Annotated in this window: 48 protein-coding genes and 1 pseudogene (1 of these 49 running past the window's edge); 27 read left to right on the forward strand and 22 right to left on the reverse strand. The window is 64.1% G+C overall.

Annotation, left to right across the window (positions count from 1 at the left end):
• Positions 1-409 precede the first annotated feature (409 nt).
• From IEX64_RS16670 to IEX64_RS16710, 9 genes and pseudogenes are all read left to right on the forward strand, one after another.
• Positions 410-1,665, forward strand: a pseudogene (locus IEX64_RS16670) (IS701 family transposase).
• 354 nt (positions 1,666-2,019) lie between these two features.
• A complete protein-coding gene (locus IEX64_RS16675; protein WP_188821299.1) occupies positions 2,020-2,394 on the forward strand; it encodes a hypothetical protein in 375 nt (124 codons plus the stop codon).
• Positions 2,395-2,462: 68 nt separating this feature from the next.
• Positions 2,463-3,686 (forward strand): TolC family protein, encoded by a 1,224-nt coding sequence (locus tag IEX64_RS16680; protein WP_188821301.1) that lies wholly within the window; start codon positions 2,463-2,465, stop codon positions 3,684-3,686.
• Between the two features lie 2 nt (positions 3,687-3,688).
• Complete coding sequence (locus IEX64_RS16685) at positions 3,689-4,930, forward strand: efflux RND transporter periplasmic adaptor subunit (RefSeq protein WP_188821303.1); 1,242 nt, start codon at positions 3,689-3,691, stop codon at positions 4,928-4,930.
• A gap of 14 nt (positions 4,931-4,944) precedes the next feature.
• Complete coding sequence (locus IEX64_RS16690) at positions 4,945-8,097, forward strand: efflux RND transporter permease subunit (RefSeq protein WP_188821305.1); 3,153 nt, start codon at positions 4,945-4,947, stop codon at positions 8,095-8,097.
• An 11-nt stretch (positions 8,098-8,108) separates the two neighbouring features.
• Positions 8,109-8,825, forward strand: a complete 717-nt coding sequence (locus IEX64_RS16695; RefSeq protein ID WP_188821308.1) for a HupE/UreJ family protein — start codon at positions 8,109-8,111, stop codon at positions 8,823-8,825.
• Between the two features lie 3 nt (positions 8,826-8,828).
• A complete protein-coding gene (locus IEX64_RS16700) occupies positions 8,829-9,431 on the forward strand; it encodes a hypothetical protein (protein ID WP_188821310.1) in 603 nt (200 codons plus the stop codon).
• A 65-nt stretch (positions 9,432-9,496) separates the two neighbouring features.
• Complete coding sequence (locus tag IEX64_RS16705; protein ID WP_188821312.1) at positions 9,497-9,841, forward strand: DUF6488 family protein; 345 nt, start codon at positions 9,497-9,499, stop codon at positions 9,839-9,841.
• 85 nt (positions 9,842-9,926) lie between these two features.
• On the forward strand, positions 9,927-11,243 hold the full coding sequence (locus IEX64_RS16710; protein WP_188821314.1) for an MFS transporter: 1,317 nt from the start codon (positions 9,927-9,929) through the stop codon (positions 11,241-11,243).
• Here the strand turns inward: IEX64_RS16710 and IEX64_RS16715 are convergent, their stop codons facing one another.
• Together IEX64_RS16715 and chrA are read right to left on the reverse strand one after the other, a co-directional pair.
• On the reverse strand, positions 11,244-11,963 hold the full coding sequence (locus tag IEX64_RS16715; protein WP_188821317.1) for a superoxide dismutase: 720 nt from the start codon (positions 11,961-11,963) through the stop codon (positions 11,244-11,246).
• A gap of 10 nt (positions 11,964-11,973) precedes the next feature.
• Entirely contained in the window at positions 11,974-13,290 is a 1,317-nt protein-coding gene (chrA, locus tag IEX64_RS16720; RefSeq protein ID WP_188821319.1) for a chromate efflux transporter, read from the reverse strand.
• Positions 13,291-13,897: 607 nt separating this feature from the next.
• Between chrA and IEX64_RS16725 the strand changes: the two genes are divergently transcribed.
• Positions 13,898-14,314, forward strand: a complete 417-nt coding sequence (locus IEX64_RS16725) for a hypothetical protein (RefSeq protein ID WP_188821321.1) — start codon at positions 13,898-13,900, stop codon at positions 14,312-14,314.
• A gap of 65 nt (positions 14,315-14,379) precedes the next feature.
• Here IEX64_RS16725 and IEX64_RS16730 read toward each other — a convergent pair whose 3' ends face one another.
• The 3 genes from IEX64_RS16730 to IEX64_RS16740 all read right to left on the reverse strand — a co-directional run bounded on the left by IEX64_RS16730 (position 14,380) and on the right by IEX64_RS16740 (position 17,297).
• Positions 14,380-15,189 (reverse strand): SDR family NAD(P)-dependent oxidoreductase, encoded by an 810-nt coding sequence (locus tag IEX64_RS16730; protein ID WP_188821323.1) that lies wholly within the window; start codon positions 15,187-15,189, stop codon positions 14,380-14,382.
• Between the two features lie 45 nt (positions 15,190-15,234).
• Positions 15,235-15,987 (reverse strand): SDR family oxidoreductase, encoded by a 753-nt coding sequence (locus tag IEX64_RS16735; RefSeq protein ID WP_308422612.1) that lies wholly within the window; start codon positions 15,985-15,987, stop codon positions 15,235-15,237.
• 197 nt (positions 15,988-16,184) lie between these two features.
• Complete coding sequence (locus tag IEX64_RS16740) at positions 16,185-17,297, reverse strand: helix-turn-helix transcriptional regulator (RefSeq protein WP_188821327.1); 1,113 nt, start codon at positions 17,295-17,297, stop codon at positions 16,185-16,187.
• A gap of 125 nt (positions 17,298-17,422) precedes the next feature.
• Between IEX64_RS16740 and IEX64_RS16745 the strand changes: the two genes are divergently transcribed.
• The 4 genes from IEX64_RS16745 (at position 17,423) to IEX64_RS16760 (ending at position 21,920) form a co-directional block, all read left to right on the forward strand.
• Complete coding sequence (locus tag IEX64_RS16745) at positions 17,423-18,541, forward strand: LLM class flavin-dependent oxidoreductase (protein ID WP_188821329.1); 1,119 nt, start codon at positions 17,423-17,425, stop codon at positions 18,539-18,541.
• Between the two features lies 1 nt (position 18,542).
• Positions 18,543-19,721 carry a sulfotransferase family protein gene (locus tag IEX64_RS16750; protein ID WP_188821331.1) on the forward strand — a complete coding sequence of 393 codons (1,179 nt, stop codon included), beginning with the start codon at positions 18,543-18,545 and terminating at the stop codon, positions 19,719-19,721.
• Between the two features lie 151 nt (positions 19,722-19,872).
• The gene (locus tag IEX64_RS16755; RefSeq protein ID WP_188821333.1) at positions 19,873-20,682 is read left to right on the forward strand and encodes a sugar phosphate isomerase/epimerase family protein; all 810 of its coding nucleotides are present in this window, start codon (positions 19,873-19,875) and stop codon (positions 20,680-20,682) included.
• Between the two features lie 2 nt (positions 20,683-20,684).
• On the forward strand, positions 20,685-21,920 hold the full coding sequence (locus IEX64_RS16760) for a DUF1214 domain-containing protein (RefSeq protein WP_188821335.1): 1,236 nt from the start codon (positions 20,685-20,687) through the stop codon (positions 21,918-21,920).
• A gap of 3 nt (positions 21,921-21,923) precedes the next feature.
• Here the strand turns inward: IEX64_RS16760 and IEX64_RS16765 are convergent, their stop codons facing one another.
• The 5 genes from IEX64_RS16765 to IEX64_RS16785 form a co-directional block, all read right to left on the reverse strand.
• Complete coding sequence (locus IEX64_RS16765) at positions 21,924-23,453, reverse strand: DHA2 family efflux MFS transporter permease subunit (RefSeq protein WP_188821337.1); 1,530 nt, start codon at positions 23,451-23,453, stop codon at positions 21,924-21,926.
• Positions 23,454-23,550: 97 nt separating this feature from the next.
• Positions 23,551-24,318 carry an enoyl-CoA hydratase/isomerase family protein gene (locus IEX64_RS16770; RefSeq protein ID WP_188821339.1) on the reverse strand — a complete coding sequence of 256 codons (768 nt, stop codon included), beginning with the start codon at positions 24,316-24,318 and terminating at the stop codon, positions 23,551-23,553.
• A 254-nt stretch (positions 24,319-24,572) separates the two neighbouring features.
• The gene (locus IEX64_RS16775; protein ID WP_188821341.1) at positions 24,573-25,844 is read right to left on the reverse strand and encodes an acetyl-CoA hydrolase/transferase family protein; all 1,272 of its coding nucleotides are present in this window, start codon (positions 25,842-25,844) and stop codon (positions 24,573-24,575) included.
• 114 nt (positions 25,845-25,958) lie between these two features.
• Entirely contained in the window at positions 25,959-26,849 is an 891-nt protein-coding gene (locus IEX64_RS16780; RefSeq protein WP_188821343.1) for an HpcH/HpaI aldolase/citrate lyase family protein, read from the reverse strand.
• Positions 26,850-27,054: 205 nt separating this feature from the next.
• Positions 27,055-28,221 (reverse strand): acyl-CoA dehydrogenase family protein, encoded by a 1,167-nt coding sequence (locus IEX64_RS16785; RefSeq protein WP_188821345.1) that lies wholly within the window; start codon positions 28,219-28,221, stop codon positions 27,055-27,057.
• A gap of 204 nt (positions 28,222-28,425) precedes the next feature.
• Between IEX64_RS16785 and IEX64_RS16790 the strand changes: the two genes are divergently transcribed.
• The 4 genes from IEX64_RS16790 (at position 28,426) to IEX64_RS16805 (ending at position 34,188) form a co-directional block, all read left to right on the forward strand.
• Positions 28,426-29,655, forward strand: coding sequence for a CaiB/BaiF CoA transferase family protein (locus IEX64_RS16790; protein WP_188821347.1), 1,230 nt, complete (start codon positions 28,426-28,428; stop codon positions 29,653-29,655).
• A 188-nt stretch (positions 29,656-29,843) separates the two neighbouring features.
• Complete coding sequence (locus IEX64_RS16795) at positions 29,844-31,619, forward strand: thiamine pyrophosphate-binding protein (protein ID WP_188821349.1); 1,776 nt, start codon at positions 29,844-29,846, stop codon at positions 31,617-31,619.
• 149 nt (positions 31,620-31,768) lie between these two features.
• Complete coding sequence (locus tag IEX64_RS16800) at positions 31,769-33,190, forward strand: aldehyde dehydrogenase family protein (RefSeq protein ID WP_188821351.1); 1,422 nt, start codon at positions 31,769-31,771, stop codon at positions 33,188-33,190.
• Positions 33,191-33,315: 125 nt separating this feature from the next.
• The gene (locus IEX64_RS16805; protein ID WP_188821352.1) at positions 33,316-34,188 is read left to right on the forward strand and encodes a transcriptional regulator; all 873 of its coding nucleotides are present in this window, start codon (positions 33,316-33,318) and stop codon (positions 34,186-34,188) included.
• A 2-nt stretch (positions 34,189-34,190) separates the two neighbouring features.
• Here IEX64_RS16805 and IEX64_RS16810 read toward each other — a convergent pair whose 3' ends face one another.
• The 4 genes from IEX64_RS16810 to IEX64_RS16825 form a co-directional block, all read right to left on the reverse strand.
• The gene (locus IEX64_RS16810; protein ID WP_188821354.1) at positions 34,191-35,198 is read right to left on the reverse strand and encodes a helix-turn-helix domain-containing protein; all 1,008 of its coding nucleotides are present in this window, start codon (positions 35,196-35,198) and stop codon (positions 34,191-34,193) included.
• Positions 35,199-35,303: 105 nt separating this feature from the next.
• Entirely contained in the window at positions 35,304-36,311 is a 1,008-nt protein-coding gene (hemH, locus tag IEX64_RS16815) for a ferrochelatase (RefSeq protein WP_188821356.1), read from the reverse strand.
• Positions 36,311-38,569, reverse strand: coding sequence for a molybdopterin cofactor-binding domain-containing protein (locus tag IEX64_RS16820; protein WP_188821358.1), 2,259 nt, complete (start codon positions 38,567-38,569; stop codon positions 36,311-36,313). Before IEX64_RS16820 ends, hemH begins: the two co-directional genes overlap by 1 nt.
• A complete protein-coding gene (locus tag IEX64_RS16825) occupies positions 38,569-39,567 on the reverse strand; it encodes an Mrp/NBP35 family ATP-binding protein (protein ID WP_188821360.1) in 999 nt (332 codons plus the stop codon). Before IEX64_RS16825 ends, IEX64_RS16820 begins: the two co-directional genes overlap by 1 nt.
• Before the next feature lie 176 nt (positions 39,568-39,743).
• Here IEX64_RS16825 and hflK point away from each other — a divergent pair, with 176 nt between their 5' ends.
• The 3 genes from hflK (at position 39,744) to IEX64_RS16840 (ending at position 43,402) form a co-directional block, all read left to right on the forward strand.
• On the forward strand, positions 39,744-40,892 hold the full coding sequence (gene hflK, locus IEX64_RS16830) for a protease modulator HflK (protein ID WP_188821470.1): 1,149 nt from the start codon (positions 39,744-39,746) through the stop codon (positions 40,890-40,892).
• Entirely contained in the window at positions 40,892-41,731 is an 840-nt protein-coding gene (gene hflC / locus IEX64_RS16835; protein ID WP_188821362.1) for a protease modulator HflC, read from the forward strand. The genes hflK and hflC overlap by 1 nt, the downstream gene beginning before the upstream one ends.
• 114 nt (positions 41,732-41,845) lie before the next feature.
• The gene (locus tag IEX64_RS16840; RefSeq protein WP_188821364.1) at positions 41,846-43,402 is read left to right on the forward strand and encodes a Do family serine endopeptidase; all 1,557 of its coding nucleotides are present in this window, start codon (positions 41,846-41,848) and stop codon (positions 43,400-43,402) included.
• A 93-nt stretch (positions 43,403-43,495) separates the two neighbouring features.
• Here the strand turns inward: IEX64_RS16840 and IEX64_RS16845 are convergent, their stop codons facing one another.
• Together IEX64_RS16845 and msrB are read right to left on the reverse strand one after the other, a co-directional pair.
• The gene (locus IEX64_RS16845) at positions 43,496-45,706 is read right to left on the reverse strand and encodes a transglycosylase domain-containing protein (RefSeq protein WP_188821366.1); all 2,211 of its coding nucleotides are present in this window, start codon (positions 45,704-45,706) and stop codon (positions 43,496-43,498) included.
• A gap of 107 nt (positions 45,707-45,813) precedes the next feature.
• Positions 45,814-46,212 carry a peptide-methionine (R)-S-oxide reductase MsrB gene (gene msrB / locus IEX64_RS16850; RefSeq protein ID WP_188821369.1) on the reverse strand — a complete coding sequence of 133 codons (399 nt, stop codon included), beginning with the start codon at positions 46,210-46,212 and terminating at the stop codon, positions 45,814-45,816.
• Positions 46,213-46,380: 168 nt separating this feature from the next.
• Between msrB and IEX64_RS16855 the strand changes: the two genes are divergently transcribed.
• A complete protein-coding gene (locus IEX64_RS16855; RefSeq protein ID WP_188821371.1) occupies positions 46,381-46,620 on the forward strand; it encodes a hypothetical protein in 240 nt (79 codons plus the stop codon).
• A gap of 39 nt (positions 46,621-46,659) precedes the next feature.
• Here IEX64_RS16855 and IEX64_RS16860 read toward each other — a convergent pair whose 3' ends face one another.
• On the reverse strand, positions 46,660-47,535 hold the full coding sequence (locus tag IEX64_RS16860) for a dienelactone hydrolase family protein (RefSeq protein WP_188821373.1): 876 nt from the start codon (positions 47,533-47,535) through the stop codon (positions 46,660-46,662).
• Between the two features lie 136 nt (positions 47,536-47,671).
• Between IEX64_RS16860 and IEX64_RS16865 the strand changes: the two genes are divergently transcribed.
• Both IEX64_RS16865 and IEX64_RS16870 read left to right on the forward strand, forming a co-directional pair.
• Positions 47,672-48,091, forward strand: a complete 420-nt coding sequence (locus tag IEX64_RS16865; protein WP_268238462.1) for a fused DSP-PTPase phosphatase/NAD kinase-like protein — start codon at positions 47,672-47,674, stop codon at positions 48,089-48,091.
• Positions 48,092-48,167: 76 nt separating this feature from the next.
• Complete coding sequence (locus tag IEX64_RS16870; RefSeq protein ID WP_188821375.1) at positions 48,168-48,920, forward strand: SDR family NAD(P)-dependent oxidoreductase; 753 nt, start codon at positions 48,168-48,170, stop codon at positions 48,918-48,920.
• A 27-nt stretch (positions 48,921-48,947) separates the two neighbouring features.
• Here the strand turns inward: IEX64_RS16870 and IEX64_RS16875 are convergent, their stop codons facing one another.
• The 4 genes from IEX64_RS16875 to IEX64_RS16890 all read right to left on the reverse strand — a co-directional run bounded on the left by IEX64_RS16875 (position 48,948) and on the right by IEX64_RS16890 (position 52,543).
• Positions 48,948-49,988 (reverse strand): GGDEF domain-containing protein, encoded by a 1,041-nt coding sequence (locus IEX64_RS16875; protein WP_229710499.1) that lies wholly within the window; start codon positions 49,986-49,988, stop codon positions 48,948-48,950.
• Positions 49,989-50,186: 198 nt separating this feature from the next.
• The gene (locus IEX64_RS16880) at positions 50,187-50,588 is read right to left on the reverse strand and encodes a VOC family protein (RefSeq protein WP_188821377.1); all 402 of its coding nucleotides are present in this window, start codon (positions 50,586-50,588) and stop codon (positions 50,187-50,189) included.
• Positions 50,589-50,657: 69 nt separating this feature from the next.
• Complete coding sequence (purU, locus tag IEX64_RS16885; RefSeq protein WP_188821379.1) at positions 50,658-51,512, reverse strand: formyltetrahydrofolate deformylase; 855 nt, start codon at positions 51,510-51,512, stop codon at positions 50,658-50,660.
• An 11-nt stretch (positions 51,513-51,523) separates the two neighbouring features.
• Positions 51,524-52,543 (reverse strand): NAD(P)H-dependent flavin oxidoreductase, encoded by a 1,020-nt coding sequence (locus IEX64_RS16890; RefSeq protein ID WP_188821381.1) that lies wholly within the window; start codon positions 52,541-52,543, stop codon positions 51,524-51,526.
• A gap of 179 nt (positions 52,544-52,722) precedes the next feature.
• Here IEX64_RS16890 and IEX64_RS16895 point away from each other — a divergent pair, with 179 nt between their 5' ends.
• The 3 genes from IEX64_RS16895 (at position 52,723) to IEX64_RS16905 (ending at position 57,234) form a co-directional block, all read left to right on the forward strand.
• A complete protein-coding gene (locus IEX64_RS16895) occupies positions 52,723-53,190 on the forward strand; it encodes a hypothetical protein (protein WP_188821383.1) in 468 nt (155 codons plus the stop codon).
• A 330-nt stretch (positions 53,191-53,520) separates the two neighbouring features.
• Positions 53,521-55,746, forward strand: a complete 2,226-nt coding sequence (katG, locus tag IEX64_RS16900; protein ID WP_188821385.1) for a catalase/peroxidase HPI — start codon at positions 53,521-53,523, stop codon at positions 55,744-55,746.
• A gap of 171 nt (positions 55,747-55,917) precedes the next feature.
• Positions 55,918-57,234: an acetyl-CoA hydrolase/transferase family protein gene (locus IEX64_RS16905; RefSeq protein ID WP_506330855.1), complete on the forward strand. Its 1,317-nt coding sequence runs from the start codon at positions 55,918-55,920 to the stop codon at positions 57,232-57,234.
• Positions 57,235-57,366: 132 nt separating this feature from the next.
• Here IEX64_RS16905 and IEX64_RS16910 read toward each other — a convergent pair whose 3' ends face one another.
• A protein-coding gene (locus IEX64_RS16910; RefSeq protein WP_188821390.1) for a GIY-YIG nuclease family protein crosses the window boundary here: on the reverse strand, positions 57,367-57,671 show its 3' portion. It continues 34 nt past the right edge of the window; only the last 305 of its 339 coding nucleotides appear in the window; the start codon falls outside the window, past its right edge — the gene reads right to left on this strand; it ends in the stop codon at positions 57,367-57,369.

Here is a 57,671-nt window from a genome sequence, read left to right on the forward strand (position 1 = left end):
TAACCACATCGCAAACATCAGCCTCTTCTGGACCTGGACGTAACGAAAAACGTACAAAGTCGAGCTAAGGCGGCGTGGACAAATTCCTCGCGGTCAAAACCGTCAGTTCAAGAAGGTGAGGCGCGGGCATATGTCGATATGGCAAGCCGAGCCGACGCAGAAATGGCGGCTTTTGGTCCGGCCCCGCAGAGGTTAGGCCCATTCTAGCCCTGACACCGTTGCTCCGGCTAGAAAGAGGCCCACTTTGTCTGCGCCTTCGCGCCTCGCCAGGGCCAGAATGGGCCTAACCGTGATCCGCGAGGAATTTGTCCACGCCGCCTAGCACTACTTTGGCAGAACTTTGATTTTCGGGATTCCCATGTCGCTGAATGCATGATTCATGGGGAGCCAGCTTTGATGGAGGCTGGCGATGGAAGAGGCGTGGCAGGCGGATCTTGAACGGTGGCTTGCGCCATATCTGGAAGCCTTGGGGAACAAGACTCGACGTAGAATGTGCCCGGCCTATATCGCCGGTCTGATCGGGCCCGGTGATCGCAAGAGCATTCAGCCCACGGCAGCCCGCTCGGATGCGATCCCTTATGACCGGCTTCATCATTTCATCGGGGCGGGGCTGTGGGACAGCGCGCCTCTGGAAGCGACCTTGTGGAACCAGGCGGATGAATTGGTTGAAGGTGAGGGAGCCTGGTTGATCATCGACGACACCGCCCTGCCCAAGAAGGGCAAGGCTTCGGCTGGCGTCGCGCCCCAATACGCCACGGCGCTGGGCAAGAATGCCAACTGCCAGACGATGGTATCGGTGACACTGGCCTCGGGCGAAGTTCCCCTCATGTTAAGCTTGCGGCTGTTCCTGCCGGAAAGCTGGACGAGCGATGCTGCCCGCATGGACAAGGCTGGCGTGCCTACGCCCTTGCAGTTATACCGCACCAAGCCAGAGATCGCGATTGAGGAGATCGATCGCATCATCGCTGCCGGGGTGCGCTTTGGCTGCGTGCTGGCCGATGCGGGTTACGGGCTGTCGGCTCCGTTCCGGCAGGCACTGAGTGCGCGTAGCCTTTGCTGGGCGGTTGGCATCCCCCGGCATCAGAAGGTCTATCCGGCCGATGTGCAACTGATCTTCCCAGTCGCAGGACGCGGTCGCCCACGGGTGCGACATGTGCCCGACGTCAAATCCATGGCCGCGCACGCAATGCTCGAAGGCGCGAAGTGGCGACAGGTCAGTTGGCGCAAAGGAACAAAGGGACGGCTGACGGCCCGCTTTGCCGCCATGCGCGTGCGCATTGCCGATGGTGCGCCTCAACGGATCGGCTCTGCCGGGGCCCAGCACATGCCGGGCGAGGAAGCCTGGCTGGTTGGTGAGCATAGCTCGAATGGCGAGCGCAAATACTATCTCTCCAATCTGCCCAGCGACACCCCGATCAAGGCTCTCGCCGGTGCGATCAAGGCGAACTGGGTTTGCGAACAAGCGCATCAGCAACTCAAGGAGGAACTCGGCCTCGATCACTTCGAAGGACGATCCTGGACCGGGCTTCACCGCCACGCCTTGATGTCGATGATGGCCTACGCCTTCCTGCAATCCCAAAGGCTCGCTCAGGCGAGGCGGAAAAAAAGAATCCTCGGTCCGCCTCCCCAACCTACCTTGCCTGCAGTGCGCCAGGCCATCCTTGACCGCCTGTCTCGCTCACCGCCGGGGCATTGCCCTCACTGCGGATGTTGCCTCATCAGACGTCCCAGTAAAGTTCTGCCAAAGTAGTGCTATAAAAAAGAGCCAAATTCCAGAAAGTTTGGAAATTTTCCTCGCGTCCCGACACGATCATTCCTGATCGTTTCAGTGCGAGCGAGGGGGAGAGGGTGCGATTCCGGGTTGGGGTGATTTCAGTCCGGCTTGACAGCCCCGCGTCCCGGTCAGCCCTCGCATGATCCACCTTAGGAATGCCTGAGCGTACAGTCAGATCATCAAGGTGCGGGCACCTCCTTCCAAAGAGGATTGCCATCAAGCTCTACGTGCGATAACCAAACGCGATGCTCGTCCGCTTTGCCCTCCTATTGCTCGTTTGCTCGCTTGTCGTGCCTGCGACCGCGTGGAGCGCACATCTTGCGGGGCATGAGCAACTGTCGGCGGCCAACCAGATTCACACCCATTACGGTCCAGGCGCGCTGGAGAAGTCACAAGCTCCAGCTTTTGCCGACGATCACGATGGCAACGATGAAGGGACAGACAAGGGGCTGACCCACGATCATGCTCCGTCGTTGGCCATGGGAACCGCTGTCATGCTGCCCCACGCTCCGGCTTTGGCAGCCTGGATTGAAGGTTCCGACCTTCTGTTCGACCGCAGCATTGCGCAAGTCGCACATTCACGCCCGGAATCCCTCTTGAGACCTCCGCGCGCGCTCTGACGTTTGTATCGGGCAGCTGCCCGGTTTTCGTCGTTCGCGAAGCAGATAGAGTTCTCTGGAGTATCACAATGAACGCGATGATGCGTGCTGCCATGCTGGCAGTCACGGTCGCGTCGGCAGGAACGGCCCATGCCGCGCCGCTGACGCTGGAAGAGGCGATCCGCCAGTCGGTTGCGCACTCGCCGCAGGGGCAGGTCTCAGCGGCCCGTGTGGAGGTCTTGCAGGCCGCTCGCGCCGCCGCCGACACCAAGCCGGACCCGACGATCGACGGAACAGTCGAGAATATCGGCACCAACGGTTTCAACCAGGTGCAGGTCGATGCGACCTACAACCAGCGTGTCGAACGCGGCAACAAGCGGCAGGCGCGCATCGAGCTGGCCGAGGGCGACATTGGTGTCGCCCAGGCCGAGGCGCTGATCCAGCGGCTCGACCTCGCACAGCAGGTGCAGGAACTCTACGTCGAGGTGCAGTCTGCCGCGCTCGATCTCGAACTGGCGAAAAGCCGGGTGGAGATTGCCCGCAAGCTGCAGGTCGAGGTCAAGCGACGGGTCGACGATGCACGCGATCCCCTGTTCGCAGGGACGCGCGCACGAACGCAGCTTGCCGAAGCCATGGTGGACCTGGAACTGGCCGAGCATGCCCTGGATGCCGCCAAGGCCCGCCTCGCGCTGCTGACGGGCAGCGATGCCGCGGCGATCTCCGTGATCACCGCAGGCTTTCTCGAACCGCAGCCACCAGAGGTCGCGCTCGACGAGTTCGCCTCGATCGACCTGGCGCTGTACGAGGCGCGCAGCCTCAGGGCCGATGCCAACATTCGCCTGCAGGATGCCAACGCGCGCACCGATCCCACTGTCTTTGGTGGACCGCGTGTCTTCGGCACGGGCGATGTCGCGCTGGTCGCTGGCGTCTCGCTGCCGCTGGCCAACCGTGCCCTCAACCGGGCCAACCGGGATCGTGCCGCAGCGGAAAAGCGGCAGGTCGAAGCCGAGCTTGCGGTCGAACGCTTCCAGCGCCGCCGTGAGATCGGGCTTGCCGCCGAGCGCGTGGAGGAAGCCCGGCACGAGGCCGATGCCATCCGCACAAAGGTCATTCCCGGCGCCGAGCAGACGCTGCGGGAAGTGCGCGCGGGCTACAACCGCGGCGGCTTCACCTTTCTCGACGTATCGACCGCACAGAGCGCGCTGCACGACGCGCGTGTGCGCATGGTCGATGCTCTTTCCGAATACCACCGGGCCAAGGCCGATCTCGATCGCCTCACGGGCCGATTTGCAGACCTTGTTGGGGGCAACTGACAATGCGCCGTTCCTATCTCATCATCGCGGCGCTTCTCGCCGCACCCCTCGCCGCCTGTAGCGAGGCCCCTGAAACCGAGACAACCGTGGAAAGCGAGGAAGCCGCCCCGGCTGATTACGAGCGCGGCCCGCACAATGGCCGGATGCTGCGTGATGGTGACTTCTCCCTCGAGGTTACCGTGTTCGAGGACGGCATTCCGCCCGAATATCGCCTCTACGCCTATCAGGGCGACAAGCCGCTCGATCCCGCCAAGGTCGATGCCCGCGTCTCGATCAGCCGCCTGGACGGAGAGAAGACGACCTTCGCCTTCAAGCCACAGGACGGCTTCCTGCGCGGCAATGCCACGCTGGTCGAGCCGCACAGCTTCGATGTTGCGGTTGTCGCCAAGGAAGGTGGCAGGACGCACAAGTGGAACTTTGATTCCTACGAAGGGCGCGCGACCATAACCGACGCAGCCGCGCGTGCAGCCGGCATCAAGACCGAGACCGTCGGGCCGCGCCAGATCGGCGAGGCAGTGGAGATCATCGGCCGCGTCGAACTCGATCCCGCAGGCAGCGCCGAAGTGGGCGCGAAGTATCCGGGGCCTGTCGTCGCCGTCTACCGCAATGTCGGCGAGCGGGTCGGCAAGGGCACGCTGCTGGCGCGCGTTGAAAGCAGCTACTCGCTCCAGACTTACGCGATCTATGCGCCGATTTCGGGCGTCATCAGCGAGCGCAAGGCCAATGTCGGATCCATCGCGGGCAGCGAGCCGCTGTTCGTCATTTCCGACCCTTCGCGCACGGTGGCGACTTTCCCGGTTTTCCCGCGCGACATTGAGCGCGTGCGCCCCGGCCAGTCCGTGCAGATCCGCGGACTTGAGGGCAACCGCATGCAAGCTTCGGTGATCCGTGACTTCCTGCCGCTGGCGGAGGTCACGAGCCAGGCGGTGACGGCGCGTGCGCCGTTGCCGAACCGCGATGGCTTCTGGCGCCCTGGCATGGCCGTGCGCGGCCTCGTCACGGTGGACCAGCGCAACGTGCCGCTGGCCGTGCGTACCGACGCGATCCAGCAGTTCCGCGACTTCCGCGTGGTCTTCGCCAAGATCGGCGAGACCTACGAAGTGCGCATGCTCGAACTGGGCCAGGAAGGGCCGGAGTGGACCGAGGTCATCAGCGGCATCAAGCCGGGCACGGTCTACGCCAGCGAGAACAGCTACGTCATCAAGGCCGACATCGAGAAGTCGGGCGCGAGCCATGACCATTAAGGGGCGCTGCGACAATGCTTGAGAAGATCATCGAGCTGTCGATCCGGCAGCGCATCGCGGTGCTCGTCCTGGTCGCCATCCTGGGCGTCATCGGCATCTACAATTTCGGGCGGCTCAAGATCGATGCCGTGCCGGACATCACCAACGTGCAGGTGCAGATCAACACCTCCGCGCCGGGGTTCTCCCCGATCGAGGCGGAGCAGCGCATCACCTATCCGGTGGAGACCGCGATCTCGGGTCTGCCGGGGCTTGAATACACGCGTTCGGTCTCTCGCTATGGCCTGAGCCAGGTGACGGTGGTATTCGAGGACGGCACTGACATTTATTTCGCACGCCAGCTCGTCAACGAGCGACTGCAGTCGGTACGCTCCAGCCTTCCCGCCAGCGTCGAGCCCGAACTGGGGCCAATCGCGACCGGGCTTGGCGAGATCTTCATGTACACCATCGAGGCCAAGCCCGGCGCGTTAAAGCCCGATGGTTCGCCCTATACTGCGCAGGACTTGCGCACGCTGCATGACTGGGTGGTGCGCCCTCAGTTACGCACCGTGCCCGGCGTCACCGAGGTCAACTCGGTGGGCGGGTTCCGCAAGGAATACGTGGTCGCTCCGCATCCTTCACGGCTGGCCGGCTTCGGCCTGACTGTCGAAGACGTGATCAAGGCGCTTGAGGCCAACAACGGCAACGTCGGCGCGGGCTATGTCGAGCGGTCGGGTTCGCAATTCCTGATCCGCGTGCCGGGGCAGGCAGAGGACGAGCGCGATCTTTCGGGCATCATCGTCGCCTCGCGCGGCGGGGTTCCCGTGCGCATCGCCGATGTTGCCGATGTCAGCATCGGTTCTGAAATCCGCAATGGCGCGGCGACCAAGGACGGGCGCGAAGTGGTGCTCGGCACCATCTACATGCTCGTTGGCGAGAACGCCCGCGATGTGAGCGTGGCAGTCGCCGAGCGGTTGGAGGAAGTGAACAAGTCGCTGCCGGGCGGCGTTGTGGCGAACACCGTCTATGATCGCTCGAAGCTGGTCGAGGCGACCGTCGGCACGGTCGAGAAGAACCTGGCCGAAGGTGCTCTGCTGGTCATCGTCGTGCTGTTCGTCCTGCTCGGCAACATCCGGGCGGCGTTGATCACGGCGGCGGTCATCCCGCTGTCGTTCCTGCTCACCATCACCGGGATGGTGGCGAGCGATACTTCAGGCAACCTGATGAGCCTTGGCGCGCTCGACTTCGGCCTTATCGTCGATGGCGCGGTGATCATCGTCGAGAACTGCTTGAGGCGCTTCGGCGAGCGGCAGCACACGCTTGGCCGCCTGCTAGAGAGGGAAGAACGCTTCAAGCTCGCTGCAAGTGCCTCGGCAGAGGTGATCAAGCCGAGCCTGTTCGGCATCCTCATCATCACCATCGTCTACGTGCCGATCTTCGCGCTCGAAGGCGTGGAAGGGAAGACGTTCCACCCGATGGCGCTGACCGTGGTGATGGCGCTGACCGCCGCACTTCTGCTTTCGCTGACCTTCGTTCCCGCCGCCGTTGCCAGCTTCGTGACGGGCCGCGTCGAGGAAAAGGAGAATCGGGTCATGCGCGCGGCCAATGCGCGCTACGTGCCGATGCTCGATTTCGCGATCCGTCGCCGCAAGGCGGTGATCGCGGGCGCGGCGGCACTGGTCGTCTTGAGCGGGCTTGCCGCGACGCGGCTGGGCTCGGAGTTCATTCCCAACCTCGACGAAGGCGACATCGCGCTCCACGCGCTGCGCATTCCCGGCACCAGCCTGACGCAGGCGGTGCAGATGCAGAGCGCGCTGGAGGAGAAGATTAAGACCTTCCCCGAAGTCGACAAGGTCTTCGCCAAGATCGGCACCGCCGATGTCGCGACCGACCCGGTACCGCCTTCGGTTGCCGATACCTTCATCATCATGAAACCCCGCAAGGAGTGGCCTGATCCCCGCAAGCCCAAGGCCCAGCTCGTTGCCGAACTGAACAAGGCGGTGCAGCAGGTTCCCGGCTCGCGCTATGAGTTCATCCAGCCCATTCAGATGCGCTTCAACGAGCTCATCGCTGGCGTTCGCTCGGACGTCGCGATCAAGGTCTATGGCGACGATCTCGACCAGTTGGCGGCCACTGCTGCCGAGATCGAGGGCGTGGTGTCGAGCATCGCGGGCTCGCAGGATGCGCAGACCGAGCACGTGACCGGACTGCCGTTCATCCAGGTCGTGCCCGATCGCCTGCGCCTTACCCAGCTCGGCCTCAACGTCGACGACGTGCAGACGGTGGTCTCCACGGCGATGGGCGGCGCCGACGCTGGGCAGATCTTCGAGGGCGACCGCCGCTTCGACATCGTCGTTCGCCTGCCCGAGGAAATGCGCCAGGACCCGCAGGTGCTCGAACGCCTGCCGATCCCGCTGGCGGGCGGGGGCGAGGTTCCGTTGTCAGAGGTCGCGACCATCGAGCGCATCGAGGGGCCCAACCAGATCAGCCGCGAGGACGGCAAGCGCCGCGCGGTGGTGACCACCAACGTGCGCGGACGCGATCTCGGCTCGTTCATCACCGAGGCCAAGCAGCGCATCGCCAGCGAGGTCGAACTGCCGCAAGGCTACTGGATCGACTACGGCGGCACCTTCGAGCAACTGCAATCGGCGGCTCTGCGCCTTCAGATCGTCGTCCCGCTCGCGTTACTGCTCATCTTCGGCCTGCTGGTGACGCTGTTCCGATCGGCCAGGGACGCGCTGGTGGTGTTCTCGGGAGTGCCCCTCGCGCTCACCGGCGGCGTCATGGCGCTCCTCCTGCGCGGCATTCCCTTCTCGATCTCCGCCGGTGTCGGCTTCATCGCTCTGTCGGGCGTCGCCGTGCTCAATGGCGTCGTCATGCTGACCTTCATTAGGCAGCTCATCGACGAGGGCCTGCCGCTCGAACGGGCGATCCGGGAAGGCGCGCTGGCACGCCTGCGCCCGGTGCTGATGACGGCGCTAGTGGCGAGCCTTGGCTTCGTTCCCATGGCGCTCAACGTCGGGCTGGGGTCAGAGGTTCAGCGGCCGCTGGCGACCGTCGTCATCGGCGGCATCATCTCCTCGACGGTGCTGACACTGCTGGTCCTGCCGGCACTCTACCGCGCGGTGCGTGGGAACAAGACAAATGAAGCGAAGGAGGGGGATTCTGACGTTCTCCCCGCTAACGCATGAAAATGCAAAGGATGACTGAATTGTCGCGATCGATACCGCTCCGGCTGGCCCGCTGGACTGCTACTCTGGCCCTCCTGCTCGGCGCGGGTGCCGCGCTGGCTCACGGCGTGGCCGAGGGAGACAAGGGTTTCATCGAGGCGAACAGCGGGCCGCAGGTCTTCGCGTTTCTCTATTTGGGCGCCAAGCACATGGTGACGGGCTACGATCACCTGCTGTTCCTGTTCGGGGTGATCTTTTTCCTCTACCGGATGAAACATGTCGCAGCTTACGTGACGCTTTTCGCGATCGGCCACAGCACCACGCTGATCGCGGGAGTGCTGCTGGGCACGCATGTCAGTTCCTATCTCGTCGATGCGATCATCGGCCTGTCGGTCGTCTACAAGGCGCTAGACAACATGGGCGCCTACCGACGCTGGTTCGGGTTCCAGCCCAACACCAAGGTGGCCGTGCTCGTTTTCGGCTTCTTCCACGGCTTTGGCTTGGCGACCAAGCTGCAGGACTTCAACCTTTCGACCGATGGCCTCGTGACCAACCTCATTGCCTTCAATGTCGGGGTTGAGGTCGGGCAGATGCTCGCCCTCGGCGCGATCCTGATCGCGATGGGATACTGGCGGCGCTCGGCCAGCTTCGCGCGTCACGCCTTCGCCACCAACACCGCGCTGATGAGCGCGGGCTTCCTTCTGTTCGGCTACCAGATGGCCGGCTACTTCCTTTCGTCAGGAGCTTGACCGATGCAAGAGACCCCGCACTCCCCGACCCCTGGGGAACTACCCACCGTCCGCCAGCTCAACCGCGCGACGCTGATCGCTGCCGCCGTCGCAGGCGTGCTGTTGGTTACTAGCGTGATGCCTGCCGAATATGGCGTAGACCCGCTTGGTACCGGACGCCTGATGGGCCTGACCGCCATGGGCGAGGCCAAGAGTCACAGGGCCGAGGCAATGGCGGACACTGCGCAAACCCTTGTCCTCGACGATGCGGCCAGTGCGCCCGTGGAACTGGGAGCTGACGCGGAAACCGTCGAACTCATGCTCGCACCTGGTGAAGGGCGCGAGGTCAAGGCCATGACCAAGGCAGGCGGCGAGTTCGCCTACGAATGGTCCACCAAGGACGGTGTGCCGATCTACTGGGAGTTCCACGGCGAGGAAGTGGGCGCGGTGGGCAACGATTACACGAGCTACGAGATCGCCACGACCACCGGCGAGAAGGGCACGTTCCGCGCTCCGTTCGAGGGTACGCACGGCTGGTACTGGCGTAACGACGGTACGGCCGCCGTCACCATCGTTGCGCGCGCGCAGGGCGATTTCGCGAAGTTCGCGCTCGTTCCAAAAAAGTGAAGTCCATGCCCGGTTCAGTCGGGTTTGAGGACATAGATTTCAATCGCAGGTTATGGAGTTCGAATATGCATAAGTTCCTGTTCGCCGGCGTCGCGGCCGTGTCTGCAATGGCCCTTGGAGCGCCGGCTTGCGCGCACCCCGAAGGTCACGAAAATCATGCACGCTCCGAGCGAAAGCCCGTGCGTGTGTCGGCCAAGGAGGCCGTGGTGAAGCTGGTCACCCAGTCGAAGCTGCCAGCCAGTTGGGCGAAGGTCGAGGCTGGCGACGCAGCTCTCAAGCCGGTGGGCGGCGAAAGCCGGTGGGTGGTAACATTCGAGAACGCCGCGATCCGCGAGGCCTCGCAGCGCAAGCTCTATGTCGTTCTCACGGCCAGCGGCGAGTTCGTCTCGGCGGGCTACAAGGCGGTCTGACCCCGCTTCGCAGTTGACCCGGAATCCGGGATCGACCTTGTACCCGTGACCATGTTCCGCTGCTCGCAACGGAGTCGATTCCGCCATGTTTTCGGTTCTCGCCCATCGCACCTACCGGCACCTGTTCATGGCACAGATCATTGCCCTCGTCGGCACTGGCCTGGCAACAGTCGCGCTCGGCCTTCTCGCGTACGAGATAGCCGGAGCCGACGCCGGGGCAGTGCTCGGCACGGCGCTCGCGATCAAGATGGTGGCCTACGTCGCCATTGCGCCGATTGTCGGTGCCCATGCCGACCGCCTGCCGCGCAAGATGTTGCTGGTGGCAATGGACGTCGTGCGTGCGGGAGTCGCCCTAGTGTTGCCCTTCGTCGATGCGGTATGGCAGGTCTATGTGCTGATCTTCCTGCTCCAGTCGGCCTCGGCAGCCTTCACGCCGACCTTTCAGGCAACCATCCCCGAGATCCTTCCTAACGAGGAAGAATACACGAGCGCGCTGTCACTTTCGCGGCTGGCCTACGACCTTGAAAGCCTGATCAGCCCGATGCTGGCAGCAGCACTGCTCACGGTGATCAGCTTTCACTGGCTCTTTGCGGGCACGTCCGTTGGGTTCATAGCGTCGGCATTGCTGGTAGTTACCTCGGCGCTGCCGCATCGCGCGGAGGCGTTGAAGCGGGCAGAAAGTGCCTGGCACAAGACCACGCGCGGTGCGCGCATCTACGTCAGAACGCCACGCCTCGTCGGCCTGCTTGCTGTCACGCTGGCTGCGGCGGCGGGCAGTGCGATGGTGATCGTCAACACGGTGGTGATCGTGAAGGGCATGGGCCGTTCTCGGGAGGACGTTGCCCTCGCGCTCGCGGCCTATGGCGGCGGATCGATGCTCGCGGCGCTTTCATTGCCGCGCATCCTCAAGCGTGCCAGCGACCGTGCGGTGATGCTTGCCGGGGCAACGATACTCGCCATCGTGCTGGCGGTCTGCGGATTGATGGTGCTCAACTGGCCGGTGCTGCTGGCTGGTTGGCTGGTGATGGGGGCTGGCTATGCCCTATGCGTGACCCCAGGCGGGCGCCTCTTGCGCCGTTCCTCCAGCGATGCCGACAGGCCCGCCCTGTTCGCGGCGCAATTCGCGCTCAGCCACGTGTGCTGGCTCATCGCCTATCCCGTTGCAGGGCAGGTTGGGGCAGCGAAGGGAATGGCGCTCACCTTCGTCGCATTAGCTGCGCTTGCTGTGCTCGGCGTGTTGCTGGCACTCTGGCGCTGGCCTTCGCGAGACCCCGCAAGTGTGCCGCACGAGCACCCCGAACTGCCCGCAGGCCATCCCCATTTCGCCGATGACGGCGATCACGGGCACAGCCACGCTTTCGTTATCGACGAACTCCACGGCCACTGGCCTGGGCGGGCCTAGTCAGGCCGTGGCTGCGCGATAGCGCTCGTCCACCACCTCCCAGTCGAGATTAGCCATGAAGGCATCGATATAGCGCGCTGCCGCAGTGCCGTAGTCCATGTGATAGCTGTGCTCGTACATGTCGAGCGCGATCAGCGGGGCGCCGCTGACGGCCCCGTGCATGTGGTCCCATGCCCAGTAGTTGTGGAGCGATCGGGTGTGCGCGTTCCAGGTCAGCACGCACCAGCCCGAGCCACCCGCCAGCGACATGGCTGTGCGACGAAATTCCGCCAGCCAGGCATCAAAGCTGCCGAATGCCGAGGCGAGCGCATCGCGGACCGATCCGCCCGCCTCGCCATTGCCGCCGAGTCCATCGAAGTAGAGTTCATGCAGCACCACCGATCCGGTGCGGTGCAGTTCCTCGCGCTTGAGCCCGGCATAGGCGACAGGCGGAAAATCGGGATCGGCCATCGCGGCGGCAAGACGCGCCTCGATTGTATTCAACCCGCGTACCGAGCCCCTGTAGTTGTTCTCCCAGTGCGAGGTGATGAGCCTTTCGGAAAGACCGGTGAGCTTGGCCGGATCGAAGCGCAGCGGCCTGGGCGCAAGCGTACCTAAAAATGCTTTAATCCGCGCAGGGTCCCGCGCTGCCGCCGGCGAGGACGCACTGCCGGTCAGAGCCGCCCCTGCCACACCGATGGCCGCCGTGCCGATCGCCTCACGCCTTGTGATCTTGCTCATGCTCACGTCCTCAGATCGCCATGCCCAGCACCAGGCCGCCAAGAGCCGCCACGGCCAGAACGCGCATTATCGACCACTTTGCGCCAAACACCAGCAGGCAGGCTAGCACAGCCAGCAGCGCTGCGCGCCAGTCGAAACTTGCCCAGTCCGGCGTGTAGAGCCGCAACGGTCCCACGCGCGATTCGCCGACCGTCGAGAACAGGACGTGGAGCAGGAACCACGCGGTAAGGTTGGCGATCACGCCCACCACTGCCGCCGTCACGGCTGCGAGGCCACCTTTGAGCCGCACGGTATTGCCCAACCGGTCGATCCACGGTGCCACCGCGAAAATCCAAAGGAAACAGGGAGCGAACGTGACCCACGTCGTCAGGCCAGCCCCCAGCAGGCCCGCGATAATCGGTGTGAACGGCTCCGGCGCGCGGTACGCTGCCAGAAAGCCGACGAACTGCGTCACCATGATGAGCGGCCCCGGCGTCGTTTCGGCAAGCCCGAGCCCATCGGCCATCTCGCCCGGTTGCAACCAGCCGAAGCCCTGCACGGCTTCCTGCGCCATATAGGCCAGGACCGCATAGGCCCCGCCGAAAGTCACTACCGCGAGTTGCGAGAAGAAGGCGCCGATGTCCCACAGTACGTGGTCGATGCCAAGGGTGGCGGCGACCAGCGCCATCGGGGTGCCCCAGATCACGCCCCAGATTGCGACCGACTGGATAGTGCTGCTCCAAGGGCGCGGTCCGACGGGTGCCGATGCGGCGCCAGGTTTCAACGCCAGCCAGTCGGGCCTTGTTGACGCGACGGGCATGCCCGCAGCGCCTGCTCCGAGCACGATCAACGGGAACGGCAGGTCGAGCACGAAGAGCGCCACGAATGCCGCCGCCGCCAAGCCTTGCTTGAAGCGCGTGTCGAGCGCGCGTCCCGCTATCCTGAGCAGTGCCTGGACCACGATCGCCAGCACCGCAGCCTTGACCCCGAGGAAGATTGCGCTGAACCACGCGAGGTTGGCTGCCATGGCATAGAGTATCGAGAGCGCGAGTATCACCAGCGAGCCGGGGATCACGAACAGCAGGCCCGCTACCAGGCCACCGCGCCAGCCATGCAAGCGCCAGCCGATCCATGTGGCCAGCTGCTGCGCCTCGGGCCCCGGCAAAAGGTGGCAGACATTCAGCGCGTGGAGATAGTCATCCTCGCTGATCCACCCGCGCTCATCGACGAGTTCACGGTGCATGAGCGCGATCTGTCCGGCAGGCCCGCCGAAGCTAAGCAGGCCAATGCGAAGGAACGCTCGCCATAGCTCAGGGAAGCTCGAGGCGGAAGCAGTTGCACGATCCATTCATTACCTCGCAAGAATGCGTCCACCGAACGGTGGAGCGACGAGGCAACACTTGGGCATCGCTGCCTGACCGGGAGGTTGCTTAACCCCGTGACGGCTTCCTACACGGTACTGCTTGCTGGCGAAAGCCTGCTTTGATGGTCAGGGAGAAGCGGCGGCACGGTCCTACCGACGATCGGACCAGATCGGCCAGCCTGCACTATCCTGCACTATAAGGTGAATTCAACCGTCCCGCACAGCATTGGAGCCTTTCCAGATCGCCCCAGGTTCTGGCCATTCGGCCAGCGGGAGGGCGTGAGAGACCCATATATTTTGACTGATTCAACGGTTAGACATCCGGCATGGGATGCCGCAGAAGTTCAATTGGCATTTCGGGATGGTTAGACATTGTATCTCCCTGAAATATCACGTTTGAGAGAGTCCGGCTCGGGCCTCCATCACAGCTTCCTGAGACGTTCATGGGCGTCCCCCAGGCAGCTGTTTCCGATTTCTTTCGGCCACAGAACCTCCCGGACAGTCCGGACCGATCTGGTCCCGTCGGGGCACAATCACGGCACCGGTGAAAAGACGGCTTGATCTCGCGATCATCCCGGTGCCAGGTGGGCCCATGCTATCCCATACTCGCGCCCTTGTTGCCGCAGCTGCCTTTACCTTCGCCACCGGCAAGAAGGTTGCCGGAATCTACGATCACTCCGCAAGACGGGATCGGCGGATCGCCGCCGAGTGCCGGGGGGACCGACTGCAGGGCTTCGACGGCGACCGCGGCGTCAAGTTTGGCGGCACTCTCCCCGAACTCTACGATGCCGGCGACCGGACTTTCGTGTCGTTCGAAACCGATGGCGAAACGATGCACGACCTCAAGATACGGGGCTTCGACCGCGGCACATCGACATTCTACACCGCACAAGTGCGCGATGGTCTCGTCCAGATCTTCGATCATGGCGAGAACGCATGGTTCAGCTACGACATCCAGAACGCTGACGCGGCCCGCAGCTATCACCGCAATACGGGAGCCAGTCTCTAGCCGCAGCGGATATCGCGCCGCTCTGAACGGCCGAAGGGGGGCGCAGACTAGCGCCCCCGCAAGCTTCAGGTTCCGTCGGTGTTGACGCTGGCGATGCCGGGACGCTCAGCGCCCATGCCGGAAAAGCCAATGCAATAGCCGCCATCGACAGGCAGGATCACGCCGGTGACGTAGGCCGCTTCGTCGCTGGCGAGGTAGAGCGCGGCGTTGGCGATGTCCTTTGCAAGGCCCCAGCGGCCCATCGGGATACCGGCCAGAACCGGGTATTCCGCCGGCGGCTCGGCATGGGTCTGCGAGGCTTCGACCAGCCCCGTCCACATCGTGCCCGGCGCAATCGCGTTGATGCGGATGTTCTTGTCAGAATAGTCGAGCGCAGCGGTCTTGGTGAGCTGGTTCACGCCGGCCTTGGCCGCACCGTAGACGCTGTGGTGCTTCCAGCCGACCACGCCCGAGGCGCTGGTGGTGTTCACGATGGCGCCGCCGCCGGTCTTGAGCATCGAAATGACGCCGTACTTCATGCCAAGGAACGCGCCCTTGATGTTCGTGGCGTGAACCTTGTCCCAGGTTTCGGTCGTCTGCGTGTGCAGCGGCGCCATGGGGCCGCCGAAGCCGGCATTGTTGCACAGCACGTCGAGCCGGCCGAAGGTGTCCTCGGCCGTCGCGATCATCGCCTGCACATCGGCCTCGTCCGAAACGTCGCAGTGTACGCCCACGGCATCTCCGCCGAGCGCCGCCGCCACTTCGTCCTGCTTGCCCGAGATGTCGGCGAGCACCAGCTTCGCGCCTTGGGCGTGAAACAGTTCGGCCATGGCTTTGCCCATGCCCGAACCGGCACCGGTAATCACGCAGACCTTGTCCTGAAGCCTTCCAGCCATTGTTCGCTCTCCCTCTTTATCAAATCATGTTTGCCGCACCCGGCCTTACGCTGAAGTGTCGATGGTCGGCCGGATCGAGATTTCCGAGATGTTGGTCCGCCGCGGCATGGCGAGAATGAAAACGATGGCCTCACCGATGTCTCGCGGCTTCACGGCGCCTTCCTTGGCCACGTGCGCCTGGATCGCCTTGCGCCAGTTGGGATCGGTGATGTTGTCGCCCACTTCGGTTTCGGTTGCGCCCGGCATCAGCGTGGTGACGCGGATGTTCCGGTCGCCCAGTTCCTGCCGCATGCCGTCGGTCATGAAATTGACCGCGTGCTTGCTGGCCGAATAAGCGCTGGTCATCGGGCCGCCCTTGCGCCCGGCAAGCGAGGAGATGGTAATGATGTCACCCCCACCCTGCTCGAGCATGTGCGGCACGGCGGCAGCACAGGTATAGACCGTGCCCATCAGGTTGATGTCGATCACCTTGCGGTAGATTTCGGTGTCGCAGTTCTCGATCCCGCCGGCTTCCATGATGCCGGCCGAGTTGATGAGAATGTCGATACTGCCGAGCTTGCTCACGGCTTCCTCGACCGCGCCGCGCGCCTGCTCTTCCACGGTCATATCGCCGGGAATGGCAAGAGCCTTGCCGCCCATCGCCTCGATCTTCTCGACCAGTCCGGCAAGGCGATCGGCACGGCGGGCTGTCATCGCAACAGTCGCCCCGGCTTCGGCAAGGCACAGCGCAGCCCCTTCCCCGATGCCCGAGGAGGCCCCGGTTACGAGCGCGACTTTCCCTTCGAGCGGCTTGGACATTTCAGACATTCTCCCGACAGTTCTTGAATGGGGCGATACGCCCGATCGTATCCATTGGCTGACGCGAGCCGCGTGGAGTGTCAAGAATTTTTGCTGAACATGCGTTCAAATTTCTGGAAGGCGTCGCCGTTTTGTATCCGATTCAGGACCGTTCGTGTCGAGCGAACGGAAAGGTCAAAAGACCTGAACGATACCCCTCACGCGATCACCAGGACCGAACGGTGAATGAAGCGCACCAGATCGGCCTGCCCGCGCGCGCCGGTCTTGGCGTAGATGCGTTTGGAATAAGTCCGGGCCGACTCGACCGTCAGCCCGAGATCGGGCGCCGCCTCGCTGATCGACATGCCGCGGCTGAGCGCAAGCGCCAGCCGCGCTTCGCTCGGCGCCAGATCGAAAAGCTGGGCCAGTTGTTCGCAGCGGTCTGCCGAGGACCAGTTGTCTGCATGGAGGTAGCAGACGATCGCCGGCGCCGCTTGCGTCGTGCCCATCCGCTGGCCGGAGGGAACCAGCAGCAAGTCCAGCCAGGGCTCGCGGCTGAGCACGAGCGCGCGCGGACGGGCCTGCGGATTGCCTTCCATGTCACGGATCGCTGCCAGCAATTGCCGTCGAAGTTCTGGATCGCGGGCCGTCAGCCGCCCATCCTTGCCGCGCGAGAGCCTCCCGGTCCCTTCGAGCATCTGCGTCCCGTGAACATCGGCATCGAGCACCCGCCCCTCGCTGTCGAGAGTGACCCAGCCGAAATTCATCCTCCGCACGGCTTCCTTTGCGACCGATGCCGTCATCCGCTCGCGCTCGAGAACAACGAAGCTTGCAAGCGCGGACCGCAAGTGCGGCGCCAGGTCTTCCAGCAAGCCATCGACCTCGGACGCGAACTCACCGTCACACCGCGTGATCGTGATCCAGCCATTGACACCGCCGCCTTCCGCAAAGCGGATCATGCGCATGTGATTCATGCCTGAGGGGACAAGGAGCTCGGACAGATAGGCATCGTGGCGCGGGTCGCCAAACTGGAGCAGATCTTCCAGCCGGAATGTCTTGCCCTCTTCCATCTCGTGGTAGGGCATCGGGTCGAGGAGATAGAGATTTTCGCGATAGTGCCGCGAAACCGGCGGCGGCGACGGCTGGCCGGAATAGAGGTGGATCACCCGGGCTTCGGGCGTGCCGAGCGGGAGGGGGCGGAACACAAGGCTGGCATAGTCGCCCGCGACACGCGCACGCAAGGCATCGAGGAAACCGCGCCAGGGCGGGTCTTCCACCAGTCCTTCGATCAGCGGCGCCAGCAGCGCCGCAGCATCCTCGCTCGACAACATTATGCATCCCCAAATGGGAATTTTCTTCTTCCGGCCCCTAGCCCACAAATCGGACACGGACAACGCGGCACCCGGGAAGCATCACCACAGCGTTCCGGGCCGCGACCGGGAGAGGACAAGACGCAATGAAAGTGCAACCCGCAGCATTCCTGCGCACCACCCTGCCGCTCGGGATCGACATGGTCGGAGAGTATGACTCTGGCCGCTACCACTCGATCTGGCTGCCCGATCACATGGTCAGCTTCTGGCCCGATTCGATCTGGACACCCGAATTCACCGATCTCGCCAAGGCCTCGCCCAGTCCGCACCGCCACCTCGACGGCATGGCCGTGAGCGCGGCAGCCGCGGTTCTGACCAAGAACACGCCGCTCGCCACCACCGTGGTCGATACGGTGCGCCGCCACCCCTCGCTGCTCGCACAGAGCGCGCTGACCATCAGCCACCTGTCCAAAGGCCGCTTCATTCTCGGCCTCGGCTCGGGCGAACTGGAGAACACGGTGCCCTACGGCTTTGACTTCAAGAAACCGGTAGGCCGCTTCGAGGAAGCCATCAAAGTCATCAAGCTTCTGTGGCATTCGGACGGGCCCGTCGATTTCGAAGGCGAGTTCTACAAGCTCGAACATGCGCGCATGGATACCGAGTTCTACGACGGCAAGGCCCCGCCGATCTGGACAGGTGCCGCGGGCCCGCGCATGCTCGGCATCACCGGGCGCGAAGCCGACGGCTGGTGGCCGGCCGGGGCCTGGACGCCCGAGGACTATGCCGCCAAGCTCAAGACGATCCTCGATGCCGGCGATGCCGCCGGGCGCGACATGAGCCACTTCACTCCGGCGCTTACCCAGATCTGCCTGATCGGCGAACCCGACGAAGTCGAGGAAATGCTGCGGGCTCCGATGGTCAAGTCGATCATCCTGATGATCACGGCCAAGGATCTTGCCGAGTTCGGCTATGAGCACCCGATGGGGCCGGACTGGCGCGGCATCATGGATTTCGATCCGGTAAAGCTGAGCCGCGAGGCCATGCTCAAATTCTGCGACGAGATGAACCCCCAGGCGATCCGCGACATCCTGCCGGTCGGCACGCCAAAGGAAGTCGCACTCAAGATCAAAGGGTTCACCGATGCCGGTGCGCGCGTCTACAAGCTGATGGAATACGGCGCCATGGGCGGGATGAAGTTCTCGGCCACGTCCGCAGCCAAGGTCCGCGAGACCGAGGACGAGATCCAGAAGCTGGTGGAGGGCTGACATGTCCGAAACGATGACCGATCTCGACGCCCGGCAGCTGCTGCAGCATGCGATGGACGAAACCGGCCTGTCCGACTGGGCCGACGAGCGCTTTCCCGAGCGCTTTGCGCTGGCGGTGCAGCATATCAATCAGATCCCGATGGACGAAGCCGGGCGCAAGGCCGCCGCCGAGAACATCCACTGGCTGCTGACCGATCGCCTGAAGTTCTTTCAGGACCGCAAGGACTATCCGCTTGCCCACGAAGTGATCGACCGGCCGCTGTTCGCCACCGGCGAGCCGCGCTCGGGCACCACGCTGATGCACGCGCTGATGTCGGTCGATCCCGATGCGCGGGCGCTGCGCTTCTGGGAAGTGATGCACCCCTCCCCGCCGCCGGGCGCTGTCGCCGGTGAAGACCCGCGCAAGGCCCAGGCTGATGCGGAATGGGAAGAGATCAACACCAAGATGTGGAAGTGGCTGCACTGCCACCCCTACAACGACATGCTCGGCAATGGCCTGCCCGAGGACGAACGCACCTGGGCTTTCGATTTCCGGGTGATGACGCCGACGGCATGGTGGCGCGTGCCGATGCAGAACCTCTCGTTCGGCCTGCCCACCGATCCGAGCGCGCAGTACACAATCCACAAGGCCATGCTGCAGGCCTTCCAGTACAAGCGCGAGCCCAAGTACTGGGTGCTCAAGGGTTTCCACACCACGCGCCTCAAGGAATTCTTCGCGGCCTATCCCGATGCGACGCTGGTCTGGCTGCACCGCGATCCGGTGATGGTCGCAGCCAGTTCGACGATGATGATGTCTGACATCATGGAAGGCATCGTCGGCAAGATCGACCTCGTGAAGGAAGCCAAGATGCACCTCGAGCGGGTGCGCTGGTCGATCGGCAATACCATGAGCAATCCGATGGTGAACGACCCGCGCATCCACCACGTGCTCTATCGCGACTTCGTGGCCGATCCGATCGCGACGATCCGGGGCTACTACGAGTTCGCCGGGCGGCCCTTCGGCGAGCGGCAGGAGGCGGCAATGCGGGACTACCTCGCCAACAACAAGGGCGACCGGCACGGCAAGTTCAAATACTCGACCCAGGTACTGGCCGACGCGGGGTATGACATCGACGAGCTCAATACAGAGTTCGCACCGTTCCGCGAACGCTTCGGGGTGCCGATAGAGGTCAGGAAGTGAAATCCTCCCCAGTATGGGGAGGGAGACCATGCACTAAGCGGATGGGGGAGGGGCAGGTGCAGCAACGCGCTCCCTTTCGGCGACATGCAAACCGCCAGTGCCCCTCCACCATGCTGCGCATGGCCCCCCTCCCCGTGCCGGGGAGGATCTGATGCATCCTCGCGTCTGCCTGCATCAGGTCGCTTTCATGGCCGAATCGACGGCGGCGTTCGTCGATTTTTGCTGCAGCATCGGAGTGCAGCATTGCACGCTCGTCACGCCCAAGCTCGAGCAGCCCCGTGAGTTGGAGACAGCCCGCAAGGCACTGGCTGAAACCGGGGTAAAGCCGGGCTGCATCAACCACCCCTTCGCCATGCGTCCCGACCTCGAAAGCGACAGCGGCGGCGCCACCAAGGGTCTGCTGCAAGCCATCGACATGGCCGCGGACATGGGGGCGCCCTCGATCTATCTGGTGACCGGCGGACGAGGCGCGCTGTCATGGGAACAGGCGGCGGACCGGTTCGCCGAGTTGATCGCCCCCTGCCTCGAGGCGGCGCAGCAAAAGGGCGTGGCGCTGCTGGTCGAAAATGCCTCCGCCCTCAACGTCGACATTCATATCGCGCATACCCTGCCCGACACGACCCGGCTTGCCCGAGCGGCCGGGATCGGGGTGTGCATCGATATCCAGCCCTGCTGGATGGAAGCCGGGCTGAAAGAGAACATGGCCGAGGCCATGCCGCTGACCGGACTCGTGCAGGTCAGCGACTATGTTCTCGGCGACCGCACCGCGCCGAACCGTGCCGTGCCGGGCGATGGCGCCGTGCCGCTGGAACGCATTATCGGCGATATTCTCAACCTCGGCTACGCCGGGCTGTTCGATCTCGAACTCGTCGGTCCGCGCATCGAGCAGGAAGGCGCGCAGGCTGCCAGCAAACGTGCGGCCGATTACCTTTCCAACCTGCTTACAAAACTGGGAGCCTGAACATGCCCTATGGCGACGCCCCTGCCGACAAGGACCTCAAGGCAGCGTGGGACCGGTTCTGCGACGATCTCAAGCAGGCCGGCGCCCATGCGTTCAAGGATGCCAACCCCGCCAATCCGCTGCAGCGCGCGGATGCTTTCCGGTTCCTGACGCAGAACCTCGGGCAGGCCTTCGACCTTGCGCTGGAAACCAAGGATCCGGCCTTCCCGCAGATCCACTACTTCACGACGCCGACGATGAAGCTGGGCGGGGACGTCGCCGACTTCACCTATCGGCAGGCATGGATCTCCGGCGAACACGCCTACCGGATTACCGGCAAGCGCGGCACCGCGCGCTGGCTCAACATCACCGTACAGGGGCCGCGTCCGGAGAAGATCCCCGGCACCGACTGGCCCAGCCTGCATGAGCCCTTCGGCGACATCCCCGAGTGCAACATCCTCGGCGCGCAGATCGAGACCGATGCCGACGGGACCTTCGAACTGTTCATCGGCGGCGAGGAGCGGTCGGCCAACTGGCTGCCCACCACGCCGGGTAGCCGCAAGCTCTTCATCCGCGAGGCCTTCGATGCCTGGGGCGAGACGCCCACGACGCTTTCGATAGAACGCATCGGCATGGCCGAGCCGCGCCCGATGCCCTCGCCCGAGCGCATGACCGAAGCCATGGACTGGGCCGGACGCTTCGTCTCCGGACTGATGGAACAATGGCCCGAGCATTCGTGGATGACCTCGCGCGGGGTCTGTGATCCCGATCAGCTCAATGCCTTCCCTGCCGACAAGTCCGCCAACGATGCCTCGGACGCCAAGCGCGGACGCATGGCCGCGCATATGATCTGGCGCCTGGAGCCCGACGAGGCACTGATCGTCGAGATGGACATGCACGACGGCTTCTGGATCTTCGGCATGGGCGGCGCCTTCATGGGGTCGATGGACTTCCTCCACCGCCCGGTCAGCTACACACCCGCGCGCACCAAAGTCGATCCGGACAATGTCGTGCGCTTCGTCATCGCGCACGACGATCCCGGCGTGCACAACTGGCTCGACACCCAAGGCTTCAGCGACGGCAACCTCACCTACCGCAACCTGATGAGCCAGAACCCGGCGAGCTTCCGCACCCGGCTGGTGAAGCGTGCGGAGGTGATGGAGCACCTGCTTGCAGGCACCGCCACGGTTTCGCCCAAACAGCGCGCAGCCATGCTGATGGAACGCTACCGCGCAATCAAACTGCGCTTCGGGATCTGATCGCTACTCGGCGTGAACCGAAGGTACCGGCTCCGGTGCACGAGACGCCTTGCGCATCAGCAGCGCCAGCGGTGCCGCGAGCACGGCCATGATCAGGATCGCACGATAGGAATTGACGTAGGCGACCATGGCTGCCTGCCGGCTGATCTCTCCCATGATTGCCTGCACGCCCGGGACATTCGTCACGTCGAAATCCGGCATGCTCCAGGCTATCACCGGATTGTCCGCCCGCACGCGTTCCACGAGGTGTGACTGCACCTGCGCCTGATCGCGGATCGTCGCCGCCTGGATCAGCGAGATGCCCGCCGCGCCCGACAGGTTGCGCACCAGCGTGAAGATCGTCGAGCCCTCGTTGCGGTGCTCTCTCGGCAGGGTAGAAAAGACGATCATCGTCAGCGGCAGGAACAGCAGGCCCGATCCGCAGCCCTGCAAGAAGGTAACGAACCCCATGCGCGCCTGGCTCACTTCGAGCGACATCGACGACAGCAGAGACAGGCTGCCCACCAGCAAGGCCATTCCCGCGAAAATCAGGTAGCGCGCGTCGATCACGGAGACGAGGCGCCCCACGACCATGATCGTCAGGAGATTGCCGATCGCGCGCGGGGTGGAGATCAGACCGGCCAGCAGAACCGGATAGCCCAGCAGTTGCTGCATCATGCTGGTCATGATCGGGATCACGCCCGTCAGGAAGACCCCGGTCACGGCGGACAGCATCGTGCCGAGCAGGAAGTTGCGGTCCTTGAAGATCACCGGCTTGATGAACGGATCGCGGGCGGTGAGCATGTGGACGACGGCGATATAGGCAAACAGTCCTGCAACGGTCGCCTCGATGCAGATCTCGGTCGAATCGAACCAGTCGAGCATCTGTCCGCGATCGAGCATGAGCTGGAACGCCGCGATCGAGACAGAGACGAATGCGAACCCGCGCGCATCGAAAGGGCTGGCACGACTGAGGTGCACTTCCTTCGCGAAGATCATCAGCCCCAGCAAGGCGACCACGCCGACCGGCGCATTGACCAGAAAGATCGAGCGCCACGACACGTATTCGGTCAGCCAGCCTCCCAGAACCGGCCCCATCATAGGCCCGAGCAGAGTGCCCATGCCGAAGGCGGCAATCGCCGGTCCTTGCTTTTCCGGCGGGTTAATGTCGAGCAGCAGGACCTGGCTCAGCGGGACGAGGCTCGCCCCCGAAAAGCCCTGCACAATGCGCGCGAAAACCAGAAACTCCAGCGTCGGCGCGAGCCCGCAGGCGACCGAACTGATCGTGAAGCCAACCACCGACAGCGCCATGACGCGCACCCGCCCGAACCGGTCCGCCAGCCAGCCCGCCAGTGGCGTCGCAATGGCACCGGCCAGCAGATAGGAGGTGAGAACCCACGCGATCTGATCCTGCGAGGCACCCAGCGCGCTCTGGATGTGGGGCAACGCGATCACCGCGATGGTGCCGTCGAGCGTCACCATCAGCACGGCGAGGATCGTGGCGCCCGTGATCAGCAACCGGCGCGACGGATCGGGATAAGTCGCGCTGTCCATAGTCCCCTGCGGTTATACTAAGCGTGCTTAGCAACTCTCGCATGCGCGGCGCCGACGGACAAGCGCGGCGCCAGCAGCATCGCGCTACCGATAGGGATCAGCGCCCTTTCCACTCCGGCTTGCGCTTTTCGGCAAAGGCGCGCGGGCCTTCCTGCGCATCTTCGGAATGATAGGTCAGCTCGTGCGCGGCACGGGCGGCCTGCAAGGCAGCGCTGCGGCCCATTTCGGTGGAAAGCATCACTGTCTCGCGCGCGGCCTTGACCGACAGCGGAGCGCCTTCCAGCACTTCCTTCGCCAGTTCGATCGCCGCATCAAGCGCACCGCCGGGTTCGGTCAGGCGATTGACCAGACCAATCTCATAGGCGCGCTCTGCCGTGATCGGCTTTCCGGTCAGCACGATCTCCATGAAGATGCGCTGCGGGATCATGTGGATCAGCGGCGCCGCCCAGGGCGAGCCGCGCCCGACCTTCACCTCGGTGATCGCGAACCTGGCGTTGGTGCTGGCGACGCACAGGTCGCAGGCCTGCGCGATCATCCAGCCGCCCGCCATGGCATGGCCATTGACCGCGGCGATGGTCGGCTTGCTCAGTTCGATGCTGTCGTAGGGCAGCGGGAACATGTCGCGCGGCGGCACTTTCATGCCCGTCTCGACCATCTCCTTGAGATCGCCGCCTGCGCAGAAGGCCTTTTCGCCGCTACCGGTAAGGATGGCGATGCGCATGGCATCGTCCGCCTCGAACCGCGTCCAGGCCTCGCGCAGCCCCTCGCGCACGTCGCGACTGAGGCAATTGCGCTGATCCGGGCGGTTGATGGTCAGAATCGCGATGCCATCTTCGCGGGCATCGTAAAGAACGGCATCGGTCATGACAGAGATTCCATTTGGCTCACGCGGAGGCGCGGGGACGCGGAGAATAGAAAGGCACGTTCGCGCAAAGGCGCAAAGGCGCAAAGGCGCGAAGAGAGGGCGTTTGCGGCGAAGCCGCTTTCGTAACATCCGTTGCGTCAGTCGCCACAGCAGATTGCCAGACAGACGCCGGCGGCGTCGTGCGGCCTCTTCGCGCCTCTGCGGCTTTGCGCGAACCTGCTTGCTCCGCGTCTCCGCGCCTCCGCGTGATCATGTCAGAACCCACGTTTCGCGATTTCGTGGGCCGTGCGGTCCAGCTCTTCCCGGAAATCCGGGTGCGCAATAGCGACCAGCCGCCGAGCGCGTTCGGCCAGCGACTGGCCTTTCAGTTCTGCCGCGCCGAATTCAGTAACGACGATATCGACCTCGGTGCGAGCGGAAGTGACGGGTCCGCCGAGCTTTGGCACGATCTTGCTCAGCGTTCCGCCCTTCGCGGTCGCGCCCAGCACCATCAGCGAAGCGCCGCCCGGCGAACGGGCACCGGCGCGCACGAAGTCCACCTGCCCGCCAGTGCCGCCGACATAGGAATTGCCCACCTGCTCGGCATTGACCTGCCCGGTGAGATCGACCTCGACCGCCGAGTTGATCGTGACGAGGCGCGAGAGCCGGCCCAGCACGCCCGCATCGTGGGTGTAGCTGGTCGGCGTCATGCGGATCGACGGGTTGTTGTGCGCCCAGTCGTAGAGCCGCTTCGTGCCGATCAGCGCGCCATTGATCGAAACGCCGGTGTCGATTTCCTTGCGCGCATTGGTGAGCACGCCGGCCTCGGCCAATTCGACGAGACCGTCACCCAGCATGCCCGAGTGGACGCCCAGATCCTTGCGGTCGTGCAGCAGGCGCAGGATCGCATCAGGCACCGCGCCGACGCCGGTCTGGATCACCGAACCATCACCGATGTATTCCGCGCAGAATTTCGCGATGGCCTCGTCGGTCGGACCGATCTTGGCGGGCGCGACTTCCACCGGGGTGCGGGACACCGGCACTGCCACGTCGATAGCGCTGCCGGGGATCAGTTCGCCCTGCACGTAGGGCACCTGTTCGTTGACTTCGGCGATCACCACGCGGGCCTTTTCGACCGCCGCGCGCACATAGTCGGAGATCAGACCGCAGGAGTGATTGCCCTCGGCATCCGCCGGGCTCACCTGGATCATCGCCACGTCGCAGGGCATCACGCCCCATTCGATCAGCGGTGCGACCTGGCTGACGTGGACGGGGATCACGTCGAGCAGGTTGGCCTTGGTCATCGAACGCAGCGCGCCGATCGCCCCCATGCTGGACAGGCGGAATGCGCTCGCGGTTTCCGGCGTGAACAGGCCGGAGAAGCTGGTGGCGATGAAGGCACCGAGATCGCCGATGGCCGGCCCTTGGGCAATCAGCGCTTCCACCAGCGTTGTGGGCTCGCCGCAGGCCTGGCCGAAGACCACGCGGTCCCCGGCCTTCAGGTACTTGGAGAGGTCCAATGCCTCTGGGATGACAATTTCGGTCATGTCCGGGTTACCTCTCGTTCCCCACTCCGCTCATCCTGAGCTTGTCGAAGGATAGATCCACGCGCAGCGCCAGCGTCCTTCGACAGGCTCAGAACGAGCGGGCGTGGATCGGCATCACAGCTTGCCTGCCTGCTTCAGCAGTCGCTCGGCACGGGCCAGATAGGGCCGGTCGAGCATGCCACCTTTCCAGCCTATCGCACCCACGCCGGGGTTGGCGGCGAAGACATCGACGATTTCCTGCGCTTCGGCAATTTCGGCTTCGGTCGGCGTGAAGGCCGCATTGATCACGGGGATCTGCGCCGGGTGGATAGCCAGCATGCCGCCATAACCGTCGCGCCGAACCTTTTCGGCGCGGGCCTTGAGCGCATCGAGATCGCGGAAGTCAGCGCTGATCGTCTCGATCGCGGTCACGCCCGCCGTCGCCGCACCCAGCACGCAGAAGCTGCGGGCCATTTCATACGTGAAGGAATAGGAGCCGTCCGGATTGCGGTTGGACGAGGCACCGATCGAATCCGCCAGATCCTCCGCGCCCCAGGTCAGCGCGACCACGCGCGGGCAGTCCTTGTAGTCGCCCCAGTGGAACATAGCTTCCGCGGTCTCGGTCATCAGCACGATCAGCGGGGTGGAGCCCTGCTCGATGCCATTGGCGACTTCGAAAGCCTCAAGATACTTGTCGAGCGTTTCCACGTCCTGCCGGCCATAGACCTTGGGCAGCATGATCCCCCCCGGATGCGCGGGCATCACCGCGGCCAGATCGAGCAGCGTGTAAGGCCCGTCGAGCGGGTTCACGCGCACCCACAGGCGGTGGCGCTGCTGAGGATTGGCCTTGATGAAATCGTGAACCATCGGGCGCGCGTTGGCTTTGTTGTCGATGGCCACCGCATCCTCGAGATCGATCAGGACGATATCGGCATCGCCCTCCATCGCCTTGGTCATCTTCTTTTCGCTGTCGCCCGGGGCAAAGAGCCAGGAGCGGGCGGAGATGGGTTCGTGCTGGACGGGCATAGGATCCTCTCGATCCCTTCCCCCTCGATGGGGGAAGGATACGTAGCCTTGGCGACGCAGGAGCCTAGGCGAAGTTGGTTGGGGGTGATGCAGCCCCTGCGGCTTTACGCGGGAGGGCCATCACCCCCTCCCAACTACGGCTAGCGTCCGCTGCGCGGCCACAAGCCTTCGTATCCCTCCTCCATCGAGGGGGAGGAAGCTATGGTCAATACGACTTCGGCAGTTCCAGAACCCGCTCGGCGATGTAGTTCATGATCTGGTGCGGGCTGACCGGGGCAATGCGCGGAATCATCACCTCGCGAAAATAGCGTTCGACATGATATTCCTGCGCATAGCCCATGCCGCCCATCGACATGACCGCCGTCTGGCAGGCCTCGTATCCGGCCTCTGCCGCCAGGAACTTGGCGGCATTCGCCTCGGCGCCGCAGTCCTCGCCCTTGTCGAACAGCGTGGCGGCCTTGAGGACCATGAGGCTCGCCGCCTCCACCTGCATCCAGGCCTTGGCCAGCGGATGCTGGATGCCCTGGTTCTGGCCGATCGGGCGACCGAACACCACGCGTTCGCGGGCATAGCGGCTGGCTTTCTGAATCGCGACGCGGCCAAGGCCGGTCGCTTCGGCGCCGAGCAGCACGCGTTCGGGATTGAGGCCCTGCAGCAGGATCTTGAAGCCCTGCCCTTCCTCGCCGATGCGGTCTTCCTCGGGAATGAACAGGTCGGTGATGAACAGCATGTTCGAGCCGACAGCGTGGCGGCCCATCTTGGGGATCAGCTGGTGCTCGATGTGCTCACGGTCGAGCCTGGTATAGAACAGCGTCAGCCCTTCGGTCTTGCGCTTGACCTCTTCGAGCGGCGTAGTGCGCGCGATCAGCAGCATCTTGTCCGCCACATGCGCGTTGGTGATCCAGATCTTCTCGCCGTTCACCTTGTAACCGCCCGGCACCTTTTCGGCGCGGGTCTTGAGGCTGGTGGTGTCGAGACCGGTGTTAGGCTCGGTAACGGCAAAGCACATCTTCTCCTCACCCGACAGGATCGGCGGGATCATGCGCTGCTGCTGTTCCTCCGTGCCGAACAGGATCACCGGCTCCAGCCCGAAGACAGGCCCGTGGATCGCGGAAGCCGCGGTCATGCCGCCGCCGCTCTCGGCCACCGCCTGCATCATCACCGCCGCTTCGGTAATACCAAGCCCGGCACCGCCGACCGATTCGGGCATGGCCACGCCCAGCCATCCGGCCTCGGCCATCGTCATGTGGAATTCGAACGGAAATTCGCCGCTGCGATCCTTTTCCAGCCAGTACTCGTCGGAGAACTGCGAGCAGTGCTTCAGGACAGCTTCGCGAATATTCTGCTGGTCTTCGTTGAGTGAGAAATCCACGGGACTCGACCTTTCCTCTGCACAGACGCCGCGCGGCAGCGCGGACCTTCCCAGTTTCGCTTCGGTTTGAGCGTGAACGGGAATTAGCAGCGCAAGACGCCCTGCACAACCAGCTTTGTGCCGATATCGGTTCGTTGAACGAAAATACGCATGGACCTGCTATCGTGGCTGCGCTATCAGACTCGCAAGATAACGGAGAGCGACATGGCTGAAGAGGCACCATCCCCATCAACGGCAGACGCGTCCGCGCGTAGCGGACCGCTGGCCGGGATTCGCGTGATCGACCTCACCAGTGTCGTATTCGGTCCCTATGCCACGCAGATCATGGCCGACATGGGTGCCGAGGTCATCAAGGTCGAGCCGCCCGCAGGCGACAACACGCGCTGGATCACCGAAGGCCCGGTTCCGGGCATGGGCGGTATCTACGTCAACGTGAACCGCGGCAAGCGCGGGGTGATGCTGGACCTGCGGCAGGAGCAGGACAAGCAGACGCTGCAAAAGCTGATCGCCACCGCCGACGTCTTCATCCACTCGATGCGCGGCAGCGCGATCAGGAAGCTGGGCTTCGACTACGAGTCGGTCCGCGCGATCCGTCCGGACATCGTCTATACCAACTGCTACGGCTATTCCCGTCGTGGGCCCGAGAGCGACAAGCCCGCCTATGACGACACCATCCAGGCCGAATGCGGCATTCCCTATGTTCAGGGCCTGATGAACGGCGAGCCCGGCTACGTCGCCACGATCATGGCCGACAAGGTCGCCGGTCTCCATGCCCTCTACGCCACTATGATGGCACTGTTCCACCGCGAGCGGACTGGTGAAGGCCAGGAAGTGGAAGTCACCATGTTCGAAGCCATGTCCTCGTTCATGCTGGTCGAACACGCCAATGGTGCCATGTTCTCGCCGCCGACCACGCCCGCGCACTATCACCGCGCCGTCGAAAAGAACCGCCGCCCCTACAAGACCAAGGACGGCTACGTCGCCGCGCTCGTCTACAACGACAAGCACTGGAATGCCTTCATGGAGGCGATCCAGCCCGAATGGGCCATGGGTGAACGAGGCAACGAGTTCTCCACGCTGGAAAAACGCGCGAAGCAGATCGGCCGGGTCTATGGCCTGCTGGGCGAGACCTTCCTCACCCGGACGACGCAGGAATGGCTCGACACGCTGAAGGCGCTGCACATTCCCTGCGCCCCGCTGCGCTCGACCGACGACCTGTTCGACAACGAACACCTGAACGCGATCGGCTTCTTCGAGGAGGTCGAGACCGCACAGGGCCCCGTGCGCTTTCCTGGTGTGCCGACCTGGTTCTCGGCGACGCCGGGCAAGGTCCATGGCCCCTCCCCGATGCTGGGTGAGGACAACGCTGCCGTGCTGGCCGAACTGGAGGAGAACGCCGAGGCGATTGCTGCAGGCGCAGATGCCTCCAAGTGAACAGTAGTGTTGATTTGAACGGAAGAGAGCTTAGTCATTCCTGCAAAGCGCGTATCGCGATCACGCCTTGGGAGAGTGACTGAAATCCACCCGCACGGTCCACTTCGGCAACAGCATGTCCGCTGTCCGGAGCCGTGAACGAAACTTACGCGATTTGAACCGGATCGAGATCGAAGAAAGGCAACCCTATGTACGCAGACGATACCCCGGCAGACCCGACCGCCAAGCCCAAGGGCGTGCCCGTCTACAAGCGCATCCTCGACCTGTTCGAGGCTGAAGGCATCAAGACGCTTTTCGGCATTCCCGATCCCAACTTCGTGCACCTCTTCCTTGAGGCAGAGCGTCGCGGTTGGACCGTCGTTTCGCCGCACCACGAAGCGGCCGCCGGCTTCATGGCCGAAGCCGCCACGCGCATCACCGGCAAGCCCGCGCTCGCCATCGGTACGCTTGGCCCGGGCATGGCGAACATGATGCCCGCCATTCAGTGCTGCAAGGTCGAGAACTCGCCGGTGATCTTCATGGGCGGCCAGCGCGCCCGCATCACCGAGCGCCGCGTGCGCCGTGGCCGCATCCAGTTCGTGCGCCAGGAACCGATGATCGAGGATTCGGTCAAGTATTCGGCTTCGATCGAATATGCCGACCAGACCGACGAGATCATCCGCGAGGCGATCCGCGTTTCCATGTCCGGCACGCCCGGCCCGTCCTACATCGAATATCCGCACCACACTGTGCTGGAAGAGCTGGACGTTCCCGAGGCCCTGCCGCCGCACCGCTATCGCCTGACCATGCAGGGTGCGGACGGTGATCGCGTGGCCGAGGCCGCCGAGATGATCGCCAAGGCAAAGAACCCGATCATCCTTGCCGGTCACGCCGTCTACACCAGCAAGTCCGGCGCGGCCGTCAAGGAGCTCGCACTCAAAATCGGCGCTCCGGTCATCCAGACCTCGGGCGGCACCGCGTTCATCGAGGGCATCGAAGACCGCACCTTCCCCTACGGCTTCTCGGAAGTGTCCATCGATGCCGTGGTCGAAAGCGACCTGTGCATCGCGCTCGGCACCGAGCTGGGCGAGCCGAGCCACTACGGCCGCTGGCGCCACTGGGTGGACAACGAAGCCAACCGCAAGTGGATCTACGTCCAGCAGGACCCGACCGCCATCGGCGTAAACCGTGAGATCGACTGCCCGCTGGTCGGCGATCTGCGCGCCGTCGTGCCGCAGCTCGTCCGTGCGCTTGAGGGCAAGACCCTTCCGGGCCACCCGCGCCTTGAGGAATTCATGAAAGGCGACGCCCAGCAGATCAAGGATCTCGATGAGGAATCGCAGACCCGCGACGACGGCACCGGCAACGTGGCGATGAACACTGCCCGCTTCATCGTGGAAGCCACCAAGGCTTTCCCGAAGGACGGGATCATGATCCGCGATGGCGGCGCCACGGTGATCTACACCTGGACCTACAACATGGCGAAGCCGCACGATGTGATCTGGAACCAGAACTACGGCCACATCGGCACCGGCCTGCCCTACGCGACCGGCGCCATGCTCGCCGACCAGGCCGCCACCGGCAAGGTGCGTCCCGGCATGCTTGTGACTTCGGACTCCTCGTTCCTGTTCCACATCGGTGAGCTGGAAGTCGCGGTTCGCAAGAACCTGCCGCTGGTCTGCGTCGTCGGCGTCGACTTCCAGTGGGGCCTCGAGGTCGGCATCTACCGCTCGACCTTCGGCACCGGCACCAACGAGGCCGGCGTGCACTGGTCCGACAAGGTCCGCTTCGACAAGATCGCGGAAGGCTTCGGCGCGCACGGTGAATACATCACCGACGCTGCCGACATCGGCCCGGCCATCAAGAAGGCCTACGAACGCGGCGGTCCGACCGTGATCCACGTGAAGATCGACCCGGTCGCCAATGCCGAGGACAAGCCCCAGTACAGCGAATTCCGCACCTGGTACGCCGAAGGCACGCAGTAATGGCTGACGCCGGAAGCGATAGGTTCCGGTACAGCGGGAACCCGGCGCATCGCCGGGCGCTATCCCGATAGAATGACGATGCCCGCACTGCCGTAAACGCAGTGCGGGCATTGGCTTTGAAACCCCTGCAGAAATATTGGGAGCAGGTCATGCGCAACTACACCCAGTTCTACATCGACGGCCAGTGGGTCGATCCCATCACGCCGCGGACCGCCGAAGTCATCAACCCAGCCACCGAGGAAGTCTCGGGCCAAATCTCGCTCGGCTCTCCGGCGGACGTGGACAAGGCCGTCGCGGCAGCCCGCAAGGCTTTCGCCAGCTACTCGCAAACCTCGGTCAAGGAACGGCTCGAACTTCTCCAGACCATCCAGACCGAGTACGCCAGGCGCGAGCAGGAGCTGGGCGAGGCGATCATGGAAGAGATGGGCGCGCCGCGTCCGCTCGCCTGCGGTTTCCACACCATGCTCGGCAGCGGGCACCTCAACACCGCGATCGAAGTGCTCAAGGAGTTCAAGTTCGAGGAAGAGCGCGGCGTCACCCTGATCCGCAAGGAACCGATCGGCGTGTGCGGCCTGATCACGCCGTGGAACTGGCCGATGAACCAGACCTGCGTGAAGATCTTCCCGGCGCTCGCCACGGGCTGCACAATGATCCTCAAGCCGCCGCAACTTGCGCCCTATTCGGCCCAGATCCTCGCGGAGATCCTGCACGATTCGGGCGTGCCGGCGGGCGTGTTCAACATGGTGCAGGGCAAGGGCAGCGAGATCGGCACCGCCATGTCCACGCACGAGGACATCGACATGATCTCCTTCACCGGCTCGGAGCCGGTGGGCGTGCAGATCCAGAAGGACGCCGCCGACACCGTCAAGCGCGTCGGGCTGGAGCTGGGCGGCAAGAGCCCGTGGATCGTCCTCGACGATGCCGCGCTGGCCGATCACGTGGCGGCTGCCACTGCCGGCATGATGGGCAACTCGGGCCAGACCTGCTCGGCCGGTTCGCGCCTGCTGGTGCCCAATTCGCGCATGGACGAAGTGAAGAAGATCGCCACCGAAGCCGCAAACGGCGTCACCGTGGGCGATCCGAACGGCAACTTCGCGATGGGCCCGGTCGTCTCGAAGAGCCAGTACAACATCATCCAGCAGTACATCGAGAAGGGCCTTGAGGAAGGCGCCGAGCTGATCGCGGGCGGCGCGGGCCGTCCCGATGGCCTCGACAAGGGCTGGTACGTGAAACCGACGGTCTTCGTCGGCACCAACGACATGGTCATCTCGCGCGAGGAGATCTTCGGCCCGGTCCTCGTGATCATCGGCTACGACGATCTCGACCACGCCGTGGAGATCGCCAACGATTCGATGTTCGGCCTGGGCGGCTATGTCTCGGGTCAGGACCTGGACGCCTGCCGCGAAATCTCGCGCAAGATGCGGACCGGCGCGATCTGGGTGAACGGCGGGTTCGATTTCCATGCGCCGTTCGGCGGCTACAAGCGCTCGGGCAATGGCCGCGAGTGGGGCGACTACGGCTTCGAGGAATACCTCGAGACCAAGGCGATCATCGGCTGGAACCCCGCCTGACGGTTCGACCGATTGCATGAAGCGGCCCGGATGTCCCACGACATCCGGGCCGTTTTCGTTTGGGGAGCCAACCGGAAGTTAACCGATGGCCGCTACACGCCAGGGCGAAACGAAAGGATCGCGCCATGGACGGCACCGTATTCGACAGTTCGGCCAAGACGGCTTTCGCAGGGGCCTATCCGGGGCATACCTGCAAGCTGACCCATCTCCTTGCCGACGATCCCCTGCTGACACTCGATGCCCTCGCAGACCTTGCGGGAGCGCTCCCGGCGGACAGCATCGAATACAATCCCGGCTCACTGCCCATCGGCATCGCCCCGGAAGACGTCCCCTCAAGCGAACTCGGCGTCGTCGAGACGATCCGCAACATTGGCGAATCCGGATCGTGGGTGGTCCTAAAGCGCATCGAGCAGATCGAGGCCTACGGCGCGCTGCTCGAACGCATTCTCGGGGAACTGACCGACGTGGTGGTCCCGCGCACCGGCGAAATGCTGCAACACGAGGGCTTTATCTTCGTATCCTCGCCGGGGGCCGTCACGCCGTTCCATTTCGACCCCGAGCACAACATCCTCCTTCAGCTCAACGGCTCAAAGACGATGACGCTCTTTTCGGTTGAGGACGAAGCGATCAGCCCTCCGGGCGTGCACGAAGCCTTTCACATGGGCGAGCACCACCGCAACCTGACGTACCGCGACGACTTTGCCGAGCGCGGCACCGCGATTGCCATCGGGCCGGGTGAAGCGATCCATGTTCCGGTCAAGTCACCGCACTGGGTGCAGGTGGGCGCGGAGCCCTCGATCTCGCTGTCGATTACCTGGCGCTCTGAGTGGAGCTATGCCGAGGCCGATGCCCGCGCCTTCAACCGGGCGATGCGCAAGCTTGGCCTCAAGCCTTCCAGCCCGCGCCCTTTCCCTTCGAGCAACAAGGGCAAGGCGCTGGCGTGGCGGGCCATCAGCCGGGCCAATGCAATGCTGAAACCGGACTCCGCTGCGACCTGAGATCAGACCGGCATCGGCGCGGCAAGGGCAAGCTCATCGAAGTACCGCGCCATGGCATCGACCGCCTTTTCGGTCAGCTCGATGAAAGCGCGGCGGCGATCGGTATCGTCGCAGACGCGGACGAACAGCCCGGCTTCGACCATCTGACCAATCCAGCGCAGGGCTGTCGTTGGCGGCACGCCCGAAGCGATGCACAGTGACGTCACCGACACGCGCTTGCGTTCGACCCGGGCCGCGATGAGATCGAGCAGCATGTCCCAGGCAGGATCGGCAAAGAGGTCGGCATCCAGAAACCGGGCGCGCTGCTGACGCTGACGGATGATCCGGCGCACCAGCCGCGGATCAGGAAGCGGCGGGCGCGATGCTCCGCTATCCGCAACTGCGTCCTCACCGGTATTCCGGGGCTTCGCATCCTCAATAAAGCGAAAGGCGCTGGCTTGCGGCCCTGTGTCGGCCGCGTCGCCGGGAACCAGTCTTTCGATCTTGCCGGCAATCTGCCCCACCTGTTCGGACAGGCGCAGCAGCATCAGGCGATCGTCCTGCGACAATTCCCGTAGGCGTCCCGACGGGAAACTCGCCAGCACCTGCCCGAGAGCGATGACCCGCTCGGCGCGGTCGGGATCGACAAGCAGCACCGGAGCCGACTGGTCCATGCAGCAGAACACCACGTCGAGCGCCTCGATGGTGGTCGAGACGATCAACCGCGCGTGACAGCGCGCGGCGCGCATGTCGAGCCGCGCGAGAGCCGCCAGCGCTTCGGCATCGACCTGCGGGCAGTCGACGAGCACGACATCCCCCAGCGGGCGGGCACTGCCTTCGAGCGGGTCGGTCAGCACGCCGCTGGCGGAAACCATCAGTCCTGCCGCCTCCGCATCGTCGCGCATGGTGGCGCGCAAGTGCGGGCGGTCGGCAAAGATCGACAAGGCAATGGACGGTCCGACTGTCGCCCCTTTTTCAGGAACGCCGGCGCCATAGGTAAAATCGGATTGAAGGAAGTCCGTGTCGTGCATCTGTTCCGACTCCGTGTTTCTTCTTAGGAACAGGAGTAGAACAAAAAAGGATCAAGTCAAGAATTGGATTCCTGCCGAACGGTTAAATCCTTGCAAGCATCACCCTCACCAGCCGCCGAGTTCACGGCGGACAAGTGTCTCGAGCATCACCATCCCGGGTTCGCGATCATTGAGGCAGGCCAGCACGGCGTAGCGCTCTCCACCGGCTTCGGCGAAGACTTCGCGCCCGCGGATCGCCAGTTCCTCCAGCGTCTCGACGCAATCGGCGGAAAAGCCCGGCGCGGCGATGGCCAGCCGCCGCGTACCCGAGGCAGCCTCCGCCGCCAGGACCGTCTCGGTTGCGGGTTCCAGCCACTTCGCGCGGCCAAAACGCGACTGGAAGCTGGTTTCGACCCGCACGCCCGGCAGCCGGTGCTGCAGGCGTTCGAGCAACAGGCGCGAGGTCTTGCGGCAATGGCAATGATAGGGATCGCCCAGATGCAGCGTGCGCTCGGGCATGCCGTGATAGGACAGCAGCAGCACTTCGGGCACGAAATCGAGCGCCGCGACCTGCGCCACGAGGTCTTCTTCCAGAGCGTCGATGTAGGCCGCATCGTCGTAGTACGGCGGCAGCGTACGCACCGCGGGCTGCCAGCGCATTTCGCCGAGTGCTGCACTCAGGCTGTCCATCACCGAGGCCGTCGTCGCGCCCGAATATTGCGGGTAGAGCGGCGCCACCAGAATACGCTCGCAGCCCCCGTCCTTCATCGCCTGCAGCTTCGAGGGGATCGAGGGATTGCCGTAGCGCATGGCCCAGTCGACTTTCACCCCGTCGCCCAGCCGCGCCTGCAGGGCTTCGGCCTGCCCGGCGGTGATGGCGGCCAGCGGCGAGCCCTTGTCGGTCCAGACCTGCGCATAGGCATGGGCGGACTTCGCCGGGCGCGTGCGCAGGATGATGCCGTGCAGGATCGGCTTCCACGCAATCGGCGGAATCTCGACCACGCGCCGGTCGGACAGGAACTCCGCCAGATAGCGGCGCACGGCATCGGGCGTCGGCGCATCCGGCGTGCCGAGATTGACGAGCAGCACGCCGACGCCGCCGGTCGCGATGGTAGGATGGTCGGAGGGCAGCATCACAATTCCTCGTCGAATAGCGGCAGACGGCGAAAGCGCAGCCCCGTTGCCGAATAAAGTGCATTGGCCACGGCCGGGGCCACGACGGCTACGCCGAGTTCGCCAGGGTCCGCGGGATCCTCGGTGCTCTCGATGAACTCCACCTCGATAGTGGGGCAATCGGCCAGCACCGGCAGGTTCATGTCCTTGAGGCGTTCGCGGTCCGGACGCCCGTTGCTATAGCGCATCGAACAGCCGAGCACATGGCCGAGGCCGAACACGAGCCCACCTTCAACCTGCTGGCGGGCGATGTCGAGATTGACGATGCGGCCGACGTCGACAACTGCGCTGAGCCGGTCGACCCGCACCCCGGTCTCGTCGCGCCGCGCGCTGGCGACACAGGCGATGCGGCCGCCGCGGATGACGTGGCAGGCGATGCCCTGCCCGCTGTTGTCGCCGCCCCCGCCCCATTTCGCGAGCGCGGCCGCGCGCTGGAGACATTCGGCAAGGCGCGTGTCGTTGCCCAGCATGGCCATGCGGTAAGACAGCGGCTCGCGCCCGGCCCGGTGCGCCATTTCATCGACGAAGCTCTCGTTGAAGAAGGCGGTATAGCCATGGGCATTGCCCCGCAGGCGCGCGGTGGGCAGCGGGATGGTCGCAGGAACGTGATCGACGGCGACATTGGCAATGGCGTAGGGCGGAACAGCGCCCTCCAACGCCAGCGCATCGTCATCGCCGACAACGGCTTCGATGGCGTCCTGTGGACTGTCGCCACCGAACAGCCGCCGTCCGAATTCGCGCGCCGTCGCTGGCACGGCAACGCGTGCACGCCACCCGGCAATGCCACCTTCGGTATCCGGCCGGGCCGCCATGACCGCCACCACGGGCGTGCGCGGGAGCCCTGCCCGCATCTCCTCTCGCCGCGACCATGTCAGCTGGACGGGGTGCCCGGCTTCTTTCGCCATAAGCGCCGCCTCGACCGCATGACCGAATTCAAGACGGCGATCGAAGCTGCCGCCCAGCCCCATCGGGTAAAGCACGACATTGCCCGGATCGAGCCCCAGCGCCCGCGCGGCCGCCTCGCGCGTCGCCTCGGGCACTTGCGTTCCGATCCACAACTCTAGCCGCCCCTGATCGTAGCGCGCCGTGACGCTGGAGGTCTCGATCGTCGCATGAACCGCCGGCGCCACTTCGTAGCGCAGTTGCAGCGGCAAGCCGCCCTTAACGATGTCCATATCGCCCGAAGCATGGATGCGATGCGCCTTGCCTGCACGCATGGCCTCATCGATCACCTTGTCGATCTCAGAGGTTTCCAGCCCCTCCGCGACCCTGAACTTGGGCTTCATCCGCGTGAGCGCGGTCTCGGCCGTCCACCAGTCCTGCGCGATGGCGCCGACCCAGCCTTCGCCCTTCACCGTGCGCACATAGCCCTTGAGCCGCTTGACCGCGTCCTCATCGATCCCGTCCAGCGAGGCGCTGGCGCCAATGGGGGCGTGTCGGATCGCGGCGTGGAGCATGCCGGGCAAGCGCACATCGCCTGCGAACGTCCACGAGCCATCCACTTTCGAGGGCAGGTCGAGCCGCGGATAGTGCAGCGGCGCACCGGCCGGGAACTCTCCCGGCGCCTCCGCCATGGCTTCGAGGCGCAACGGCGGCGTCGAGGGCGGGGAATAGGTCACGGCCTGTTCGGCGAGGGCGCCGAACGGCAGCCGCCTGTCTCCATGGACGACAAAGCCATCGCGGGTATCACACTCTTCCCAGGCCACGCCCCAGCGCTGCCCGGCGGCCTGCATCAGCATGGCCCGGGCAGAAGCAGCCGCCGCGCGCGTGGGAGCTTCGTAGGCGGCCAGCGACATGCCATCGGCGGTGGCGTTGAAGCGGGTGTCCTGCGCCCAGCGCCGCGTGATCAGATCATCCGGCTCATCGGCGAGAGACGGTGCCAGCGGCATCCACAGCGGCGCCCACTGAGCGGCCAGCACGGCATTGGCATAGAGCCCGCTGACCGGCGCGGGCTGCACGGCCACCTGCCGCCAGTCGGCACCCAGTTCATGTGCCACGACCTGCGGGATCAGGGTCGTCACGCCCTGGCCCATCTCCACTTGCGGCACGGCTACCGAAACGACGCCATCCTTGCCGATCTTGATCCAGGCATCGAAGGCGTATTCGCCTCGCCCCGGTTCCAGCGGCAGCGGAAAATTGCGCGGACGCAGGTAATAGCCGACTGCAAGGCCACCGCCGGCCAACGCCCCGATCAGGATGCCGCGGCGGGTGAGACCCATCAGCGGCTGTCCACCCAGTCCGCAACACTGCGGGCCAGATTTGCAAAGGCCTCGGCCTGCGGACCGTCTCCGGCGGCGGTCGGCGTTCCCGCATCGCTTTCGCGGCGGATGGCGATGTCGAGCGGAATGCGACCGAGGAACGCGGTGCCCATTTCACGGGCAGCCGCTTCCGCGCCGCCCGTCCCGAAGGGATCGCTCACTTCACCGCAGTGAGGGCAGATGTAACCCGCCATGTTCTCGACCACGCCGATAATCGGCACCCCGCTTTTGGAAAACAGTTCGACCGCGCGCGTCGCATCCATCAGGGCGAGGTCTTGCGGCGTGGAGACAATGACGGCCCCTGCCGGCTTGAACTTCTGCAGCATGGTCAGTTGGATGTCGCCCGTGCCAGGCGGCAGGTCGACCACAATGATCTCCGCGTCGTCCCAGTGCCCTTGGAGCAACTGCGTTACAGCGCCGGACGCCATCGGCCCGCGCCAGGCGATGGCCTGTCCGGGATTGGAGAGGTGCGCCATCGACAGCACCGGCACGCCCCACTGGCTGGCAACGGGCACCAGCCGGCTGTCGTGGGCAACAGGCTTCTGCCCCTCGGTGCCGAGCAGCCGCGCTTGTGAGGGGCCGTAGATATCGGCATCGACCACGCCGACCTTGCGCCCGCTGCGCGCCAGCGCGACAGCCAGATTGGTGGCGACGGTGGATTTGCCGACACCGCCTTTGCCCGACCCCACGGCAATGATCTTCTGCACAGGGCCGGACTTTACCGGTGCGGCTTCGTCGGCCTTGTCGGCCATCATCGCAACGCGCACCTCGGAGACCTCGGCGTCGCCTTCCAGTGCCTGCTTGACCGCGGCCTCCATGGCATCGCGGTCGGAGGTGGCCAGTCCGGTGGCATCGAGCACCAGCGTTGCGCGGCCTTCAGCAAGCCGCAGCGACTGCAGCCTTTCCGCAGCATTCTGGGGAAGCAGTGTCCTCAATCGGTCGCCAGCGTCAGTCGTCATGCGTTCTCCAGGTTCACGCTGCTTTCGCCACAGGGTCTTCAATGCGCGCCACATGGCCGCTCAGGTGGCGTACTCACGGAAAAAGGGCAAGAGAGCCCCTGTATTTTGCGGCACGGGTTCCTATAGATAGCGGCATGAAAGCTTTCGGTGACGCAATCACACGCGCGGGACTGGCCATGGCCGGTCGCAACAGCCCCTGGGGTGGAGGGAAAGGCAACGGAGACTCCGGCGACGGTGGGGACGACAATTCCTCCGGCGATTCCCCCGACAGTCCCGACGACGCCCCCGGCGACAACAAGGGCCCCCGCAATCCGTGGTTGCCCAGCGGCGAGACCCCGCCGCGCCGATCCGCGAGCATCGAGGACATTTTCCGCGGCCGCGAACAGCGCAAGTCCGGCGGCGGAGGCGGCCCGCGTGGCCCCGGCGGCGGTTTTCCGAACATACCGCGGCGGCCCGACGGCAAGTCGTGGCTGCCCTTGGGCATCGGCCTCGCTGTAGCGGTCCTTCTGGGCCTGTCGATGTTCCACATGATCGGCCCCAAGGAACAGGCTATCGTCACGCGCTTCGGCCAGTATTCGCGTTCGATCGATTCCGGTATCAGCCTGACGGCGCCCTGGCCGATCGAGAACGTGGACGTGGAGGACGTACGCTCCTTCCGCGTCGACATGATTCCCGACAACGACAATGAAAAACTGATGCTGACGAGCGACAAAAACCTCGTCGACCTCAGCTATCTGGTTCGCTGGAACATCAAGAACCTGACCAACTTCAAGTTCCGCCTCGCCGATCCCGACGAGACCGTACGCGAAGTGGCCGAGGCCGCCATGCGCGCCTCGATCGCGCAGATTTCGCTCAACGATGCGATTTCCGGCGCCGGTCGTGCGCAGGTCGAACAGGACGTGCGCGATCGCATGCAGCGCATTCTCGACTACTATAAGTCGGGCGTGGCCGTGCAGGGCGTGGAAATCAAGAAAGCCGATCCGCCCGCCAAGACAAAGGCTGCCTTCGAGCAGGTTACCGTCTCCCAGCAGGAAGCCGAGCGCGATCGCTCCGAAGCTCGCGCCTGGGCACAGCAGAAGTTGGCAGAAGCTCAGGGTAACGCGTCGCAGTTCGACAAGGTCTACGAGGAATACCGGCTCGCACCCGAAGTAACGAAACGACGCATGTATTACGAAACGATGGAGGGCGTCCTGCGCGATACGAACACTGTTGTATCCGAAGGCAACAACGTGACGCCCTATCTGCCGCTGTCTGAAATCCGTCGCCGCGCCAGCAGCGACTCGCCCGGCACCACGACGACCGTTACCGGTCAGGAGGGCCAGTGATGGGAGACCAGCTGCAAAAGTACAAAGCGGTCCTGATCGCCGCGGTCGTCATTATGATCGCCGCCCTGTTCAGCCTCTTCGTCGTGCCCGAAGACCAACAGGCCGTTGTCATACGCGGCGGTAAACCGGTGTGGGTCTACAACCAGTTCGATCCCAAGGCGCCCTATGGGCAAACCGGGGCCGGCATCCACTGGCGCATTCCCGGTTACGAACGCGTCGAACGCATCGACAAGCGCCTGCTGTCCGTCGACATGCAATCGCAGCAGGTCCTCTCGACCGATCAGCAGCGCCTGAATGTCGATGCCTATGCGCGCTATCGCATCATTGATCCGGTCAGGATGGTTCGCTCCGCAGGCACCACCGAAAGGGTGACCCAGCAACTCGAACCGATCCTGTCCTCGGTCGTGCGTCAGGAACTGGGTACGCGCACCTTTTCTTCGCTGCTCACCGCCGATCGCGGCAAGGCCATGGCCAATATCCGCGACCTGCTCGACCGGGAAGCACGCGAATACGGTGCGCAGGTCGTCGATGTCCGGATCAAGCGCGCCGACCTTCCCGAAGGGGCGCTGGAAAGTGCGTTCACCCGGATGCGCGCAAGCCGGGAGGAAGAAGCCAAGACGATCAAGGCCCGCGGCCAGCGTGACGCGCAGATCATCCGTGCCGAGGCCGAAGCCCAGGCGGCGCGGATCTATGCCGATGCCTTCGGCAAAGACCCGTCTTTCTACGACTTCTACCGGGCCATGCAGAGCTATCGCGTGTCGTTCTCCAAGGACGGCGCCGACAAGACCATTTTGCTGTCGCCCGACAATGCCTACCTGAAGCATTTCAAGGAGCCGTAATCGGCCGGAAAGGCCGAAAAAAGGGGCAGAATTCCGGCACCATTCAATCCCGGTTAAGCCGCGAGGGCGTCAATCGGGCCGGGGTCGGATGGACGGCGCAACGACGCCGCCACAATGGAGGAATCAAAGGACGTGAAGCCCGTGCGATATGCTTATGGATTGACGACGGCGCTCCTGCTCGGGGGCGCGACCCTTTCACTCGCGACCGGTTATCCCGCCGGTGCGCAGGTCGCCCAGAACGAAGCGAGCCAGATGTCGAAGGTGGTTCCCCGAACGGGGGCGCCCGGCAGCTTCGCCGACCTGACCGAGCAGCTTGCTCCGGCCGTCGTGAACATCTCCACCCGCCAGCGCATTCAGGTGCGCAGCAACAACCCCTTCGCCGGTACGCCTTTCGAGGGCCTGTTCGGCAATCCGCGCGGCGGCGGCCCACAGACGCGCGAAGCGCAGTCGCTGGGCTCGGGTTTCATCATTTCCGCCGACGGATACGTGGTGACCAACAATCACGTCATCACTGCAGAGGGCAAGGGTGAGGTCGAATCGATCACGATCACCATGGCGAACGGCGATGAGTACCCGGCCAAGCTGGTCGGCAAGGATGCCGCCTCCGACCTCGCGGTGCTCAAGATCAACGCGGGCAAGGACATGCCCTTCGTGAAGTTCGGCGATTCGCGCGACGCGCGCGTCGGCGACTGGATCATTGCCATCGGCAATCCCTTCGGCCTTGGCGGAACGGTGACCTCCGGCATTATCTCTGCCGTCTACCGCAACACCGGTGCCGGTGGTGCCTACGACCGCTACCTGCAGACCGACGCCGCCATCAACCGCGGCAACTCGGGCGGCCCGATGTTCGACATGAACGGCCAGGTGATCGGCATCAACAACGCGATCTTCTCACCGACCGGCGGCAGCGTGGGTATCGGCTTTGCCATACCCGCGGAGACCGCCGCCCCGATCGTGCAGAAGCTGATCAAGGGCGAAGCCATCGAGCGCGGCTATCTGGGCGTGCGCATCCAGCCGCTGAACGACGATCTCGCCGACTCGCTGGGCCTGGAACGGAACAAGGGTGAATTCATCCAGGCCGTCGAACCCGACGGTGCCGCCGCCAAGGCCGGCATCAAGGCCGGGGACGTCATCGTGAAGGTCGATGGCAAGGAAGTGAGCAAGGATCAGACTCTCTCCTACCTCATCGCCAATATCGAGCCGGGCAGCCGCGTGCCGGTCGAACTGATCCGCAACGGCCGCAAGACCACCGTCACTGCCACTGTCGACAAGCGTCCGACCGAAGACCAACTTGCGCAATCGTTCTCGCAGGACGACAGCGACGACGACAATCCGTTCAACAATCCGCCGGCACAGCAGGAGCAGGGTTACATCGAGAAGGCCCTGGGCCTCTCGGTCACCGAATTGACGCCGCAGATCGCGCGTCAGCTCGGCGCCTCGGACAACACCAAGGGCGTTGTCGTCGTGGCCGTCGATCCGAGCTCGGATGCGGGCCAGAAGGGCTTCTCGCGCGGCTTCATCATCCTGAACGCCAATGGACGCGATGTCAGCTCGGAAGCCGATCTCGAGGCTGCCATCAAGGCTGCCAAGGCAGACGACCGTGCGGCGGTACTGCTGCGCGTCCAGCCACGCGGCCAGTCTCCGATCTTCGTGCCGGTCCGCCTGCGCTGATCGCACGCGGATACCCGGGACAACGAAAAGGCCCGCCGGTTCATCCCGGCGGGCCTTTTTCTTTGCCCTGACCTGCCCCTGCGGCAGCGCCGGTCAGAAGTTTCCGACCGGCGGCTGGCGTGTCGGCGTGGCTGTCGGACGCGGTGCAGGCAGGATCGACTGCGGCGTGCCGACGCCCTGGCCCGGGCGTAATCCGGGATCCTGCGGACGGACGGCTGCAGGGCGGTTTTCGCCGGTCGCGCGGTTTAGGAAATCATCGCTGGCTGCTGGCGGCGGGCCATAATCCGGCACCTGCGGCGCGCCCGGTCCCGGCCCCGGCCCCACGGAGCCATCGTCATAGCGCGGCTGATCATCCGGTCGTGTGCCACCCGGCTCCACCAGATTGCCGTTCTCGTCGATATAGTAATAGTCGTCGGGGTTGCCCTGCAGATACTCGTCGTCCGGCTCGAGCTGCCATTCGGGCAGCTGCAGCTTGGTGTCGAACTCCTCGACCGGGCGCTTGGCGACGGCAACCTTCATGTAGTCGGCAAAGGCCCGCGCTGGCGCATGGCCGCCCGAAAGCCCGCCGACCCGCTTCGCATCGTCGCGGCCCATCCACACACCGGTGGTAATGCCGCTGGAGAAGCCGAGAAACCAGCCGTCCTTGTTGGAGCTGGTCGTGCCGGTCTTGCCCGCCACCGGACGCCCGATCTGGGCGGCACGGCCGGTACCGGTCGCCACCGTGGTCTGCAGAAGGTCGGTAATGCCGGCCGCCACGTAGTGCGGGACCAGAACCTGTCCCTGAACCGACTTGTGCTGATAGAGCACTTCGCCGTCGCTGGCCGTCACCTTGGTGATACCATAGGGCTCCACAGAAGTGCCGCCCGCGGATACTGCCGCGAAGGCTCGCGTCATGTCGATCACCCGCACTTCGGAAGTGCCCAGCACCATGGCGGGGCGGGTGTTGATCGGCGTGGTGATGCCGAAACGACGCGCCATGCTGGCGACCGTGCCGAAACCGACTTCATTGCCAAGCTGCGCAGCGACGGTATTCTTCGAATAGGCGAAGGCGGTACGCACGTCGATCTCGCCGGCATAGTTGCGGCCGGAATTCTGCGGGCTCCAGCCGTCGATCGTCACCGGCTCGTCGACCACGCGGTCGCTCGGCGTATAGCCCGCCTCAAGCGCGGCCATGTAGACGAAGAGCTTCCAGGCCGAGCCAGGCTGGCGCATCGCGTTCGTGGCGCGGTTATAGTTCGACGTCACGTAGTCGGTGCCTCCCACCATCGCCAAGACCGCACCGTCGCGATCGAGACTGACGAGCGCGCCTTGGGTGCCCGCCGGCACGTTGTTGTCGATTGCCGCCGTTGCCGCCTTCTGCATGGCGAGGTCGAGCGTGGTCCAGACCTCGATGGGTTCGTTGGTCTCGGGCAGCAGCATGTCGAGCTGGGGCAGCGCCCAGTCGGTGAAATAGCGGACCGAGTTCTGGCCCTTCTCCTTGGCGATCTTCACATCGGAAAGATCGATGTCCTGCGCTTCTGACTGCGAGATGACGCCGTTCTTGGCCATCAGGCCGAGCACCACCTGACCGCGATTGATCGAGGCCTGCACGTCGGCCGTGGGCGAATAGTTCGAAGGCGCCTTGACCAGACCCGCGATAATCGCTGCCTCGGCCGTCGAAAGCTCGGTTGCGGGATGGCCGAAGAACTTCCGGCTCGCCGCATCGATGCCGTAGGCGCCGCCGCCGAAGTAGACCTTGTTGAGATAGAGTTCGAGGATCTGGTCCTTGGAGAACTTGCGCTCCAGCGCCAGAGCCAGAACCGCCTCACGCGCCTTGCGGCCGAAGGTCTTCGAATTGTTCAGGAAGATATTGCGGGCAAGCTGCTGGGTGATCGTCGAGGCGCCCTCACGGAAAGCGCCCTTCTCCCAGCGCACCTTTACTGCGCGCAGCAGGCCGATCGGATCTATACCGAAGTGGTCGCGAAAACGCCGGTCCTCCACCGAGACCATGGCTTCCGTCATGATCTTGGGAATTTCGTTGTAGGTCAGCCATTTCCCATAGCTGGGTCCAAGCGACACCAGTTCCGTGCCGTCCCGCGCGCGCACGACGATCATCTGCCCGTTCTGGCTGCTCTTGAGCGCGCTGTACTCGGGCAGTTCGCGTTCGGTGAAGAAGACCGCCGTCCCGAGGAAGATCGCACCCAGCAGAGCTAGCGCGAAGCCCCAGATAATCCCGGCACGCAGCGCCCGGCGCCAGAACGGCTTCTTCGCAGGTTGTCGGGAAGGACCGCTCGACTTGCGGCGCGGGCCGGAATTCTTGGCCATGTGTTAGGTGCAAACCCCTCTTGCGGACAGACTGGTCCGATCGCTTCCTACATCTTGCATGGCGAATTGTAACGCGCGCTTAACAATGCGTCTGTGGAGCGCGCCGCCTATTCCTCGGGCTTGAATTCCAGCGAGGCGCTGTTGATGCAATAGCGCAGGCCCGTGGGTCCGGGGCCGTCGGGGAATACGTGTCCCAGATGCCCTTCGCACTTCGCGCAGGTCACTTCGGTGCGGATCATGCCGTGAGACATGTCGCGGTGCTCGTCGACGGCTTCGCCTTCAACCGGTGCGGTGTAGCTCGGCCAGCCCGAGCCGGAATTGTACTTCGTGTCCGAAGAGAACAGCGGCGCGCCGCACCCGGCGCAGTAGTACATGCCTTCCGCCTTGTTCTTCTCGTACTTGCCGGTGAACGCGCGCTCCGTGCCGCCTTCGCGCAGGACGTGATACTGCTCGGGGCTGAGCTTTTCGCGCCACTCGGCATCGGTGAGGTTGAGTTTTTCGGTCATCGCATGCTTCTCCTTGGCCAAAGATATGGCTGCTTGTCGCAGTCTTTTCCAGTCCGGCTGGCTGTCCCTTTCGGGATGAAAGGCCCCGCCCACCGCTATCTTCCGGGAACCGCGCGACCGCAGGGTCCGTTGCATAGAGTGTAACGAACACAGGAAGGAGACCTTCCCATGGACATAACCCTCGCCGCTTCCCTGCTAGCGCTGCTGGCTGTCGCCTCGATGGGCGCCGGCATCTGGCTGCTGCTTCACCTCACCGCACTGACAGCCGCCTTCCGCGGCCACGCCGACCTCGTGGCCTCGCCCCGCCAGCCGCGGGCCTCGCGCACGCAGGTTCTTGCTGCCTTGGCCATATTCAATATCGGCTGGATCGGCAGCCTCGTGATCTGGTCGATCGCCATCGGCGCCTGACTCCAGTCGCGAAACCGCCAACCCGCGCAAGCGGGCTGCCTAGAGCCCGGAAAACAGTTCCAGCATTTCCTTCCATGCCTTGTCGGCGGCATTGGGATCGTAAGCGGGCGAATCCGGCACGCACCAGCCGTGGTCGGCCGGATAGACCTCGACCACTGCAGCTCGGTCGGCGGCTTCGGCGGCCTTGCGCAGTTCGGTTTTCTGCTCGGGCTGTCGCTCGTCGTCGTTGCGCGCGATGGCAAAGAGGAAGCTCGCCTGGGTCTTGCCGAGAATGCGATGCGGGCTGTCAGGCGCATCGCTCACCAGCCCTGCACCGTGGAACGATGCCGCAGCTTTTACTCGCGTGGGAACGGCTACAGCGGCCCGCACCGTGAAGGGGCCGCCCATGCAATAGCCGTTGCTGCCGATACCGCGCTGCTTGTCGACCTGATCCTGCTGGTCGAGGAATGCAGCGAAAGCCTTTGAATCGCGGGTAATCGCTTCCGGATCGAGCAGTTCGCGCATCGGCATGATCTTCTCGCGGCCCTCGGGCGTCCGGAACTCCGAAAAGCTTTCCATCACCGGGGCCGGGCTCGACCGGTAGTACTGATTGACCACGAGAACGGCATACCCCTCTGCCGCAAGGCTGCGCGCCATGACCTTGAAGGCATCGCGCAGGCCCGCGATGTCCGGCCACATGATCACGCCCGGATGAGCGCCCTTGGCAGGATGGACGAAGAAGGCATCACATACGCCATCGGCCGTGGTGATCGTGACCATGTTCTCTGTCACGTCACTGCCGCCATCGGCCTTTACCCCGCCGGAACAGCTGGCGAGCGCCATTCCGGCAGCCCCGAGCGCCGTGAATTCGCGTCGGTTGATGCCGCGCCGCGCGAGATTCTGATCTTCAGCCTGAGCGGTAAATTCGTCGCACATACAGGGACCTCCGGTCTTGTCCTGAGCTGGGAGAAGGCTAGCGTTCCATGAACCCGCTGGCGAGGGCGGAGTTGCACGCGGCAGTGAGGGCACAGCAGAAATAACCGATCCGGACGACATCGCCTGCTGGCAGCGTATCGACGCGGGCCTTACCACCTCGGGCCGTCTCACCCGGGAAGACCCCACCAGACTGGCCGATCTCGGGGTGAAGCACGTCATCAATCTCGCCCTCGCGGATTCGCCGGGGGCATTGCCAGACGAAGCAGCCGCGATGGCAGCGGCACAGCTCGACTACGTCCACATCCCGGTGCCATTCGATACGCCCGGCGAATCGCATTTCGACGCTTTCGCAAAGGCCATGGCCAAGGCCGCCGGCGAGCCCGTTCACGTCCATTGCATCATGAACTGGCGTGTCTCTGCCTTCGTCTATCGGTGGAACCGGCTGTGCGGCATGGATCAGGAAAAGGCGCGAGCGCTGATGCACGTGCAATGGGATCCCGCCTCCAGCGAGCACAAGGATGCCGCAGCCTGGGCAGCGTTCGTAAACCGCGCCTGAGCGATCCTCCGGGTGTCTCGCCCGATGGACACCAGCCGGGGCTTGCGCCACGCTGGGTGTCAGAGGGAGAGGATAAATGGATTTCACCGCAGAGCACGTCGTCATCACCGGAGCCTCCAGCGGGATCGGCCTTGCCACTGCGCGGAGGATCGCCGCACTCGGCGGCACAGTGACCATGATCGCCCGCCGCGCCGACGTTCTGGAACGCGAGGCCGAAGCCATCGGCCCGGCAGCACAGTGGATCGCAGCCGACGTCGGCGACCAGCCCCGGATCACGGCGGCCATGGACGAGGCGATCGAGCGTTCCGGCCCCATAGACGGGCTGTTCCTCAACGCCGGGATCGAAGGCATGTTCGCCCCGACGCCCGATTATACCGACGAAGCCTTCGAAGCGGTGATGCGCGTTAACGTGTCCTCGCTGTTCTGGACCTTGCGCCACGTGCTCCCGGCCATGACTGAACGGCGCAAGGGCGCCATTGTCGTCACCGGCAGCCTTGCGGCGGAAACGGGCATGGTCGGAAATGTCGGCTATCTTGCCAGCAAGCATGCCGCGCTCGGCATCGCGCGCGCCATCGCCATGGAAGCCGCGCCGCACGGCGTACGCTGCAACGTCATCAATCCCGGCTTCATCGATACGCCGATCCTCGGCGAGGTGCCCGACAGCTTCAAGGCACAGATGGCCGGTCGTGTTCCGCAAAAGCGCATCGGCACGCCAGAGGAAGCCGCCAACGTCGCGGCCTTTCTGCTGTCCGGCGATGCCAGCCATGTAACGGCGCAAAGCCTTGCCGTGGATGGCGGGCTGCTCGGGACACTCATGATCGAAAGCTGACGAACAGCCCCGATCCGACGCACGTCATTAGGCAGCGACGATCCGGTTGCGCCCCTGCTCCTTGGCGGCATAGAGCGCGACGTCCGCAGCCTTGAGTGCCTCGCGGGGGGATTTGTAAGCAAAGACATCTGCGACACCCCCGGAAAAAGTGATCTGCCCGATCGGCTCGTCGGTACGGCGGTTGATGAAGTTGCGTTGGGAAAAGGCCTCGCGCACCTCGTCGAGCTGCTGACAGGCTTCCTTCTTACCCGAGCCGCGGAACAGCATGACGAATTCCTCGCCGCCATGGCGGGCGACGTGGCAATTGTCGCCGCTGATCTTGGCCAGCGAAGAAGCGATAGCCTGGATCACGCGGTCGCCGGTATCGTGCCCGTGCGTATCGTTGATGCTCTTGAAGTTATCGATGTCGCAAAATGCCACGCTGAGCGCGTCAAGCGATGCCTGCGCCTCGCGATAGTGCTGATCGATAAGCGATTCGAACGCGCGGCGGTTGGGCAGTCCGGTCAGGTGATCGTGATCGGCATCGCGGCGGGCCTTGGCGAGATTCGACCGCAATGTCGCGGCCTCTCGCTCACTTCGGTGCATTTCCTGTTCGAGATGCTTGGTACGTTCAAGCATCGCCCTCGCCAGTTCGGCGAGATTGAGGATTTCCGCCTGTTCCTCGGCCTCGCTGGCCTTGTCGACGTGAACCTGCATTTCGCTGTTGTATTGCGCGGCGGTCGCGCGCGCGTTGCGACTGGTCGTCGCGAAAGTTTCGAGCGAGCGTTCGAGCTTGTCGGCCATGCGCTCGACCGCATCCTCGCCATGTCGGCACTGTTCGTCGAGCCAGGCCTGGGTGACCGGCTGCCCTGCCGCACGACGTTCCGTCACCCGCCGCGCCAGTTCCGCGTCATGCCCGGAACAGATCCCGAAAGCGGCCGACAGGTTCTCCTCGGAGATTTCGAGATCGTTGCCGAGCAGGAAATGGCCGATGTCGTCCATCAACTGCTGGCGCGCGAGATCACGGGCATTCAGACCCGTCGCCGTATCGCTGCTGTCATTCTGCTGCGGCTTTGCGCCAGAAAACAAGCTCTTGAACACCAACTACCTGCCCCCGAAATGTCGCCCCGGCGCCCTCTGCGCAATCGATTGCAATTTGCTTACGTCATCACCGTTGCCGTGTACATTTGCCCAATATCGATAGGACATCCAATCCATCGCGGCCAAGACCTTCCATGACCATCGGCAAATCTGAAAGTCAAACACGCAAAAGCGTCTAGTGCAATCTCAGCCCTCGGCAAAATTGAGTTCCAGGTTCACAGCATTGGGATCGGCAACGAAAATCTGCCGAAGGCCGAGGTGCTGCAAATCGTTCACTCGATAGTCCACGCCCATCTCCTCCAGCTTGGCCTTCGTTTCCTCGAACCCGGAACACCGAAAAGCCACATGGTGGACAGCATTGGTGGATTCGCCCGGATCGTAGCCTTCGTAGCGATCCATCTGCGGATCCTTCCAGACGAGGTGGACGATCGCATTGCCATGTGAATCGCGCATCCACGCGCCCTTGAACCCCTTGCTGATCGCCGGGTTCTCCGTGCGGGTAAGTCCCATCAGGCGCTCGTAGAATTGTGCTGTCCTGTCGAGATTGTCGGTCAGAACGTTGACGTGATCGATTCCGCTGACATGCATGCTTCTCTCCCTCGTGTGCAGCCAGCTTCGTCTATCCCCGGACGGCGCGCAAGCGCTGCGAGCAGCTCCTCAACTCTTGAACACCACCGTCCGGCTGCCATTGAGAAGAACGCGGTCCTCGAGGTGGAGCCGCACCGCTTCGGCCAGCACGCGCCGCTCGATATCGCGCCCCTTGCGAACCATGTCCTCGGGCGTATCGGCATGGGTCACCGCCTCGACGTCCTGATGGATGATCGGCCCCTCGTCGAGATCGGCCGTCACGTAGTGCGCCGTCGCCCCGATCATCTTCACGCCGCGCGCATGGGCCTGATGATAGGGCTTGGCACCCTTGAAGCCGGGCAGGAACGAGTGGTGGATGTTGATGCACCGACCCGACAGGAACGATGCCATGTCATCGGACAGGATCTGCATGTAGCGCGCCAGCACGACCAGCTCGGCGCGGGTGTCCTCCACCAGCTTGCGGACCTGCGCTTCCTGCTGGGCCTTGGTTTCCTTCGTCACCGGCAGGTGATGGAACGGGATGTCGCCGATCATCGGCGTGCCGATGGCCTCGCGCGGATGGTTGCTGACAATGCCCACCACATCCATGGCGATCTCGCCTATGCGATGGCGGTAGAGCAGATCGGCAAGGCAATGGTCGAACTTGCTGACCATCAACAGCACCCGCCGGGGCCGGTCCCGCCGCAGCATCGACCAGGCCATCTGGTATTCGTGCGCGATCGGACCGAAGCCTTCGCGGATTTCCTCGCGGTCCGCCACACCCGGATCGAACGCGACGCGCATGAAGAACTTGTCTTCCGCGAGATCGTTGAACTGCTGCGCCTCGATGATATTGCCGCCCATCTGGGCGAGGTACCCCGTCACGCGCGCAACGATGCCCGGACGATCGGCGCACGACAGGGCCAGGATCAGCGGTTCCGGCAAGGCCCGTCTCCTCAGTCGCGGCCGCGATTGGCCAGTGCGGCGTCGCTTTCCACCATCAGCGATGCGATGATGTCGGCGACCGGTTCTTCCTTGGAGACCATGCCGACCGACTGGCCCGCCATCACCGAGCCGCTCTCGACGTCGCCGTCGATCACCGCGCGGCGCAGCGCGCCCGCCCAAAAATGCTCGATCTGCAACTGCGCCTCGGCCATGTCGACTTCACCGGCGTCGAGCTTACGGGCAACCTCGATCTGCTTGGCGGTGAAGACTTCCGTGCCCTTGTTCTTGAGGGCGCGGACGGGAATGACGGGCAGACGCGGATCGACCTGCACGGAGGTGATCGCATCGCGCGCGGACGCACGAAAGAACATCTTCTTGAAATCGGGATGGGCGATGGACTCGCTCGCGCACGCGAACCGCGTTCCCAGTTGCACACCGGCGGCGCCCATCTCGAGATAGCCTGCAATGAGCTCGCCGCGCCCGATACCGCCAGCAACGAAGATAAGGTTGTCCGCAGCAAGGCTCGGCAGAATTTCCTGCGCCAGAACGGATGTCGAGACGGGACCGATGTGACCGCCAGCCTCCATGCCCTCGATCACGAGCGCATCCGCGCCGGAGCGAAGCAGCTTCTTGCCCAGTGCCAGGGTTGGCGCGAAGCAGATGACCTTGGCGCCGCTCGTCTTGATCGCCTCGACGCTTCCCTTTGGAGGGATACCGCCTGCCAGAACGACATGGCCGACACCGTGCTTCGCGCAGACGTCGATCAGGTCGAACAGCTGCGGATGCATGGTGATGAGATTGACACCGAAGGGCTTGGACGTGAGCGCCTTCGTGCCGACGATCTCCGCATCGAGCAGGTCGGGCGTCATCGCGCCGCAGGCAATGACGCCGAAGCCGCCGGCATTGCTGATCGCCGAGACGAGATTGCGCTCCGACACCCACGACATCGCGCCGCACAGGATCGCATATTCGCTGCCGAGAAACTCGCAGCCCCGCGCCATCAGCGCCGAGGTCTTGGGGTAAGCGGCCATCGAAGCTCCCATAGCCGGTTGAACGAAACGATGCGCCATAGGACGGCAGACCGTGCCAGACAAGCGGTGAGCACAGTATGGATTGAAATACAGGATCTTGCAGGATTTTCACGTGCCAACTACGAGCAATGCAGGCACAGGCGCGTGCCCCATAAATTACAATAAAGGTTATATTTAAAATGAATTCGAGGTTCCTCGGGCGCTTGCGCCAGCCGTCCAACATGCTGTTGGCGGCCGGAATCGCCGTGGTACTTGCGACGATCGCAGGTCTCTCGTTCAGCCGCTTTTCCATCCCCGGTGCCGGTGCGACCGCGATTCCGGAAGAGACGCGGACACTCGACAATATCTCGGCGGCCAACTTCACGCCGCAGACTCGCGCGACCCTGCTCAATATCGAAGTGAACGCAGGCATCCTCGCCGCGAAGCTTTATGACGGCGCTCCGGACAAGGCAGCCGCGTTCGACAAGGCAGCTGCGTTGATCGCGCACACCTCGCAGCTTGGCTCGGACGTCCCCCTGCCCCTGCGCAAGATGCTGTCGCAAACGGCCAAATCTGCCCTCTCGCAGCTCAATGCCGGTGAGACCGACAAGGCGGCTCGTCAGCTGCGCTCGATGCAGACGGCTCTTCGGGGCTTCCGCATGCAGTAAACGCAGCGGACGCCGCACTGCGGTTACGCCAGCGCCGTCCCTGCGCTTGGTGGATGCAACAGCATCCGCCCTGCATCGCCTTTCCAGATTTCCGCCGGCGGCCCTGTCACCACACGGGCGACGCCGGTTTTCGTGCGTCTGGACAATACGCAGAGGGCGCTTTTGCGGCATTCCGGCAACATTACTTTCCTAAGGCCGAATTCCTCCGCTCTTCCGGGACGAGTAATCGGTTTTGCCGTTATCACTGACAGACTTTCATAGTTTTCTTGAATTAATCAGAGGTCGTACAGTCACTGCACATCAGACGCACAGAGAGAGAGGAGTAGCAACATGGACGCGAACACAACCGGCGCCTCGGGCGGTTGCCCCATGCATCAATCGGGAGCCAAGCGCTCGCTGCTGGGACGCACAAACCGCGATTGGTGGCCGAACCAGCTTTCCATCGACATCCTGCACCAGCACGGTCTCAGTGGCGATCCGATGGGCGACGACTTCGATTACGCGAAGGAGTTCCAGTCGCTCGATCTCGGTGCGGTCAAGAAGGACCTTCACGCGCTGATGACCGATAGCCAGCCCTGGTGGCCGGCCGACTACGGGCACTATGGCCCCTTCTTCATCCGCATGGCCTGGCACAGCGCCGGCACCTACCGTACCGCCGACGGGCGCGGCGGCGGCAGTTCGGGCAACCAGCGCTTCGCACCGCTCAACAGCTGGCCCGATAATGCCAATCTCGACAAGGCGCGCCGCCTGCTCTGGCCGATCAAGCAGAAGTACGGCCGCAAACTGAGCTGGGCCGACCTGATGATCCTGGCCGGCAACGTGGCTATCGAATCCATGGGGGGCCCGATCTTTGGCTTCGGTGGCGGCCGCGAGGACATCTTCGAGCCCGAGAAGGACGTCTACTGGGGTACCGAGGAGCAGTGGGTCGGCGACGGCGCGGAAACGCGCATCGACGAGGAAGCCGGCCGCGCGCTGGAAAACCCGCTGGCTGCAATCCAGATGGGTCTCATCTACGTCAATCCCGAAGGCCCCGGCGGCAATCCCGATCCGATGCTCTCCGCCCGCGACATCCGCGAGACTTTCGCGCGCATGGCGATGAACGACGAGGAAACCGTGGCGCTGACTGCTGGCGGCCACACCTTCGGCAAGTGCCACGGTGCTGGCGATGCCGCGAAGATCGGCGCGGAGCCCGAAGGTGCGGACATCGCGATGCAGGGCTTCGGCTGGCAGAGCGGCCATGCCAGCGGCATGGGCGACGACACTATCACCAGCGGCCTTGAAGGCTCCTGGACGCCCACACCGATCCAGTGGTCGATGAACTACTTCCGCATGCTGCTGGAGTACGAATACGAGCTGGTGAAGAGCCCGGCAGGCGCGCAGCAGTGGCAGCCGGTCGACCAGAAGCCCGAGGACATGGCGCCCGGCGCGCACAGCCCGGACCGCAAGGTGCCGACGATGATGACCACTGCCGACATGGCGATGAAGGTCGATCCGAAGTACCGCGAGATATCGGAGCGCTTCTACAAGAACCCCGACCAGTTCGCCGATGCTTTCGCCCGCGCATGGTTCAAGCTGACCCACCGCGACATGGGGCCCAAGGCGCGCTACCTCGGACCGGACGCACCTGACGAGGACCTGATCTGGCAGGATCCGATTCCCGCGGCCGACTATGCCCCGATCGACGATAGCGATGTCGCTACGCTCAAGGGCAAGATCGCGGAATCGGGCCTCACCGTCTCGCAGCTGGTGAAGACCGCATGGGCTTCCGCCTCGACCTTCCGTGGCTCGGACAAGCGCGGCGGGGCCAATGGCGCCCGTATCCGCCTTGCTCCGCAGAAGGACTGGGACGTCAACGAACCCGAGAAGCTGGCAAGGGTGCTGGACATCTATGAAGGCATCAAGGCAGACTTCGACGCTTCGACCGGTGGCGGCAGGAAGGTCAGCATTGCAGACCTGATCGTGCTGGGCGGAACCGTCGGCATCGAGAAAGCGGCCAAGGATGCCGGACAGGCCATCACCGTGCCGTTCACCCCGGGGCGTGTCGATACTACCGACGAGCTGACCGATGCCGAGAGCTTCGAACCGCTGGAGCCGCGCGCCGATGGCTTCCGCAACTACCTCCAGGTGCGTTTCAGCGTGCCGACGGAAGAACTGCTGATCGACCGCGCGCAGCTGCTCGGCCTCTCGGCGCCGGAAATGACCGTGCTTGTCGGCGGCCTGCGGGTGCTGAGTGCCAACCATGGCGACCGCAAGGAAGGCGTACTCACCGCCCGCCCGGGCCAGCTCACCAACGACTTCTTCGTCAACCTGCTCGACATGGGCACGGCGTGGAAGGAAGTGGACGATCGCGGTGACGAGGTCTTCGTCGGCACCTGCCGCAAGACCGACGAGGAAAAGTGGACGGCAACGCGCACCGACCTCGTCTTCGGCTCGAACTCGCAGCTGCGGGCGCTGTCCGAAGTCTACGCCACGGCCGATGCCGGCGAGAAGTTCGTCAGCGACTTCGTGGCTGCCTGGACAAAGGTGATGAACGCGGACCGCTTCGACCTGGCCTGATGACCGGCCCGGTACGGCGCCCCCCCTTGGTACCGTACCGGGCCCCATCCCTGCCGATGTTTCCCCTCGCGTCGGCAGGAACAAACTGCCCCGCTTCCGCCACTGACACGGAAGCGGGGCCTGCTTTTAACGCCCTGCCCGCCGCTGCTCTCTTGATAATGCAACATTGCAATGCGACCATCGGCGGCAATGGACGTGCAAGAGCTCTACGCAGCAAAGCTGATGTCCGCCGACGCGGCGGCGCAACTGGTTCCTTCAGACAGCCATGTGGCCATGGGTATGGCCGTGGCGGAGCCCCCGGCGCTGCTGACCGCGCTGGCCAACCGGATCGAGGCCGGAAGCCTCACCGGCATGCGGCTATGGTATTTCCATTCCATGGCCCATGCCGCGCAAAGCGTGCTGAAGCGCGAAAATCTCGGCCGGGTCAGGCCGCACTGCATGTTCCTGAGCGGCGTCGAACGCGCACTGATCAAGGCCGACCCGTCGGTGTGCGAAGACCTGATCGACTTCGTTCCCACCGCCTTCAGCGCATCGCCGCAATTGCTGCGCGAAGAGGTTTCGCTCGATACCTGCGTCACCATGGTCTCGCCAATGGGCAAGCATGGCTACTTCACCTTCGGCACCGCGAACGACTACACCTCGGTCGCGGCGCGGGCCGCCCAGCGGCTGATCGTCGAGGTCAATCCGCTGATGCCGCGCGTGTTTGGCGAATCGCCGCTGCACGTTTCCGAAGTCGATGCCATCGTCGAGCACCGCTCCCCGCTGCTTGAAGTGGGCGATCACCCACCGGCAGCGGAAGATGAGCTTATCGCGGACATCGTCGCCGGCATGATCGAGGACGGGGCCTGCCTGCAGATGGGCATCGGCAACCTGCCTGCCGAAGTGTGCAAGCGCCTCACCGGGCGCAAGGATCTCGGTATCCATACCGAGCTGCTCACGCCCGCATTCGCCAGCCTGATCCAGTGCGGCGCCGTGAACAACCGCCGCAAGGCGACTTTCCCGGGCCGCAGTGTGTTCACTTTCGCGATGGGCGACGAGGCGTTCTACGACTGGCTGGACGACAACCAGGCGGTCTATTCGCTGCCAGTCGATGTCGTGAACGATCCCCGCCATATCGCCAAGAACGACAACGTCGTCTCGGTCAACGCCACCTTGCAGGTCGACCTTTCCGGCGCCTGCAATTCCGAACACATGATGGGGCACCAGTACTCGGGATCGGGCGGCCAGCTTGATTTCGTGCGCGGCGCCAATGCCTCGATCGGCGGCATTTCGATCATCGCCTGCCGCTCGACCGCCAAGGGTGGCGCGGTAAGCCGCATCGTGCCCCGGCTCGAAGGCCCCGTGACGACCCCGCGCAATGACGTGCACTGGATCGTCACCGAACACGGCGCCGCCAATCTGCGCGGCAAGTCGCTGCGCGAACGTGCCGATGCCATGATCGCGCTGGCTCACCCCAAGTTCCGCGACGAACTGGCGCGCTCCATCTAGATTCAGGCCGAAAATCCCGATCAGGAGCCGCTCACCCTGAGCTTGTCTAAGGGTGCCGATCGCAGCGCCGCGCCAACGCCTTCGACAAGCTCAGGACAAGCGGGGCGCGGGGCCCATATTCCGGATGATATTCTAGATCCGGACAGCGCCCAGCCGTTCCACCCAGTCGGCGTGACGGCCCTTCATTTCGCGCTCCAGACCTAGCCCCAGCTCTTCCGGATCGAGCACTTCGAGTACCTCGAAGGCAATGCTGTCGGCTCCGTGGGTATTCCACGCCGCCTGTAGGCTCGGGTGCGGATGCGCGTCCTGCCGCAGGGTGAAAAACAGGCGGTTGCTGACCTTTGACAGGTCCTGCGCGCGGCCTACCCATACGCCGTCATCCGTCCGGCAGCGCAGGGCGAAGATGCCCGACTCCACCTTGCGTTCACGGTAATCGG

This window comes from Novosphingobium indicum (assembly GCF_014645195.1).
Classification (GTDB): domain Bacteria; phylum Pseudomonadota; class Alphaproteobacteria; order Sphingomonadales; family Sphingomonadaceae; genus Novosphingobium; species Novosphingobium indicum.

Bases quoted from the DNA above. Each gene is read 5' to 3' on its own strand.
- IEX64_RS16675 (WP_188821299.1), top strand. From the start codon at position 2,020: ATGCTCGTCCGCTTTGCCCTCCTATTGCTCGTTTGCTCGCTTGTCGTG.
- IEX64_RS16680 (WP_188821301.1), top strand. From the start codon at position 2,463: ATGAACGCGATGATGCGTGCTGCCATGCTGGCAGTCACGGTCGCGTCG.
- IEX64_RS16685 (WP_188821303.1), top strand. From the start codon at position 3,689: ATGCGCCGTTCCTATCTCATCATCGCGGCGCTTCTCGCCGCACCCCTC.
- IEX64_RS16690 (WP_188821305.1), top strand. From the start codon at position 4,945: ATGCTTGAGAAGATCATCGAGCTGTCGATCCGGCAGCGCATCGCGGTG.
- IEX64_RS16695 (WP_188821308.1), top strand. From the start codon at position 8,109: ATGACTGAATTGTCGCGATCGATACCGCTCCGGCTGGCCCGCTGGACT.
- IEX64_RS16700 (WP_188821310.1), top strand. From the start codon at position 8,829: ATGCAAGAGACCCCGCACTCCCCGACCCCTGGGGAACTACCCACCGTC.
- IEX64_RS16705 (WP_188821312.1), top strand. From the start codon at position 9,497: ATGCATAAGTTCCTGTTCGCCGGCGTCGCGGCCGTGTCTGCAATGGCC.
- IEX64_RS16710 (WP_188821314.1), top strand. From the start codon at position 9,927: ATGTTTTCGGTTCTCGCCCATCGCACCTACCGGCACCTGTTCATGGCA.
- IEX64_RS16715 (WP_188821317.1), bottom strand. From the start codon at position 11,963: ATGAGCAAGATCACAAGGCGTGAGGCGATCGGCACGGCGGCCATCGGT.
- chrA (WP_188821319.1), bottom strand. From the start codon at position 13,290: ATGGATCGTGCAACTGCTTCCGCCTCGAGCTTCCCTGAGCTATGGCGA.
- IEX64_RS16725 (WP_188821321.1), top strand. From the start codon at position 13,898: ATGCTATCCCATACTCGCGCCCTTGTTGCCGCAGCTGCCTTTACCTTC.
- IEX64_RS16730 (WP_188821323.1), bottom strand. From the start codon at position 15,189: ATGGCTGGAAGGCTTCAGGACAAGGTCTGCGTGATTACCGGTGCCGGT.
- IEX64_RS16735 (WP_308422612.1), bottom strand. From the start codon at position 15,987: ATGTCCAAGCCGCTCGAAGGGAAAGTCGCGCTCGTAACCGGGGCCTCC.
- IEX64_RS16740 (WP_188821327.1), bottom strand. From the start codon at position 17,297: ATGTTGTCGAGCGAGGATGCTGCGGCGCTGCTGGCGCCGCTGATCGAA.
- IEX64_RS16745 (WP_188821329.1), top strand. From the start codon at position 17,423: ATGAAAGTGCAACCCGCAGCATTCCTGCGCACCACCCTGCCGCTCGGG.
- IEX64_RS16750 (WP_188821331.1), top strand. From the start codon at position 18,543: ATGTCCGAAACGATGACCGATCTCGACGCCCGGCAGCTGCTGCAGCAT.
- IEX64_RS16755 (WP_188821333.1), top strand. From the start codon at position 19,873: ATGCATCCTCGCGTCTGCCTGCATCAGGTCGCTTTCATGGCCGAATCG.
- IEX64_RS16760 (WP_188821335.1), top strand. From the start codon at position 20,685: ATGCCCTATGGCGACGCCCCTGCCGACAAGGACCTCAAGGCAGCGTGG.
- IEX64_RS16765 (WP_188821337.1), bottom strand. From the start codon at position 23,453: ATGGACAGCGCGACTTATCCCGATCCGTCGCGCCGGTTGCTGATCACG.
- IEX64_RS16770 (WP_188821339.1), bottom strand. From the start codon at position 24,318: ATGACCGATGCCGTTCTTTACGATGCCCGCGAAGATGGCATCGCGATT.
- IEX64_RS16775 (WP_188821341.1), bottom strand. From the start codon at position 25,844: ATGACCGAAATTGTCATCCCAGAGGCATTGGACCTCTCCAAGTACCTG.
- IEX64_RS16780 (WP_188821343.1), bottom strand. From the start codon at position 26,849: ATGCCCGTCCAGCACGAACCCATCTCCGCCCGCTCCTGGCTCTTTGCC.
- IEX64_RS16790 (WP_188821347.1), top strand. From the start codon at position 28,426: ATGGCTGAAGAGGCACCATCCCCATCAACGGCAGACGCGTCCGCGCGT.
- IEX64_RS16795 (WP_188821349.1), top strand. From the start codon at position 29,844: ATGTACGCAGACGATACCCCGGCAGACCCGACCGCCAAGCCCAAGGGC.
- IEX64_RS16800 (WP_188821351.1), top strand. From the start codon at position 31,769: ATGCGCAACTACACCCAGTTCTACATCGACGGCCAGTGGGTCGATCCC.
- IEX64_RS16805 (WP_188821352.1), top strand. From the start codon at position 33,316: ATGGACGGCACCGTATTCGACAGTTCGGCCAAGACGGCTTTCGCAGGG.
- IEX64_RS16810 (WP_188821354.1), bottom strand. From the start codon at position 35,198: ATGCACGACACGGACTTCCTTCAATCCGATTTTACCTATGGCGCCGGC.
- hemH (WP_188821356.1), bottom strand. From the start codon at position 36,311: ATGCTGCCCTCCGACCATCCTACCATCGCGACCGGCGGCGTCGGCGTG.
- IEX64_RS16820 (WP_188821358.1), bottom strand. From the start codon at position 38,569: ATGGGTCTCACCCGCCGCGGCATCCTGATCGGGGCGTTGGCCGGCGGT.
- IEX64_RS16825 (WP_188821360.1), bottom strand. From the start codon at position 39,567: ATGACGACTGACGCTGGCGACCGATTGAGGACACTGCTTCCCCAGAAT.
- hflK (WP_188821470.1), top strand. From the start codon at position 39,744: ATGGCCGGTCGCAACAGCCCCTGGGGTGGAGGGAAAGGCAACGGAGAC.
- hflC (WP_188821362.1), top strand. From the start codon at position 40,892: ATGGGAGACCAGCTGCAAAAGTACAAAGCGGTCCTGATCGCCGCGGTC.
- IEX64_RS16840 (WP_188821364.1), top strand. From the start codon at position 41,846: ATGGAGGAATCAAAGGACGTGAAGCCCGTGCGATATGCTTATGGATTG.
- IEX64_RS16845 (WP_188821366.1), bottom strand. From the start codon at position 45,706: ATGGCCAAGAATTCCGGCCCGCGCCGCAAGTCGAGCGGTCCTTCCCGA.
- msrB (WP_188821369.1), bottom strand. From the start codon at position 46,212: ATGACCGAAAAACTCAACCTCACCGATGCCGAGTGGCGCGAAAAGCTC.
- IEX64_RS16855 (WP_188821371.1), top strand. From the start codon at position 46,381: ATGGACATAACCCTCGCCGCTTCCCTGCTAGCGCTGCTGGCTGTCGCC.
- IEX64_RS16860 (WP_188821373.1), bottom strand. From the start codon at position 47,535: ATGTGCGACGAATTTACCGCTCAGGCTGAAGATCAGAATCTCGCGCGG.
- IEX64_RS16870 (WP_188821375.1), top strand. From the start codon at position 48,168: ATGGATTTCACCGCAGAGCACGTCGTCATCACCGGAGCCTCCAGCGGG.
- IEX64_RS16880 (WP_188821377.1), bottom strand. From the start codon at position 50,588: ATGCATGTCAGCGGAATCGATCACGTCAACGTTCTGACCGACAATCTC.
- IEX64_RS16890 (WP_188821381.1), bottom strand. From the start codon at position 52,543: ATGGCCGCTTACCCCAAGACCTCGGCGCTGATGGCGCGGGGCTGCGAG.
- IEX64_RS16895 (WP_188821383.1), top strand. From the start codon at position 52,723: ATGAATTCGAGGTTCCTCGGGCGCTTGCGCCAGCCGTCCAACATGCTG.
- katG (WP_188821385.1), top strand. From the start codon at position 53,521: ATGGACGCGAACACAACCGGCGCCTCGGGCGGTTGCCCCATGCATCAA.
- IEX64_RS16905 (WP_506330855.1), top strand. From the start codon at position 55,918: ATGCGACCATCGGCGGCAATGGACGTGCAAGAGCTCTACGCAGCAAAG.